The organism is Mesorhizobium sp. DxT, assembly GCF_058448885.1.
Map to the genome: position 1 here is coordinate 1 of NZ_JBZFLJ010000003.1, position 54,510 is coordinate 54,510.

A 54,510-nucleotide genomic window follows, 5' to 3' on the forward strand; every position below is an offset into this window, starting at 1 on the left:
CTCGAGCGCCTCGCCAACGGCTGGCCTGACAGCCGTATCGACGACCTCATGCCCTGGAACTACCAGCCCTGAACGGCTTCGGCTGCTCGCTTACGAAACATTTGCTGCCAAGATGCGATCAGCTAGGTCTCGCTCCCACATCGTTGACTTGGGAGGTGGCAAGGCCCGTCGCAAGGACGACTAGGCGTCACTCGGCGGACATTTCAGCCATCTGAAGACGGAGATGTTCCCAGGTTCTGATGGGCAGCTGGCCGTTTGTCATTGTCTGTGACGTCTGGCGGAGGAGGATACCCTATTCATATCTTTCAGCGGGATGGGTTGCTGGAATTGCTCGGGCTATCCTTTGGCGGCGGTGCAACTTATGGACGCAAAGGCGCGTTCCTGTCATTCCTGCTGCGTCAACACCTTAGCGGTGTAGTGGTGCCCAGGAAAGGCAGCCAACTTAGGCGGTCCACGTCCCAGAATGAGTTTGAGGGGGCCGCAATGGCGGATTCCTCTGCATCTGCTTCGCGCAATCCTCTCGCCCGGCTATTCATCGCAACCGGCATTGTCCCACTGAAAGCGCCATCTCCCTAAAAGGTCGAGATCGGCGCTGCTCGGTTTGGCTTGCCATGCTCCCGAATAGCTGAACGTGAAACATACCGAGAAAGAGAAACCCGAAACCCGCCCCTTTTCCATCCGCCTGACCGACGCCGAGAAAAGCCTGCTGTTGGCGCGGGCGGGTCGTATGCCGCTTGGTGCGTATATCCGCGATGCGCTGCTGTCCGGCGAAGTGCGGGCCAAACGGCGACGGGTGGTAAGCCCCATCGCGGATGATGCCGCGCTGGCGCGGGTGCTGGCTGCTCTCGGCCAGTCGCGTCTTTCCAATAATCTCAACCAACTCGCCAAGGCGGTGAATATCGGCGCGCTGCCGGTCACGCCGGAAACCGAAGCCGAGATTGCGGATGCTTGCCGCGCCGTATCCGCCATGCGCGGCGATCTGGTACGGGCGCTTGGCCTTACAGAAGGTGGTGCGTCGTGATTCTCAAAGGCAGCAAGCGCGGCAGTGCCGTCGATCTCGGCAAGCATCTGCTCAAGGCAGAAAATGAGCATGTCGAGATTCATGAGATACGCGGCTTCGTGTCCGATACCGTGATTGGCGCGCTCAAGGAAGTGCAGGCCATCAGTCGCGGCACGAAATGCACCAAGTTCCTGTTCTCGCTATCGCTCAGCCCGCCGGAAGCAGAGAGCGTGCCGGTCAAGGCATTCGAGGACGCCATAGAAACCATAGAGGTCAAACTTGGCCTGAGCGGACAGCCGCGCGTGGTGATCTTCCATGAGAAGGAAGGTCGCCGCCATGCGCATTGCGTCTGGTCGCGCATCAATGCCGAGACCATGACGGCAATCGATCAGCCGCATTTCAAGCTCAAGCTTCAGGATATTGCCCGCAAACTCTATCTCGAACATGGCTGGAAGATGCCGGACGGGCTGCTGGACAGCGCCTTGCGCAATCCGCTGAACTTTGACCGCAAGGAATGGTTTCAAGCGAAGAGGACGGGCCAAGACCCGCGCATCATCAAGGCCTTCTTCCAGCAATGCTGGGCGGCATCGGATTCCGGCAAGGCATTTCGGCAGGCGCTGGAAGAAAAGGGCTACTTCCTCGCCCGTGGTGATCGTCGCGCGGTGGTCGTGGTCGATGTTCATGGCGAGGTTTACGCCGTGGCGCGATGGGCGGGCGTAAAATCAAAAGAGGTCGTTGCACGCATGGGCGACGACATGACCGCGCTGCCTTCGGTCGATGAAACACACGAACGCATTGCCGCGACAGTGCGCCAGAAGATGCAGGGCTTCATCGGTAACGCCGTCGATGACTTCGCCCATGCCGCGCAGGCAATGGAGGGTAAGCGGATGGCGATGGTCGAGCGCCACCGCACCGCACGCCAAAACCTGCAAGCAGAACAGGATGATCGCTGGATCGAGGAAGCCAGAGAGCGCAGCGAGCGTTTCCGGCGCGGTATGCTCGGCCTGTGGGATCGCCTGACCGGAAAACACGCAAAACTGCGCCAGCTAAACGAGGACGAAACCTCCGCCGCTGCTACCCGCGATGCGCAGGAAAAGCAGGTTCTCATCGACCGCCAGCTTGACGAGCGACGGCAGCTACAGCGCGAAATCCAGCACGCGCGGCGTATCCATACCCGCCAAGTCGCGCTGCTGCATCGGGAAATTTCGCAGTCTGCGAAGCTGGAACATGCGCTGCGCCGATCTCCGCCCAATCGGATTCGTCTTGCTCAGCCGGGGTTGCACCCATGACTCGATATGTCGGCCAATTACCCGGACTTTGAAACAGAATCATAGTATTCTGTTTCAAAGTTGAACTACGGCTTCTTAACGCCTAGGCGCTGCGCCTGCTCGGCTTCCAACTGGCGCAATTCAGTTTCTACCGCCTCTATCAGGCCGGGCATTGCGTCGCCCATCGTCCTAAGCCCCAATGAAGCCCGGCTTGTCAACTTGTTCAGGAATTCATGGCCGTTTCGAACTAGCTCCTGGTCAGCTCGGATCGCCTCTGCGAGCGTATCGTCATCCAAATTTGCGAAACTCATCTGTCGCTCTCCCTATGTCAACAATCTGAAACAGAATTGGTAATTCTGTTTCAACTGGTTTGAATTTCGAACGTTGTCTCGATCTGGTTAACCCGAACAGATGCGTTGCCGCGATCATCGACTGCGCGATACATCACCCGGTGTCCATGAATTTCACTCGGCCTACCTCTTGCGGAAGCAGGCTAACTTCTACCTTCATCGCTTTTGCACCATGAAGATAGTCGAGCGTTCACAAAAAATAATTTGACGTCTGGACGTCAAATGCGCATTCCTCCGCAAGAATGCAATGTGGGGTGATTCTATGACATTGGCACCCGGTGTCATCAGGGATTCAATTGTCGATTTTTTGAGCGCCATTGGCGCTGACGCTTCGACCGAGGAAATTCTACAGGCGGTAAAGGGTAGGTTGGGTGACGTTGCCCCGTCTTCCGTGCGGTCGTACCTCAACCTCAACACACCGCAAACATTTGAGCGGACCGGCAGAGGGCGCTACAGACTCAACGTGAACGGGCATCTAAAGGTTTTGGCTAACGGTCAGCCTCCCATGGGCGCTGCCAGTCCCGTCGTTGTCGATAGAGCTCGCCTGTATCATGCAGACTGCTTCGACTGGCTGGCACAACAGCCACCAGCTTCTATTCATGCGGTCGTAACTGACCCACCCTATGGCTTGGTAGAGTATACAGCGAAGGAAAAAGCAAAGCTCCGCGCCGGAAACAAAGGCGGGATATGGCGAATTCCCCCGTCTTTTGACGGTCATCAACGTGCGCCACTTCCGAGATTTACCGTCCTGAACGAGACGGATCGCCGCGAGCTACATGATTTTTTCAAGCGATTGGCCGTCCATATTTCACGGGTTTCCGTGCCGGGTGCGAACATAATCGTAGCATCAAATCCACTACTCGCGCATATCGTGGGCGGTGCAATGGCCGAAGCTGGTCTAGAACTTCGTGGATATATTGCCCGTCAGGTGATGACCATGCGCGGCGGTGATCGACCGAAGAACGCACACGAAGAATTTGATGGGGTCTCCGTCATGCCACGCTCGCAGTGGGAGCCGTGGGTTATCCTCAGGACCCCGTTAGATGGTCGGGTACAAGACAATCTTCGTAGATGGGGAACAGGAGGGTTTAGACGCCCGTCCAAGGAACGCCCATTCGGGGATTTGATACGCTCTCACCCCACACCGTCTTCAGAAAGAAAAATCGCGCCGCACCCATCCTTGAAGCCGCAGGCATTCATGCGTCAAATCGTGCGAGCAGTTCTACCTCTCGGAAGAGGTACGATTTTAGACCCGTTCATGGGAGCAGGATCGACCATAGCAGCGGCAAATGCGCTTCAGTATGAGAGCGTGGGTGTTGAGCTGGACAAGCATTTCTTTGACCTGGCGCAGAAGGCAATCCCCAAACTGGCCACGCTGAAAATTAAAGAGCGAGACTAGCGCTTTTTAGCCTGTGCCTTGGCTTTCCGGCGCGCCTCGCGCTCAAGCTCGCGGCGAACTCGCGCAGCAGCCCGCTTCTTCTGCTCGATACTTTCGGTCTGATAGACCCAATTCTGACGCAGCTTTGCGATCCCCTCTTTGTGCAACGTCGCGGTACGTGTGCCCTTCTCAGTCGAGCGTGCGTTGCGGCGAAAGTCGGTTTCCTCAACCTTCCCTAGATAAACCTCGATAAACTGCATGGGACGCCGGTTCTCGGCTGGTTCGGTCTCTGTATCGACCTCATAGACGAAAACGCACATCCATTGATCGCGCGCTCCATGCGTGTCGACAGCGCCGCCCGCTTTGCGCGTACTCTTAATCTCGACGCCATCGCTTCCGGCTGCCACTGCATTGTTGGCGTAGCGGCCGCGCACCACCAAATCAGGGTGGCCGTTAAAATGGGTGTTCGGGACCAATGCACGGGAGAAACGCGCGAGCGATGCAGTTATCATATCGGAGATCATACCCGACATAGCAGCAGGCCTCGTCATGTCGTCGAGCCGCTGCAATCCTTTTCCTAGAAGCATCGTGTTTACGTCATCAAAGAAGTCGTAAACGTCCTGCATCGCATTCTCGATGTCACTCAAGCGCAGCTCGAATGGCAAAACAGCATCAGGATTAAATCCTGTCTTATCAACTGTAGCCTTCGCCAATTGATTCGCCCCCGCGTTGAATTGGCGGAGTATGACTCTTAAATTCTGCCGGACAACAGGCCATATGGCTTAACCTGTTGACTTTCCTTCTGGTCAATTATCCGATTAGCGCTTCATGCGCGCGCGAAGCGCGACGAGCAATTTTCCCTGCCGCTCGATCTCGTCGCCAAGCCGTCGCAACGTCCACGCCATGCGCTCGAACTGGTTCAAGCCAGACTGTGGTGTGCGGTCGGGCAGGCCCCGTTTGCACCGCCATTCCGCCACAACGGCGGGAATGTCCTCAAACTTAAGGTACACGGGCGAAGGGCGCACTTGGCTCGAAACCGTTGGCTTTGTTGGCATCGAAGATGGCGGCAGGCTCAACGCTCGGCAGCGTGGCATCCGCCGGTGCGGGCTTTTCGCCGCGCGCGACCGCCTTCATTTCCTCTTTCAAATCTCTGTGGCTTTGGGACTTGGGGTTGCTCACGGGCATGGTCGATCATTGATGCGTCGGTAAATCCGGCTTGGGACTTGGCTCGAAGCTGACCCGAAGGCGGGTGCCGGTCGCCTTGGCGAAGCGTTCAAGGGTGCGCGTGGACGGCATGGAGCGCCCGCTTTCGAGGCGGGCGATCACCGCTTGCGTGGTGCCCATGGCTTTGGCCACCTGCTCTTGCGTCATATCCGCCTGCATGCGTGCCTGAATGAGCGCGGTGGCAAGGGCAAACTCTTCTTCCAGCTCATCATAGGCGGCCTTGAATTCGGCATCCTTGAACCATTCTTTTGCAACGTCCCTGACGGGAATGAATTTGCGGGTCATATAACCTCCTTCGCCCGTTTCAGGGCCAGTTCGATTTCGCGGCGCGGCGTTTTCTGCGTCTTCTTCGGGAAAACCCGCACAACGACAACACGGCGGCCGGTCGCGGTCACATAAGCAGCGCGGGCGATGCCGTCCTTACCCTTCATGCGCATTTCCCAAAGCGGCCCTTCAAGGTGCTTGACATAGGGCTCATGCACATTCTGCACGCCGCTGGCTTCGATCAGATTCGAGATGCGCAGGAAGCTCGCAATAACGTCTTTCGGCAGCGCCTCAAGCTCGTCCCTGACAGTTTCGTTTAAGAATCCGACCGTCCATTTCATGACCAGAATATATCATATTTGCAATATTTGTCAAGAATTCAATAGCACAGCGCGCTTGCACAACGGTGGCTACAGCGCTGGCATATCCAGCTTCGGACCGGTCGGGCTATCGTGGAGAGGTGCCGCCGCCGCGCCAAAATCGCGGCTTATCGGGGCAATGTCATCGGGATCGACCCCTGCAACGCGGTTGTTGATATCGCTCGGGGCTATGGCCTTCAGTTCCCGCTCGAAATCCGCAATATCGTCTGCGGTCATATCACCGGACTCAGCGAGAGCGTCCATCTCATCGATACGGTCCAGCAACTTGAGGCGCATTTCCCGGTCTTCAACGAGATGCTGTTCGACTTCCCAGCTTTCGAGATAGCCCTCTGCGCGTGGTCGCCAATCCTCAATCGCATTGGGGTCGATGTCCTCAGCGCTCAATTCCATGCCGTGTTCATCAAAGACCCGCAGGCCGTCCTCCGTCTTGAATACGCGGCGACCATCGGGAAGCACATAGGCTTTGGACAGCATGTCATCGAGGCGTTTTCTGACTTCGACTAACTGCCGCTCGTTCTCCATCAGGGATTCGACAGTCGCGGTGCGATAATCGTCAAGCTTGACGCGAAACTCGAATATCTGCCCGTCCGTCGCCAGCACCGCCGATATGGCGATGTCGGCAACGTCTTCTTCAAGCCGGTCGCCTTTGTGCGCCTTATCCAGACGGCGTTCGACCATGCGAAAGAAGCGGTCCTGCTCAGCGCGATAGGCCGCACTGCGCGCAAACTCCTTTTTCCAGTCATGGTCTATCGTGCCTTGCATTACGTTTTGCATTTCCTGTTGGCGAGCGCCGCGATTACCGACGCCGGAGGGTAGTCGGGATATTTGCCAAGCGCGGCATAGATCGTGTCGAGCGCCTCCTTGTCCTCGTAAAACCAGTCATAGATGCAGTTCATCCCTACCGAATCCTTGTTGCCGACCGTGTAGCGATGAAAGGCAATGCCCTCGATCATGCCCGCGATGAATGGATACCAGTGCTCGGATGGCAACTTGCCCAACATGGCATTGGCGCTGAGGTCGCGCGCATAGGCAGGCGAAATCCCGACAGCGGCGGAAATAACCGCACCAGACACGAGCAGCTTCAGGCTATGAAGTAAGCGCCCGCTTGTCACTTTATACTGCGTCATTAACGACCAAAATTGCTACAATTTTCATAAGTTCTTAAATTGTGCTATCATATAGTTACAGTGAAGGTTTAAGTGTTGATTTTATTTGAGAATTTTTACTCAAACAGGGCCGGTCGGCCCGAAGCGAAGAGGGTCATTTTTAGGGCATACCGTTCCGGGGATGCGCGTCCCCGGAATGGCAGGAAATATGAGAAGAATCGGATATTTACGGGTCTCCACCGAAGAGCAGCGACCAGACCGCCAGATAGAGGGGCTCAAGCCCCTGTGCGACGAATTGCATGTCGAGACACTATCCGCGACCAGCCGCAAGCGCCCCGTCTATGAGGGGGTCAAGGCACGGCTGGAAGCCGGTGATGAGCTGGTTATATGGGATCTGGATCGCGCCTACCGCTCGGCGCGAGACGCGCTCAACGAATTGGACGCCCTGCAACAGCGCGGCGTAAACTTCGTGATCGCCAATTTCAGGCTCGATACGACCACGCCTGAAGGCTACTACGTCTATACGATCATGAGCGCCAACGGCGAATTGGAGCGCAGGATGCTTTCGCGCCGCACCAAGGAGGGTCTTGCCGCCGCGCGCCTTCGCGGCCAGACGCTGGGGCGACCGCGCAAGCTGACGCAAGGCCAGATCGATAATGCGCGGCGGCGGCTGCAATCGCGGGAAAGTACGGTGACGGCGATGGCGCATGAATATGATGTCGCCCGTTCGACACTCTCGCGGGCGCTCAATCAGGGTGCAGTCACCCGATAACCTTGTTCCCTGTTCGATGCGGGCCGCAGGCCGCTCGAACCCGCCCGCCAGGGCGGAACCGATGTTCCCCGTCCCGATAGCCTCGCCATATCACGGTGAAGGGCAGATTGCATAAGCCAGCGGCGTTGCAATAGGCGGTTTTTTGGCCCTGCCCGAAAAATGCACCGCAGGTGCAAGCCGGTTGCCCGCCCCGTGATAGGCTCATTGTCGGGATGGGCAGCCGGTCATGCGCAGGCAGACCGGTTCGCCTGCCGAACTGACGCGAGGACGCCGCCGATGCGGTGTGCAAGATTCATTCTCGCGGTGTCGGCCGAATCCCGGCACTATGGTGCAATGACTGACATAAATATGAATGACAAGAACGCAGGCGGCCAATGGACGGCATAAAATTTCTTGCAGCGTCCGGCGTCGTCAATGCGTCGCTGCTGGCTGCGTTGATAGGCGGACTTGCCGTGAAAGGCGTGCTGACGGATGCCGAGGTGAAGGATATCTACGAGCATGCGCTGCTCATGATCGAGCAAGATCAGGCTGACGCGGGGCCGGACATGGCGGATATGTACACCGCCGCTCGTGAGGTGATCGAAGAGCATTTGCGTCCCTTCGATCAGGGCGGCATAGCCAACCCGCCGGCATAGGCCGACCATCACCGTAACGGCGCGCTCATGGGTCGAGAGCGCGCGAAGCCCCTTGTCGGGGTTCCAAGGGGTGCAGAATGCCCTTTGGCCGATGGGTGCAGGGAGAGCGGATATCTCCCGCGCGTGGTTCAGCGGCAAGACGCTGGCGGGGCATCCAATCCGCGCAGGATTGGTCATGGGTGTTGGGAGCAGGAACGCTCCTGACTGGTGATGCAACGGCCAGACGGTGCGATGGCGTGAAAAGGCTCAATGCCGAATGAGCGCCACGGCGTGGGGGATGCAACGGGGGCGCGCAGCGGCCCCCTTGCCAAGTGCGGCTGTATTACAGCCGACATCTTGCACACAGCGACAAAGCCGACGCCTCGCAAGTAGCTGAACGCAGTGACAAAGCGATTGATCTGAACCAAAATTCGCTGAGTAAACTTCCTGAACCGCGCTTTCATATGCTGCCCGCCCGTCCGAACGAGCCGGTCAAGGATAGTTCGTTGTCATAACCGGCAAGGAGGGCGCGAAAATCTCATGTAAAAAGGGGACAATCACTCGCTGATGATCGGCTACTTCGCTCGCTATTGATGCCCGTTGATAAGTAACACGTCCATCGTTACCCTTGGACGTCCACCTACGAAACAGGAACGTCCATGAACGTAGAAAAATTCGAAATTGCGGGGAGTCTGGGCGAGCTAAAGGGCCGAATATCTGTGCCCCTTAAGGAGCCTACTGGCGTCCTGATATGTCTGCACGGAAGCCCCAATGGCAATCTCCATGGTAACGCGGGCATTTTTGATGATATCGCGGCCCTCGCTCCAGCAGAGGGCTATGCTGTTCTTCAATTTAGCTTCTGCGGATCGGCCCCCAGTGGTGGAAGCGCTGCCCAGGCAACGATCACCTCCCAGAGAGCTGATTATCGAACAATACTGTTGTATGCCTTCGAGCGCTTTTCCTGTCCAGTTCACGTAATAGGGGAAAGCGCTGGAGCAACGATTGCCTCCCTCGATTGGCAACAATCTATATCGTCATATGTACTTCTTTGGCCTGCTTTCGATTTGGCACGAACCGATATTTCACCATATCTGACAGATTCTTGCCTTGCGGATGCGCAGCGCGTTGGGTTCGTAGAAGATGGTAACGTTACCCTTGGTTATGATTTTCTTAGAGAAGTCGCCACAACAGATTTTAGCGCGAGCTTCTCCCTGCCATCCGCCCCCATCTTCTTAGCACACGGCCAGAGCGACTCAGAAGTTCCCTATGAACAAAGCCTTCGCGCTCTATCAACGGCATGTGGGATCACTTGCTTCCTCGGGCACCCGGAAGCGGATCACGGATTCAAGGAGAGGGAACAAAGAGATTTATTGCTATCAATGTTGTTGTCATGGCTAAAGATTCTGCGCGGCTACCCCTCTTTGTCTCGCTCGACCAGCGGCGACGCACCTCTGATGACATAGAGAAGATAAAATATCTACGAAATTGTATACTTCAATCTGCCACAACCATTACTTTCAATGGCTGGAACGCTAAAAATTTCTATCGCTCAGCCTTTTCCGGTAGGCTTCCTTTACGAGTAGTTTTTGTCGATGGATCAGTTTGCGGCGATAAGGAGATCGATTTCCATTTCGCTTCGGGCCGGAGCGCCACCCTTCGTCAAGCATTAGAGCAGATTGAAAGTGAAGCTCTTTGTTGTTCTGTCCTGTTTATAGCTATCCCCTATAGGCAATTAAGCGAATTCGATGAAGCTCTGCGGCAGCATAAGATTCCGCCAGGGACGCTTGTTGTACGCTTCGCACAAGACACCTATAATTTCTCATTTGCTCTGGCGTGCGAAATTTGCCGATGGTGGGGAATGACGAGCGCCATGTTCAACTCTGTAAAGGTTGAGCATTTTTTACAATCAATAAAGAATGCTGTTGATGCTTATTGCGCCATATCGAATGAGACGATCTTTAACGCGAAGTACTTTGATTGCGGCTTTCATTATGATCGTGTCGCTTGGGAAGAAGGTAATCTTTTCGCTGGACACGCGGATGTCGATAAGATCCGTTTGGGCGCTCGGCCTGAACAGGTTGCAGACGCAATAAAGAGGATATTCGATTGCGCACAACTGGAGCGCGCGCAACATTCAGAAGTTGATGTCCATCGCGCAGTTTCTCAAGGTCTTTTTTGGCTATCTGAGATAGATAATTTCAATGATGTTGACAGGTGGATAGAGGGTACTCAATTCATCAATGAAGTCTGGCCGGACAACAAAGTCGCGCGCCCGTCGATCAACCTAAGAATTGCCAACCTTAGCTTGACTGAATTTGTGAAGCAGCTTGTTCCGATTCCAGCCGGCGAGTATTCGTTCGGCTCAGATGACCAAAGTATTGAAAGCGAGCCACCCGCCCCGCCGCTAGTGGCGTTTCTGAATCAATTCCGAATAATGCGCAGCCCGGTAACCCTACGTCAATGGCTTCTATTTTGTTCAGAGTCTGGGATTGCGGAGGGAACGAGTGAACGGGAGCGGCCACAGCAATATCTAGATCGTCCTGTTACAGGAATAACCTTTTTTGAGGCAGAGGCATTTGCCGACGGATTGACTAAAATACTTCAAAAGCAACATGCTGATTGCTACTTCCGGCTACCAACAGAGTACCAATGGGAAGCCGCGGCTCGAGGACCAGGAGGTTTTAACTACCCCTGGGGGAATGACTATAGGCTTCACCACTGCAACTGCGACATGTTAGTTGGTGACACCACTGATGTCGGTTACTACTCGCCCGAAGGAGATAGTCCGTTTGGTTGCGTGGATATGGCAGGAAACGTACGTGAATGGACGTCTTCCTACGCCGGAACCCGAGGTGTGGACTGGGCAACTCACACCAAAGAACGGGTTGATCGTGAACCATTGAGGATATCCACCTATAGCCGAGTAGTAATAAAAGGTGGAAGTTATTCTTATGATCCCTCGTGTGTTCAATCATGGGTTCGAAATACCCAAATTTCATCGAGATTTGATCGGCAGACGGGATTTAGACTGGTGCTAAATGGAGAGTGAGGGTGAGCAACCAAGCCGGTGACTCGATAGGTTTTGTTATAAGCGCGTGTTATACATATACATTTGCGAACTCGATTTTTTTCATGATTACTAGTCCGGGGTCGGACTCGTTTTCATTGGATAATATTGAGTTTAATTGGGCACGTACAATCTGTGGAGTTATGTGCCTCGTTATGGCGATGCGATTCTTCTTTGGAAATAATCAGTACATTTCTGATGTTATGAATGATGCTCATAAATCTCCGTGGAGAAAATTCTACCAGTTCGCGTTCATTGCGCTACAGAGCGCAATCTTACTCATATCATCTTATTTTATACCAAATACGGAGGCCTTTATAGCAGTAATAGCTGGTTTGTTCTTTATAGAAATACTTTGGTATGCGCTTAGCATATTAGTTGACCCGAGCTCTGTAATGCTTGAGAATGAACAAGATCGTCGCGCATTTCTAATAGCGGAGATAGTCAATGGAGGATTTCTAGTGGGGGTTTGTGTGGTGTGGTGGCTTGTTCCAGCGCCCGTTGAGACTAAACTGCTATTGGTATTTGTAATGTTTGCGATTAATACGGTCCATGACGCGATGAAGAATATGCAGAACTATATGGGGAAATAGGCGCTGCGCAACAATAGTGTCATTTTCGATTGTTAATGTTAATAATAGTTACGTTTGCGTTATCGAGTGAATCTGGTGCTGACGCGCTTCCACTTCCGTAAATACGGTCCATTATGACTTCGAAGATCGCGGACTTGGCCGTATAGAGCAATATGTCGGCGACGGTACGCTGGAAATTGTCTTTCAGCGAGACGTCGCATCGCGGATGGTTCGCCAATAGCGCTACTATTTCCTCATTCTGCCGGAAGACGGCAATGTGCAGGGCGGTCAGTCCGGCAAACGGCTCCTGTAGATTAATCTGCTCGGGGTTAGCCGCGAGTATATCACGAGCCTGGTCGAAGCGGTCGTTATAGACGGCACGGATCAGCGAATAGGTCGCGAGTTGCGCACCGCTATCAGGCTCCAAATGAAAAGGCGTGCGTTTCGGCTTGGGCTTCGGCTGGGCGCTCATACCAGACTCCCCACCGCCAGCGGGTTTTTTACGATGCGTTCGATGTCCTCGGCGCGGATTATATCGGGCCGGATGAAATGCAATTCAGGATCGCGCAGGAAATCGTTCGGCTTCGGGTGATAGATGTAGTCGCGCGAGAATGTCGTCTCGATGCGGTTCTTCACGTCCGGCACGGGCGATACCTCGATCTGCGCGGTTCCGGTGAGATGGTAGTCGAGGTAGATAGTATCCGCGAACTCGCGGCGCATCTGCCGAAGGTTGCGTGCATCCATAGAGGCCCAGTCATTCCGCGTCTCGATCCTGACTTCACCCGCCGTGTAAACTGAAAGCCCATGCGGGTTGTCGGCTTCGTTCTTTCCCTTTGGCGTTATCAGGATCGAATGGGACTTGCCGACGCGGGACAGGCATTCGCGCAGGAACACGCGGATACTGTTGCCGGACGCGATGCCGACGCCCTCATGCACCATCTTTACGTCGAGAGTGATGAAGTCGGGCGGGAAGAGCAGCGAAAGCGGAAACTCGGCTGCGTGGTAGTAGCCCGCCGGGGTGTGACGCAGGATCAGGATGCTGCGCTCGGCGATGTACTGTTTGATGTCCACCGAGCGGCGCATCTTTTGCTGCGGCTCGAACTCTGAGGTTCGGGTGAAGAAGTCGCGCACCATGCTCATCGGCAAATAGCTGTTACGGTCGCGCTGCGGCGCGCAGATATAAACGCCCGAGAAGCCTTGCAGGATTTCTTCTTCCCAAGTCTCGTACTGGTCGAGTTTCGCGAGGTGGAAATAGAAGTCTCGCGAGGATTCCCCCACTTCCCAAAAGATCGCGTCCGGCGAGAGCTTGTCGCGGAATTTCGGGTCGTGATGGGCGACGATCCATTCGACCACCATGTTCACATGCGGATCGCCGAGCCTGTGATTGCGCAGGCGCACGAGATACTCCCGATGGAATTCCATGTTCTTCCACGCGGCAATCGCTTCGGCGATGCCGGTGAAGGAGAGGTTCGGGTGCGACTTCACCAGCTCGTTGAGCTTTTGGATGATCCGCTGGAAAGCGTAGGCATCGTAGCTGCCCCGCGCGCTCGATCCCTGCATAGGCGTGTTACAACTCTGTCTCGGATTTCTTCCGCGCTGATGTTTACTGAAATCGAACCGGCAGGAAAGCGGGTTCGATCCGAATAACCCGAGCGGCTTGCTCTCCTTCCGGCGCTCTCAACGCGATGAAGGAGAAACCACCCATGCTATCCATTCTGACCGACACGCTGCCAAAGCCCGTGCTGGCGGGTGCCGCCCTGTGGGCCGGTGTGTCGTATTTCATTACCGGGCCCGAAGCCGGGGCGCGCATCGCGCGGGCGGATCATGTGCCCACCTGCACCGCCAATTTTGAGACAATGGTGGCGAAGGCAGGAGAGGAGCGGCTGCGGGCGCTGCCCGTGCCCTCGCTCGATCCAATGCAGGAACTGGCGGTCGATCAAGTGCGCCGCCTGCAAAACAATCCCTTCATGAACCATCTGCGCGGCATGAGCGGCGGCATGGCCGATATCTTCGGGATCGATCAGGCAGCCAATGCCGCGCTTGCGCAGATGGACCATGCCAAGCGCACGGCGCGGCGGGCCTACGATGCAGCGCGCGCCCGCATCAAGGCCGAGACGATTGTACAGGTCGCGGGGGCCGGTGATGTGTGTTCCTGCGTGGCCGATGCGGCGATTGCGCAGACGCGCACGGATTGGGCGATCTATGCGGGCACGCTGACCCTCTATGAACCCGCGCCGGTCGCGAACTTTTCGCAGACGATGGCAAAGGCGCATGGCGCGGGTGCGTGCGCCGGAAAGGCAGGTGCGTGATGGAAACGCCTGTCATCTATTCCGGCGGCGGGTACTCGGTGGACAGCACCATCTTCCGCACGCCCAAGAAATCCTATTCGGTGCGCCAGATCGAGTACATCGAGGTGCGCAGGCCGTTTCTGGCGTTTGCGGGCCTGCCCGCGCTCGGCGTTCTCGGCTTTTGCCTCGCTTTCTGGCGCTACCTCTATACAGCCGAGATCGCCCTGCTCACGAGCGGTGCCGTCTCCGTGCTGGTGCTGGCCTTACTGTTCGGCACGCTGCGCGTCCACAGTCTGGCGCTTAAAGACGACGGCGTGGCGATGAATTTCGGCCTCGTCTCGCGGCTGCGCGCGGTGCGGGCGGCGGTCGAACGCGCCATGGCCGCGCATCAAGACCGGCGGGAGGCGTGAATGAGCGTTCCCGTTCGCGCCAAGGCAGGGCCGGTCAATCGCGCCGCGTTCATCGCCGCCCTCTCGGCCAGCGGTGCATGGGCCTTCTGGCCCAGCGCCTATGAGGGCGTGTTCAACTATGTTGCGGCGGGGCTTTGCCTCGCCGTGGCGATCCCTGCCGGTATCCGTGCGGCCATTCTCTATGGCCGCGATTATGCGCTGCGGCGCAATCTCGCGCGCGCCAACGAGGCATCCACCGATCACGGCACGGCCCGCGAAGCGACTTGGGACGAGCTGGTTGCGCGCTTCATGCATGATCCGGCCAGCGGTAATTTCTTGGGTCTCTTTGAGCGGATGCTACCAGCGTTCGCGCCGCCGCGCACGCCATTCTCCCTGACAGAAATGCCGCCCGGTGTCGGCAAGACGGTCAACTACGTCATTCCCTCGATCCTGCATCAGGCGCGGCTCGGTAAATCGCTGTTCATCCCCGATGTAAAGACCGAGCTTGCGCCGATGCTGGTGGGGGCGCTGAAGAAGATGGGTATCGAGGTCTGGTGCCTCAATCCCGCCAAGGCGCATCTTGATCTCTGCGGCGATACCGAACTCAACCTCTATCAGCCGGTGCTCGATGCCTGTCATGCTGAGGGGGCGTTTCGGGCCGATACGATCAAGATCGCGCTCGACCTGGCCGAGCTGCATCTGCCCGAACCCTCGGGCGATGGCGATAAGAATATTTTCTTCCGCAACGGTTCACGACGCTGTATCGGCACCGCGATTTTGTCACAGGCGCTGCTCGATCCCGCCTGCTGCACGCCCTCCGATGTCTTTGCGCTGCTCAACGATCCCGATGCCTTCAGGAAGCGGCTGTTGCTGCTGCGCTATGGCGCAGACAAGCTGTTCGCGGACGATCCGATTGCGGCCTTCCTGAAGGGTGAGGCGGCGAATCTGCTCGACCGTTTCCAGCACAATCCAGAAAACGCCGCCGCGTTTCTCGAAGGAGCGACGCAGCGGCTGCTCACCTTCAATCAGGGCGGGCGCATGGCGGGGTATGGCCGCACGGCCACGCGCTCGGTTGCCACGCTGCGCAAGCGGCAGGTGGTGTTGTTCGTCATGGCCCCACTTTCGCACACGCGCGATTTCGCGCCGGTGGTTTCGCTCTTGAACTACGGATTGATGGAAGCGGCCAAGCGCGATCCTTCGGGCCATCCGCTGCACATCGTCGGCGAGGAAGCGCTCAACTACCGCTTCAACGATCTGGCTGGCGACATGGAGACCATGCGCGGCCTCAAACTGTCTGCCGACTTCTATATCCAGTCCTTTGCGGGGCTGGAAAGGAAACTCGGCAAAGATGCCGCCGCCTCGGTCGAATCCTATTGCGATGTGCGCATCTATGCGGGGCTGACCAGCTATGCCCGCGCCAAGCATGTCTCCGACATGCTGGCCGCAGCCACGATCCGGCGGCAGGACTATTCGTTTGGGTCGGATGCGACCGACATCAACGTGTCGAGCCGCGAACTCGGCCGCCGCGTCATGAATCCTGACGAGATTCTGGCGATGCCGAGAAACGAGGCGTGGGTGTTCGTGCGCGGGATGCGGCCCATGCGGCTCACCATGACGCATTACGGTACGGCATCGCCATGGCGCGATGAGGTCGCCGCCAATCCGCTGGAGCACGCGGCGCTCAAGGGCGACGAGGCGTTTCGCATCGTCTATGGCTTGAACAAGGACGGCTACGCCGATCCGACCGGTAAGCCGACTATAGACGGTGTGGCCTATCCGAAGCCGAAGGCCGGGACAAAGCGCCGCCGCTTCATTGCGCCCGTCCGGCTGCGGCATCTCGCATGGCTGCCGCCGCTGCTGGCGCTGTGGCTGGTCGATGTTCCATCCCTCGGCACGCCGCATCTGCGCTTGAGCGCGACCTATACGCAAACCGGCCCGCACCGCCATTACCGCCGCTGCGATTATGTCGGGCTGCATCCACGCGCCGTCTATCCGCCTGACGGGCGCTGTCCGCTCGTCGCCCTTCTCCCCGCCCATTGAAGGAATCCGCCATGGTTGAGCGATTTCGCCTGAATCTCGACGCGCCGTTTCTGCGCGCCGCCGATAACCCCATGCAGCCAAAGACCGGCCCATCGCCGGAAGCCAGCTTTCAGCGTCCGGCGAACGATATGCCGCCGCAAAGCCCGAAAGCCGATTTCGGCACCGATAAGCATTTGCGCCGCCCGCCTGTCCCGCAGCGGGCACAGGCCGATTACACCGGCGAGACCATGGCCCGCTATATCAACGGGCTGGAATCCCGCCTCTCCGACCATATCCGCCGCCACGCGCCGATCTGGCATGGCAACGAGACCCGCCGCATCCTGCGGCGATGGTCGATGCCGGGCGCAAACCACCCGGCCCCAAGCTGGGCCACCCCGCGCGACGTGCTGCAAGATGCCCGCGATTATGCGGGCCAGCTCGTGCGCGGGCGCATCGTTACCCGCATGCGCGCCCTGCAAGACATTCGGATTTCCCGCACGCTGGGCGAGTACGGCGAGGTCGATCCGCTGCATCTGCTTTTTCATAAGCATCCCGATCAGCCCGCCAAGACCATTAAACAGAAGATGTAGGAAAATATTCTTGACTCACAGGAATATGTTCTTGTATTGTTCTTGCAATGCCCAAGCAAACAAAAGGGGCAGACGATGAATGAGAAGAAAAGGAAAGACAGGAATAAGTTGACCGAAGGCATTGCAGACAGTGATAATCAATCAGCCTCGAACCGGCCCGCATCGCAACACGACCCGCGCATCGTCGCAGTCGTTCAGTTCCTTGCACGGCGGGCGGCAGAGAGAGATTTCAAGAAACTGATTGAGGAATCGCGCCGCAATTCAAACGGCGACGATGAAGGAAGGATTCAATGACACGCATCGCCATCTACGCCCGTTACTCGTCCGACAACCAGAAACCGACCTCCATTGAGGATCAGGTGCGGATTTGCACGGAACGGGCTGAGCGGGAAGGATGGCAGATTGCCCAAGTTTACCCCGACTATGCTCTGTCCGGGGCCTTTATGAACAATCGCGACGGCATCAAGAATCTCATTCGTGATGCAATGAACGGGCAGTTTGATCTCATCTTGAGCGAGGCGCTGGATCGCCTGTCCCGCGACCAAGAAGACATTGCCGGTTTCTATAAGCGCATGCAGTTCCTGCGCATTAAGATCGTCACCTTGTCGGAAGGCGAGATTTCACCGCTGCATATCGGCATGAAGGGGACGATGAACGCGCTTTTCCTCGCCGATCTGGCGGCGAAAGTTCATCGCGGCCAGCGCGGGCGCGTCGAGAATGGCAAGATCGGCGGCGGCAACGGTTATGGCTACGATGTGGTCAAACGCTTCGATGAGAAGGGCGATCCCATACGCGGCGAGCGGACCATCAACGAGGAACAGGCAAAAATCGTCCGCCGTATCTTCGACGAGTATGTCGCGGGCAAGTCACCCAAGGCCATTGCCGCAACCCTGAACGCTGAGGGCGTACCGGGAACGCGCGGCAAAGGATGGAGCCAGAGCACAATCAACGGCAACTGGCAGCGCGGCTCGGGCATCCTCAACAATGAGATGTATGCCGGTGTCATTGCTTGGAACAAGGTGCGCTACGACAAGGACCCCGAGACGGGTAAGCATGTCGCGCGGCCAAATCCCGTATCCGAATGGATACGCAAGGAAGTTCCTGAGCTTCGAATCGTCGATCAGGACGTATGGGAAAAGGCCAAGGCGCGGCAGCGCCGCGCTCGAAACAGCAAGAAGGGGTTTTGGGAGCACCAGCGTCCGAAATACCTGTTCTCCAAACTTCTGAAATGCGGCTGCTGCGGTGGCGGCGTCGCCAAGATCGGTAGGGCGCACTACGGTTGCTCGGCTGCACGCAACAAAGGCAGCGCCGTTTGCACGAACCGGCGCGTTATCGATCAAGCCGACCTCGAACATACCGTCTTGCAAGTGCTGCGCAGTCACCTGATGGAACCTGATCTCGTCGGGGTATTCTGCAAAGAATACACCAGCCACGTGAACCGGCTGCGCATGGAGCACAATGCCTCCCTGCATGCTTACCGTGCTGAACTGGAGAAATTGGACAAGCAGGAACAACGGATCGTCAAAGCGGTAGTCGACGGGTATGCGAATGATGCGATGAAAGAGGAATCGCATCGGATCGTTGCCCGCCGGAAGGAATTGCACGCCCTTCTCGAAAACAAGAAGGAAGCGCCCACGCTGATTCATCCAACGATGGCGAAGCGCTATCAGCAGGAAGTTACCGCTCTAGTCCGCTCATTGCGCGACGAAGCGCACCGGCATGAAGCGGCTGAATTGATCCGCTCGCTGGTGGACAAAATCGTCCTCAGTCCCAACCCGAACGGCATCGGCCTCGTGATCGACGTTTACGGCGATCTGGCCGGTATCCTCAACATTGCAACCAGAGAGGAGCAAATTAAACAGAAGCAGGAATTTGATCTGAAACAGATACGCATGGTCGTCGGCTTGGAGCCGCCGTCCACGCCCTCGCAGCCGGGTAAGGCTAAGCGCGGAGCCGGTGAGCTACCGGCTCAGGCAGTAGGCGGGATGCCCGCCATTGACGATGCAACTAAGTTGGTGCCCAGGAGAGGACTCGAACCTCCACGCCTCGCGGCACACGGACCTGAACCGTGCGCGTCTACCAATTCCGCCACCTGGGCTAGATGACCGCAAGGGCCTTCCCGAAGAGTTCGGTTACGAAGACCATGCGTGGTGCGAGGCCGATGTAAGCGGGCGCGCCTGTGCTGTCAATGACAATCTCGCGACAGGCGCGCAAAGCCGCTCAGCTTTCGATGATCTCCTTGGAGGCGACCGTCGAATCGGCATTGAGGCGGTAGATGATCGGCACCCCGGTGCCGAGCTCGACCTTGACAACCTCCTCGCCCGAAAGCCCGTCGAGCGCCATGATGAGTGCGCGCAGCGAGTTGCCATGGGCGGCGACCAAAACGGTCTCGCCGCGCAGCACATGCGGCTGGATCACATGCATGTAATAAGGCCAGACCCGTGCGCCGGTGTCGCGCAGGCTCTCGCCACCGGGCGGCGGAACGTCGTAGGAGCGCCGCCAGACATGAACCTGCTCCTCGCCCCACTTGGCGCGCGCGTCGTCCTTGTTGAGGCCGGCGAGATCGCCATAGTCGCGCTCGTTCAGCGCCTGGTCGCGCACCGTCTCCAGATCGGCCTGGCCGACCGCGTCGAGGATGTGCTGGCAGGTCACCTGCGCGCGCACGAGCGCGGACGTGTAGGCGATGTCGAATTTGAGTCCGCGCGCGGCGAGCTTCGCGCCGGCGGTCTTGGCTTCTTCATGGCCCTGCTCGGTCAGCCCGACGTCGCGCCAGCCGGTGAACAGGTTCTTCAGGTTCCATTCGCTCTGTCCGTGGCGGACGAGGACCAGCGTTCCGGACATGGGGTTCTCCTGCTGTTGATTGTTTGGATTGAGGCTAGAGGCCGAGTACGTCGCGCATCGAATAGAGGCCGGGCTTGCGGCCGTGCGCCCAGAGCGCCGCCTTGACCGCGCCGCGCGCGAACAGCGCCCTGTCCTCCGCGTGATGAGAAAGCACGATGCGTTCGCCTGTTCCCGCAAGGATAACGGAATGATTGCCCACGACGGAGCCGCCGCGCAGCGTCGCGAAACCGATCTTGCCTTCCTCGCGCGGGCCGGTATGGCCGTCACGCACGCGCACGCTGTTCTGCGACAGCGCGACCGCGCGGCCGCTTGCCGCCGCCTCGCCAAGCAGCAGCGCGGTGCCCGACGGCGCATCGACCTTGTGGCGATGGTGCATCTCGAGCACCTCGATGTCGAAATCGCCGGCGTCGAGCGCCTTGGCGGCCTGTTCCACCAGCGCGGCAAGCAGATTGACGCCGAGGCTCATATTGCCGGACTTGACGATGGTCGCATGGCGCGCCGCCGCCGCGATCTTCGCGTCATCCCCGTCCGAGCAGCCCGTGGTGCCGATGATATGCGCGATACGGGCCTGGGCCGCATAGCCCGCGAAAACCGTCGTGGCGGACGGGATGGTGAAATCGAGCACGCCATCGGCCTTCGCGAACACCGGCAACGGATCGTCGCTGATGGCGACGTCGAGCGGCTCCACACCTGCCAGTATGCCCGCATCCTGGCCGATGAAGGACGACCCCTCGCGTTCCACTGCGCCGACCAGCCTTGCGCCCGGCGTCTCGTGCACGGCGCGGATCAGCGTGCGGCCCATGCGGCCTGCTGCGCCTACGACGACGAGCCCCATTGTCACGCTGCGTTCCCCCCTTGTCTGGCAACCGGCTCGCCCTGCAACCGGTGAAACCGTGCATAAGCCCCGGTCTGGCTTTTCATCAGGCTCGCATGCGTGCCTTCCTCGACCACACGGCCTGCTTCCAGCACAACGATGTGGTCGGCCTTGACCACCGTCGACAGGCGGTGCGCGATCACGATCGTGGTCCTGTCCTGCATGATCGTTTCAAGTGCAGCCTGCACGCGGGCCTCCGATTCGGTGTCGAGCGCGGAGGTTGCCTCGTCGAGCAGCAGGATTGGCGCGTTGCGCACGATGGCGCGGGCGATCGACAGCCGCTGGCGCTGGCCGCCGGAAAGCGTCACGCCGTTCTCGCCAACCGGCGTGTCGTAGCCTTGCGCCATTCCGGCGATGAATTCGTCCGCATGGGCGAGGCGTGCCGCCTCCTCGATTTCGGCATCCGTGGCGTCAGGCCGGCCGTAGCGGATGTTGTCGCGCACCGATCCCTCGAACAGGTAGGGATGTTGCGAGACATAGGCGATGTTGGCGCGAAGCGAAGCCTTGGTGACGTGTGCGATGTCCTGTCCGTCGATCAGGATCGCGCCCTCGGCAAGGTCGTAGAACCGCTGCAGAAGCGCCACGATAGTCGACTTGCCGGCGCCGGAGCCGCCCACGAGGGCGGTCGTCTTGCCGGCCTCGGCAACGAAACTGACCGCGCGCAGCACTGGCAGGTCATCGGCGTAGGAGAACGACACGCCGTCGAACCGCACCTCGGCCCGGGATACGTCCAGCGGCCTGGCATCCGCGCCATCGCGCTGGCGTGGTTCGATGTCGAGCAGCTCGTAGATCATGCGCGCGTTCACCAGCGAGCGCTCGAGATTGACCTGGACGCGCGCAAGCCTGCGGGCGGGATCGTAGGCAAGCAGAAGCGCGGTGATGAAACCGAAAACCGAGCCGGGCGGCGTGCCTGAGGCCGATGCCTGATAGGCCGAATAGGCGATGACGCCGGCGATCGCGAAACCGGCCAGCGCTTCGGAAATTGGCGTGACGCGTTCGGAGACGCGGGCGATCTTGTTGGCGCGGTTTTCCGCCTCGGCGACCAGCCCGTCCATGCGGCGTGCAAGCTGCTCCTCCATGGTGAACGCCTTCACCACGGCGATGCCTTGGGTCGTCTCCTGCATGGCGCCGACGAGCCGTGCGTTCACCTCGACGGCCTGACGCGCAACCTTGCGCAGCCGCCGCATGATGCTATTGACCGCGAAGATCAGTGGTGGGCCGATGAGGAGCGCGATGGCCGAAAGCTTCGGATCGAGCACGATCATCGCGCCTACCAGGGCCAGCAGCAGTACGGCATCGCCGACGACCGACTTCAGCGTCATGCCGAGCATGTCGCGCACGCCCAGCACGTTTTCGTTGATCTGTGCGGCAAGCCGGCCCGAGCGCTGCTCCGTGTAGAAGTCCAGTCCGAGCCGCATCAGGTGGTCGAAGATACGGCGCTGGTAGCGGGCGACGAGGTTGTTGCCGATCGTGGCGAGTATGACCGCCTGCCCGTAGGTGGCGGCACCGCGAATGAGAAAGACAAGGATGACCGCGCCGCAGATCCAGGGGATCAGGTCGAAGCGCTCCTCGTAGAAGACGCCGTCGATCAGCGGCGGCATCACCCAGGGAATGAAGGCGGTTGCGCCCGCGACCGCCAGCAGGCAGCCGATGGCGGCGATGTAGAGCCCGACATAGTCGCGCGCATTTTCCGCCAGTACGCGCTTGAGCACGGGGAGGACGTCGCCTCGCAGGGTCTCGAGCGCTCCCTTTTCGTCTTTTACCGCCAAACCGTTCTTCCCGGTCATGCCTTTTCCGCGCTTGGCTATGCCCTTTCGCACAGCCTCATGCAATCGGCAATCTGCAGACCTTCTGACTGAGGGTCAGGCATTCACCCAGTGCCGCCCCTCCGTCTCGACGCCGAACCGCGCCGGCGTCTGGGCGTAGGCGGCCAGTCCCGACAGGGCCGCGAGCGGATGTGTGATGACATAGACGGGCATCGCCCTGACCAGATCGTTATGCGGCGCCTTGTCTTCGAAAGCGGCGCGGAAGCGGCCGTTCTTGAGGGCCGGAACGATCTTCTGGGCGATGCCGCCGGTAAGGAAGACGCCGCCGCGGCTCATGAAGATCAATGCGAGGTCCCCGGCCAGCCGACCGAGGCAGGTGACGAAGATTTCGAGCGCTTCCACCGCGGTCGCGTCGCTGTTGTCCAGCGCGGCGCTGGTGATCTCGGCGGGCGTCGAAAAGCGTGGCGTGGTCTGGTCTGCCTTGGCGACCGCCCGGTAGAGATTGACGAGACCGCGGCCGCACAGCATCTGCTCCGCGGAGATACGGCCCTCGATCTTCTCGATATGCGGAAACACCTCTAAATCGCGCGGACTGCGCGGACCGATGTCGACGTGGCCGCCCTCGCCGGGCACGGGTATCCAGGTGTGCCGCGCATGGACCAGGCCTGCGACGCCGAGACCTGTGCCAGGGCCGAGCACGACGCGCCCGGCGGCTGGCTCCGGCTCGCCGCCGCCGATCTTTTCCATATGCTCCGGGCCGAGCGCGACGACGGCAAGCGCCTGCGCCTCGAAATCGTTGAGCACCAGCACCTCTTCCAGACCGAGCGTCGAGAACATCTGCTTTGGCCTGACCACCCAGTCGCAATTGGTCAGTTCGATCTCGTCGCCGTCGACGGGCCCGGCCACGGCAAGCACTGCGGACAATGGCAGGATGGACGTGCGGTCGAGGATGGCGGTCTGGATCGCTTCGTCGATGGTCGCGAAGTCCGCCGTCTGAACGATCGGGAATTCCTTCGGCTCGGCATAGGCGTCGACGAGGATCGCGAAGCGCGCATTGGTGCCGCCGATGTCGCCGATGAGAACCGGAAACTTGAGCATGGTGGTGGTCTGGTCCTCGCCTGGCATGTCAGCTCCGGTCCCCGTTGCGGCTGTCCGCCTCCATGGCGGTCAGAATGATTTCGGCCGTGGCGACGTTCAGCGCAATGGGAATATCATAGACGATGGCGAGCCGCATCAGCGCCTTCACGTCCACGTCGTGCGGCATCGGCGTCAGCGGGTCGACCAGGAAAATCACGGCATCGACAACGCCTTCGGCGATCAGGGCGCCGATCTGCTGGTCGCCGCCGAGCGGCCCGCTGCGCAGCCTGCGCACCGAAAAGCGCGGATCGGCATCGGCAATGCGGCCGCCTGTGGTGCCCGTGGCAACGATGTCGCAGCCAGCGATGAAATTCGCATGTGTCGTGCAGAAGGCAACAAGGTCGTCCTTCTTTGCATCATGAGCGATCAGGGCGAGGCGCAGGCGGTCGGCCAAGGCGAGGTCCGTAAGGGAGAAGCTAAATCGATTTAGAAATCTCTTATGACCCCGGCGCGCCCGCTGTCAAGGAAACCGCTCAGTCGTAGGGGCGGGGCTGCGGCAGGGGGATCGTCCGTTCGGGCGTTGGCGCAAAGGCGTTGGCCGTCACCGGCGGGGCATTGGTGGTTGCGATCATCGGCGTACCGCGCCCACTGACGGTCACGGCTGCTTCCGATATCGGCGCCGGCGCGGCGAGTACCGCCTCGCAGGCGGATGGCAGCGAGGAAAGACGCAGCACGTCACGCGCCTTGGGTTTGGCCGGCCCCTTCGCGGGCCGCCAAGGCTCCTCGGTGAACCACCAAGCCAGCGACTGGTCGCAGCCCTCTTCACGCGGAACCGCATCCTGCGTCCGGCAGCCGGGCGAGCCCGCCGGGCAACCGATACGGATATGGAAGTGCGAATCGTGGCCCCAGAAAGGGCGTACCTTGCGTAGCCAGGAACGGTCGCCGCCGACGGTGTCGCAAAGCTTCTTCTTGATGCCCGGGTGAACGAGAATCCGCTCGACATTCGGATAGCTCGCGGCGCGGTGGAGCAACCGGGCATGCGCCGGCGTCCATTTGCGATCGTCCACGTAGAGCGAATTGGGCTGCAGCATGGAGACGAAATCGAGATTCTCGCGTTCGCCTGCCGACAGCCGTCGGTTCGGCATGGGCAGGAACCAGATGTCCGCATCCAATCCGATCTGATGCGAGGCATGGCCGGACAGCATCGGGCCGCCGCGCGGTTGCGAGACATCGCCGATCAGCAGGCCGGGCCATCCATCCTGCGCGGCCTCGCGCGAGAACCGCTCGAGCAGCGCGATCATTTCCGGATGACCCCAGCGGCGGTTGCGCGACAGGCGCATCGCCTGCCAGCTCGGGCCATCCGTGGCGATCGCCATGCCGCCGGCGAAGCAGCCCTTCGAATAGAAACCGTAGGCCGCGGCCTGCGTGGCGGCCGGCAGGCGTTGTGCGCCGAATGCATCCTTGGCAAGCGGATCCGCCATCGCGCCCGAAACGGCCGCGGCAAACGCGACGACAGCACTGGCAAGATGACGCATAACGGTTGAAAGACGCATGTACCGGCCTCCGGTAATCGATGGATTCACAGACGCCCCAATGCCCGCGCTCTAGCTTGCAGGTCCATGGTTAATCGAATCATAACAGTTCAGTCGCCGATCTTCGATCGTGCGTCCGCGCCCTCAGCACGACCTCGCCATGTGCCGCTCGACCACAAATCGTCAAGGGCCGCGCGATAGTCGGGAAAGCGGAGGCGGTAGCCTGCATGCTTGATGCGCGCGTTGGTGACGCGCTTGTTCTCGCCATAGAACGAGCGCGCCATGGGGGTCATTTCCGCCTCGTCGAAGGGGATTTCCGGAGGCGGCGCTACGCCCATCAGCGATGCGGCATAGGCAACGACATCCTGCGGCGGTGCCGGCTCGTCGTCGGTGACGTTGAAGATGCCGCCCTTGGCTTCCTTCGCGAGCAGCATGGTCGCGCCGGCGATGTCGTCGACATGGATGCGATTGAACACCTGATCCGGCTTGACGATGCGCCGGGCCGTGCCCTTGTCGAGGTTGACGAACCCGTTGCGGCCCGGCCCGTATATGCCGGAGAGCCTTAGGATCGCCACCGGAAGGTCCGTTTCGACGGCAAGCGCGAGCCAGGCACGTTCGGCTACCAGTCGCGCCTGCGACCGGCGCGAGACGGGGCGGCATTCGGCATCCTCGTCGACCCAGACGCCTTGGTGGTCGCCATAGACGCCGACCGTCGAGAGATAGCCGATCCACCGCAACGCCGGCATATTCTTCACGATCGTGTCGCGGGCGGCCGAAAGGACGGGATCGCTATCACCTGGCGCGATCGATACGATCAAATGGGTGGTTTCGCCCAGTGCCGCCTCGATCTCGGACGACAGCGGGCCGCCGTCGAACAGCGCCGGCTCGATGCCCTCGGCGCGCAGTTCCTCGGCCTTGTTCGCCGAACGGGTCGTGCCGGCGACGAATGCGCCTTCTGCAATGGCGCTGCGTGCGATGGCCCGGCCGGAATAACCGGCGCCGAAGATGAACAGTCTCATGCTCAATGAACGATACTCCCGATTTCAGCGATCACGTCCGCGTCGGTTTCGCCTGCGAGGTGGTCTGCCATCAGCCTTTCGAACGCAGCGCTATCGAGCAGACGGGACAGCGCCCACACGGCCATGCCGCGCACGAGCGGTGACGGATCGCCGAGCAGGTCCTGCACCCGCGGTATGAGGGCGGTCTCGCCCGAATTGCCGGCCGCGACGAGCACGTTGCGGATGAAGCGGTCACGCCCGATGCGCTTCACCGGCGAGCCGGAAAAGAGCGCGCGAAACGCCGGATCGTCAAGTTCCAGCAGATCGGCCAGCAGCGGCTCCCTGAGGTCTTCCCGCGCGGTCAGCTTGGCCTCGGATGCCACGCTGGCGAACTTGTTCCACGGGCAGACGGCGAGGCAGTCGTCGCAACCATAGATGCGGTTGCCGATCGCGGCGCGGAACTCGCGCGGAATCGGCCCCTTGTGCTCGATGGTCAGGTAGGAGATGCAGCGCCGCGCATCGAGCTGATAGGGTGCCGGAAAAGCATCCGTGGGGCAGATCTCGAGGCAGGCGCGGCAGGAGCCGCAATGATCGCGCTCGGCACTGTCGGGTGCAAGTTCCGCGCTTGTGAAGATCGAGCCGAGGAAAAGCCATGACCCGTATTCGCGGCTGACGAGGTTCGTATGCTTGCCCTGCCAGCCGATGCCGGCCGCCTCTGCCAGCGGCTTTTCCATCACCGGCGCGGTGTCGACGAAGACCTTGACGTCCGCGCCGCTGCGCGCGGCGAGCTTCTGTGCGATCTCCTTGAGCCGTCCCTTGATGACGTCGTGATAGTCGCGATGGCGTGCGTAGACCGAGATTGCCGCGCGCTCTTTGCGGGCCAGGAGCGCCAGCGGATCGGTATCGGGGCCGTAGTTCATCGCCAGCATGACGATCGAGCGCACCTCTGGCCAGAGCGTGCGCGGATCGCCGCGCCGTGCTGCCGTTTCGGCAATCCACTCCATCGTGCCGTGCCTGCCCTTGTCGACATAGTGGGCAAGCCGGCCCGGGGCGAGCGGTACCGAATCGGGACTGGCGACGGCGATGGAATCGAAGCCCTGTCGTTTTGCTTCGAGGTTCAGAAAGTCCCGAAGCCGGTCTTTTGAGACTGGTTTCAGGCCGGCCGTCATCAGAAATCGAGGTCGGCGTAATGCGAGACCGGCGAGAGCCCGCGCACCCGGTCGGCCAGCAGCGGCCGGAAGGACGGGCGCGACTTCATCCGCGAATACCAGTCCTTGGCGGCGGGATAGTCCGACCAGGAGATTTCGCCGAGATAGTCGAGCACGGAAAGCGTCGCCGCCGCGGCCATGTCGGCATAGGTCAGGCGCGTGCCGGCGAGCCAGTTGCGCGTGCCTGCCAGCCAGTTGGTGTATTTCATGTGCTGCCGTACATTGGCCCTGGCTGCTCGGATAGCGCCCGAATCGGGCGCGCCACCGCCATGCTCGCTTGCCATGACAGGTTTCAGCACGCGCTCGCGTACCAGATGGCGGGCAACGTCAGCCTCGGTCTTGACCAGATACCAGTCCACCAGCCTGCGGATTTCCGCGCGCGCCAGCGGGTCCTCTACGAACAGCCGCTTGTCCCGCTTGAGGACGCCGCGCGTCTCGTCGACATATTCAGCGATCACCGTGGCGCCGACGATGGGTTCGTCGCTTTCGGCCAGCAGAACGGGAAGAGTCGCGGCGGGATTGAGCGTCAGAAATTCCTTGCGCCGCAGCCACGGCTTTTCCTCGATCAGCGCCAGTTCCTCGCCATACTCGCCGAAGGAAAGGCGGACGAACCGGCACGCGGGGAAAAGCGGATGATGGAACAGAGTCAGCATGGCACCGGCAAACAGGAATGGTCTGGCCTTTTTAGGGCAGCGGGTCTAAGTCTCGAACCCGTTCCTGAGTCGGGCGCGAGGCGGTCTCGTCCTATAGGCGCTCATCCATTTCCTGACAAGCAAGCGGCGCATAAACTGCCGGAGCAGACATGAGCGAACAGACGATCGTCGGGGCCGCGATTCTCGGCATCCTGGAAGGCCTGACTGAATTCATTCCCGTCTCATCCACCGGTCACATTCTTCTGGCGGGCCATTTCATGGGCTTCCAGTCAACCGGCAAGGTCTTCGAGGTGGTCATTCAGCTCGGTGCGATTTTGGCGATTCTGTCTGTCTATTTCGCACGGCTGTGGGACATGCTCATCAAGCTACCGTCCGACCGTTCCACGCAGACTTTCGTTCTCGGCATCCTGATCGCCTTCCTCCCGGCCGCGATAATAGGCGCCTTCGCGCACAGCTTTATCAAGGAGGTGCTGTTCGAAAGCCCGATGCTGATCTGCATTACGCTGATTCTCGGCGGTTTCATCCTGCTCTGGGTCGACCGTTGGGCGATCAAGCCCAAATATACCGAAGCCTCCGAGTTTCCGCTGTCGGTCTATTTCCGGATTGGCCTTTTCCAGTGCCTTGCGATGATCCCCGGCACGTCGCGCTCGGGCGCGACGATCGTCGGCGCGCTGCTGCTCGGGGCCGACAAGCGTTCTGCGGCCGAGTTCTCGTTCTTCCTCGCCATGCCAACAATGGCCGGCGCCTTCGCCTACGATCTCTACAAGAACCGGGACATCCTGTCGGCGAACGACCTTCCTATCATCGCAACCGGTTTCCTGTTCGCTTTCATCGCTGCGGTCGTGGTTGTGCGCAAGCTGCTCGATTTTGTGTCGCGTCGCGGCTACGCGCCGTTTGCGTACTGGCGGCTGCTGGTTGGGACCGTCGGTCTGGTCGCCCTGCTGATTTGGGGCTGATCAGCCGAGGCCAGAATGGAGGCCGCGCCGGATCATGTCGGCGGCCAGAAGCGTGATGCCGATCCGGAACCAGCGGCGAAACGATTTCTCGGGCAATTTTTCCAGCCAGGCGCTGCCGTAGACGGTGCCGAGATAACCCGACGCCACCATGGCAGCGACCAGCGGCAGCCACTGCGCGAACGCGAAGCCCGCGAAGCCGAACACGACCACCTTAAGGAAGTGCTGGATGGTCATGCCTGCGGCGTGGGTCGCCACCAGCGCCTTGCGGTCGTCCGGCAGGATTTGCGCGAAAAAGGCGGAAAGCAGTGGACCCGTGGCGCCGACGAACATCGTGACCAGCGCGGTGACGGCGCTCCCGATCGCGAGCCCGGCCCGGCCGAGACGGTCGAAGCCGGGTATCTTCGCCCATGTGACGGCGATGATGAAAAGCCCGAGCACCACCTTCAGCGCGGCGTCGGGCAGCTGCACAACTATGGTCGCGCCCGCTGCGGCTCCAAGCAGTGAGCCCGCAAGAAAGGGCCCGAAAATATCGGTACGCACATGCGCGCGCTGGTGCCATGCACGGCCCGTATTGGAGCCGAGCTGCACGGCGCCATGCACGGGAATCAGGGCGGCCACGGGCACGAAAACACCAAGCAGTGCCAGCATCGCGATGCCGCCGCCGAGTCCGAACGCGGCGGTCAGCGCGGAGGTGAAGAACGATGCGACGACGAGCAACGCCGCCGCTCCTGCGCCGATACCTTCCGGCAGAACGGCGGCGAGCGTCTCCAAGCTGCCGCTCAGGCGGCGTTGGGCTGCGTGAACTGGCCGGCCGGCCTGTACTGCCAGAGATAGGACGGCAGGATTGCATCCATCGCCTGCGGCTTTATGCCAAGCGCCGCGAAGGTCCGGCCTTCCTGCTCCGCCGTCTGCGAAACGACGTTGTCAGTGCGCAGCATCTCGACCTGATCACGTGTCAGTAGCGGGTTTGGCAGCAGCTCGAGCAGCGAGCCCTGCAACCGTGCCATGCCCCATGGCACGGAGACCAGCATGCGCTTGCGCTCGATCACCTCGAGCATCTTTTCCATGCACTGCTTGAAGGTCATCGTCTCGGGGCCGCCGAGCTCGTAGATGCGGCCACCCTCGACCTTGCCTTCGACCGAACGCGCGATCGCTTCGGCAACGTCGGCGACATAGACCGGCTGGAATTTCGTATGGCCCCCGCCGATCAGCGGCAGTGCAGGAGAGAGGCGCGCCATTGCAGCGAAGCGGTTGAAGAAGCCGTCTTCGGGTCCGAACATGATCGACGGCCGGAAGATCACAGCGTCCGGCATCGTTTCAAGCACCGCCTGCTCGCCGCGCGCCTTTGTGCGCGCGTAGTCTGCAGGCGATTCCTTGTCGGAGCCGATTGCCGAAACGTGGGTGAGCGTCGCACCTTCAGCTCTTGCGGCTTCGGCGACGGCGCGCGCGCCGAAATCCTGCACCGCGTCGAAGCTCTGCCGGCCGCTCTCGAACAGGATGCCAACGAGGTTGACCACATGGTCGGCGCCCTGCACAGCGCGGTCGATCGACCAGCGTACTCGCAGATTGGCCTGAACCGCCTGAATCTGGCCGACATTGCCAAGCGGCTGAAGATGTCCGGCAAGGTTCGGGTTGCGAACGGCAACCCGAACCCTGTAGCCGCGCTTTGCCAGCGCGCGAACGACGTGGCGACCGAGGAAACCCGACCCGCCGAAGACGGTGACGAGTGGGGGGACCTTTATGACGGATGTCATCGCTGGCTCTCCAGAAAATTGCCTGTTCAGCCGCTTCTTAATGCTTTCGCGCCCAAAGGCAAAGAGCGCTGTTCGCCGCGGCAAAGTGCTTCAATTCGGCGCATTCTGTACGATTCTGCTTCTCCGGGCGGACCCTGCCGGTTAAGACGGGACCGATAGAATGCGAACAGGAGAGGGGAATCGATGCGATTTGTGGTGTGGATGGCCGTGTTTGTTGCGGGTGGGCTGATCGTTCCGGAAACCGCTTTTGCGGCCGAAGGCCTGCCAGGCGATTCCATGTCCCTTCTGTGGGCCATACCGTTCGCCGGTATCCTGCTTTCGATCGCGACCGGCCCGTTGTTCTTCCCGCACTTCTGGGAACACCACTACGGCAAGATTGCCGCATTCTGGGCGGTACTGGTTGTCGTGCCGCTGACCCTCGGTTTCGGGTTCAGCACCGCGATGGCGTCGGTGCTGCATACAATGCTGCTCGAATACATGTCGTTCATCATCCTGCTGTTCGCGCTGTTCACGATTTCCGGCGGCATTCTCGTTGCCGGCAACATTCACGGCACGCCGCTGGTCAACACCGGCCTGCTGCTGATCGGCGCGCTCATGGCGTCGGTCGTCGGCACCACCGGTGCCTCGATGATCCTCATCCGGCCGATCATCCGCGCCAATGACGGTCGCAAGCACAACGCGCACGTCATCATCTTTTTCATCTTCCTGGTCTCCAACATCGGCGGCTCGCTGACCCCGCTGGGCGATCCGCCGCTGTTCCTCGGATTCCTGCGTGGCGTCGACTTCTTCTGGACCACGACGCATATGCTGCCGTCCGCGACCTTCATCGTCGTGATCCTGCTTGCCGTCTTCTACCTGCTCGACACGGTGCTCTATCGGCGCGAAGGCGAGATGCGCGTTGTCGATCCGACTCCGGATTCCCGCGTTCGTATTCGCGGCCTCATCAACGCGCCGCTGCTTGGCGGCGTGATCGCAGCCATCCTGATGTCGGGCATCTGGGATCCGGGCATCACCTTCACGGTGCACGGGACCGAGCTGGAGCTGCAGAACCTCCTGCGCGACGCCATCATAGTGGGGCTCGCCTTCGTGTCACTGGCCGTGTCGCGCCAGGAATTCCGCGACGCAAACGGCTTCAACTGGGAGCCTATCCTGGAGGTGGCGAAACTGTTTGCGGGCATCTTCATCTGCATCATCCCGGTGATCGCAATTCTCCAGGCCGGCCTCGATGGAGCTTTCGCACCCCTCGTCTCGCTGGTGACCGGTGCTGCGGGCGAACCCAACAACGTTGCTTATTTCTGGCTGACAGGCATCTTGTCAGGCTTCCTCGACAACGCCCCGACCTATCTCGTCTTCTTCGAAATGGCCGGCGGCGATCCGCAGGAGCTGATGACGGTTCTCGCGCCGACGCTGACCGCGATCTCCGCAGGCGCGGTCTACATGGGCGCGCTCACCTATATCGGCAACGCGCCAAACTTCATGGTCTACGCGATCGCGCGCAGCCAGGGCATCGCGATGCCGAGCTTCTTCGGCTACATTCTGTGGTCGGTCGCGATACTGGTGCCGGTCTTCATTCTGGCGACCTTCATCTTCATCACCTGACCTTGTCGCGGCCGATGTCTCTTGGCAGCGGCCGCGCGCTCGTCAGTCCAGCGTCCGGCGGAAGCGGGCAAGTGCGATCCCGCCATAGGCGAGTATGAACAGGCAGAGGATGACGATTTCCGTCGTCACCTCCGACAGGTTCGCGCCCTTGAGCATCACCGCCCGCACGATGCGCAGGAAGTGCGTGAGCGGAAAGAACTCGCCGATCCACTGCGCCCATTGCGGCATGCCGCGAAACGGGAACATGAAGCCCGAAAGCATGATCGACGGCAGGAAGAAGAAGAAGGTGAGCTGCAGCGCCTGCATCTGCGTTCGCGCGACAGTCGAGATGAAATAGCCGAGCAGCACCAGCGCCAGCACGAAGATCAGAACGGCTGCGAGTAGCAGGCCTATGCCGCCGACGAAGGGAACGTCGAACAGCAGCTTCGCCGCCGACAAGACCACCACGACCTGCACCGAGCCGACGACGAGATAAGGCAGCACCTTGCCGATCATGATCTCGAACGGGCTTGCCGGCATGGCGAGCAGGTTCTCCATCGTGCCGCGCTCGATCTCGCGGGTCAGCGCGATGGAGGTCATCATCACCATCGTCATCTGCAGGATCACGCCCAGCAGGCCGGGAACGATGTTGTATTGGGAGACGCCTTCGGGGTTGTAGCGGCGGTGCACGATCACATCGAGCCGGCTGGCGGCTTCCTGTGCCGCGGCAGTCTGCATTCCGCGTTCGCGCAGCAGCGCCTCGTTGGCCACCGTCCCGAGCGTGGAGATCGCGCCGCTGGCGACCGAGGGGTCCGTCGCATCGGCCTCGATCAGGATTTGCGGGTTGTCGCCGCGATCGACGCGCCGTGCGAAGTCGGACGGGATCGTCACCACGAAGACCACCGCGCCGGACGCTATCAGCGACTCGGCTTCAGAAGCACTGGCGGTGACATGATCGAAGCGGTAGTAGCCGGTCGTCTCCAGCGCAGAGACTATGGCGCGCGTGTAGTGATCCTGGCTGACAACCACCAGTGCCGCCGGAAGCTGCTTGGGGTCGGAGTTGATCGCGTAGCCGAAGAGAAGAAGCTGTATCAACGGCACCCCGAGCATCATCGCGAAGGTGATGCGGTCGCGCCGCATCTGAATGAATTCTTTCATCAACAAGGCGCCGAGCCGGCCGAACGAGAACCGGTCACTCATTGCATGTTGTCCCGCGCGCCGCCCATGAACTGGATGAAGACGTCTTCCAGGCTGGTTTCGCCGCGTTCGAACGAGATGCCGTCCCGCTCCTTGGTGAATTCGGAAAGCGAGGTTTCAAGCTTTGCCGCGTCACTGCCGACGACATGCAGCGTCGTGCCAAACGGCGCGGCCTGCTCGACGCCGGTCAGCGACGAAATCTCCTGCGCTAGCCGATGGACGTCGGGCCCACGGACAACGAAGGTGGTCAATCCCGCATCGCGCACCACCTCGTCGACCGTGCCGGTGGCCAGCATCCGGCCGTACGCGATGTAGCTGATGCGGTGACAGCGCTCGGCCTCGTCCATGTAGTGGGTGGATACGAGGACGGTCAGCCCTCCCGCCGCCAGTCGGTGAATCTCGTCCCAGAAGTCGCGCCGCGCCTTGGGATCGACGCCGGCGGTCGGCTCATCGAGCAGAAGCAGCTTCGGCCGGTGCATGATGCAGGCCGCAAGCGCCAGGCGCTGTTTCCAGCCGCCTGAAAGCGTGCCGGCAAGCTGACGACGGCGCGAACTGAGCCCCAGTTCCTCCAGCGTCCTGTCGACGTGCTCGCCGACCGGCTTCAATTGATACAGCCGCGCGACGAATTCGAGGTTTTCGGCGATCGTCAGATCCTCGTAGAACGAGAATTTCTGCGTCATGTAGCCGACCTTGCGCTTGATCTTCAGCGCATCGGTAATCAGGTCGAAGCCGAGCACCTGCCCTTCGCCCTCATCGGGCGTGAGCAGCCCGCACATCAGGCGGATCGTCGTCGTCTTGCCGGATCCGTTGGGGCCGAGGAAACCGACGATCTCGCCTTCCCTGATGGACATCGAGACGTGGTCCACGACCGTCTTGTCACCGAAGCGCTTGACCAGCCCGCTGACTTCGACGGCGTTCATGGCCCAAGATCCACGTCGACGATCTGGCCGGGTTTGAGGTTGCGCGCGTCGCCTTCGGGCCTCGCCTCGACCAGATGCACGAGCTTCTGCCGGGTCTCCAGCGAATAGATCACCGGCGGTGTGAACTCCGGATCGGGTGAAACATAGCTGACACGGGCCGTCAGACCGGCCGGGCAACCGTCGCAGGCGACGGAAAGGACGCCGCCGACCTCGATCGACGAGAAGCGCGGCTCAGGCACGTAGAGCTTGAGCTTGACGCCGCCTTCGGGCAGCAGCGAAAAGACCGGTGCGGCCGGTCCGGCGGTATCCCCCGGTGTCCTGATGACGTCGTCGACGCGGCCGGCGACCGGTGCAACCAGTGTACGCTTTTCCAGTTTCCATCGCGCCTGTTCCAGCGCCGCCTCGGCGCGACGGACCGCGCCCTCCGCTGCCCGTATGGTCTCTTCGCGTGCAGGCAGGCGTGCCACCTCCAGATTAGCCTCGGCCTGACCGACAGCCGCTTCGGCCTGTTCGAGCGCGGTCTCGTCGCGGTCCAGATCGGCTTGCGTCGCGATGCCCCGCCGGCGCAGGCCACCCGTTCGTTCGACGACGCGGCGTGCTTCCGACGCCTGCGCCTTGGCGGCGCGCATGGCGGCTTCCAGCACGGCGATTTCTTCCGGTCGTTTGCCGAGTTTCAGGTCGGCAAGCTGCGCCTGCGCCTGGGCGAGCGCAGCTTCCGCTTCGGCGACTGAAATGCGTGCGTCGTCGCTTTCAAGCGTCGCCAGCACCTGGCCGGGCTCGACCCGATCCCCACGCCGCGCGTCCTGCGAAAGTATCTGCGCTGTCTCGATCGGGGCCAGCAGTACATATTCACCTTCGACATAGCCCACGGCCAGCGTCGAGGGCTGCACACAGGAGGCCATAAGCCAAGTCGCGAAGGGCACTGCGCACAGAAAGCTCATGACATGCTCCGGCGCGCTGCGATGGCAGCCTTGATGTTGGCCGCGACCGCTTGCGTGATCTTTTGTGTCTCGTCTTGGCCGAGCTCTGCCCAGTTCAGACGGCGCATGACCGCTTCGCGGCCGATCCGGAAATAGACGAGCTGGCCGATCATGGTGAAGACGGCGATCTTGACGTCTTCGCTTTCGGCTTCCTCGCCGGTCGCCGTCGCCCAGAAGCGGCAGAGAAGCTTGTGAACAGGCTCGAATACGCCATGGTAGATGATGTCGAGCGCCGTCGTCGGGTATTGCAGCTCACGCAGGATGAAACGGACGAAGCCGGCCGTCTCCGGACTTGCGAGCAGGAAGCCGCTGATGCGCTGGATGGCCGCACATAGCTGCTCTTCCGCAGCCGATGCGTCGGCAGGCAGGGGCGCGGCCATGATGGTCGGCTCGGCAAAACCGCGCACCGTCTTCACGATATGCTCGGCACACGCGTCGCGCAGCGCTTCCTTGCCGCCGAAATGGTAGGCGATCGAGCCGATATTGGCCTTGGCCTTCGCCGCGATCTCCCGCGTGGACGTCGCTGCATAACCTTTTTCTCCGAACAGTTTGAGGCCCGCCTCGATGAGGGCGGCCCGTGTGCTTTCGGCTGATCGGCTCGCGCCGGATGCGTCGCTGTCGCTTTTCATGGCTATAATTTAATCAATCGATTGATTAAAGTCAAGATAAGCCACACGCGCGCCATGCGCGGCGCTGTGATGACTACAGTAACGATGGATGCAGTGGGTGCGGCTTCAGGCGGCTGCGCAGTTGGCGCAATGGCCGCGGATCTCGATGGTGGTCTTTTCCGCCTTGAAGCCGTTTTCTGCCGACCATGCGCCGAGCCGTTCCCGCACCACAGCATCGGAGAACTCGTTGACCTGTCCGCAATCCTCGCAGATGGCGAAGGCGATCAGCCCGTGCGCGTGACAATGCGGATGGGCGCAGGCGACGAACGCATTGAGCGATTCGAGCCGGTGCACGAGACCGAAACCGAGCAGTTTCTCCAGCGCGCGATAGACCTGCAACGGCGCGCGAAACCCATCGCCCCGCAACCGGTCGAGGATGGTGTATGCAGAAAGCGGACCGTCGGCCTTGGCCAGCGTGTCGAGCACCAGCGTCTGGTTTCGGGTCAGGTCCTGATGGGTCGCATTCATGGTACGGGCCTTCCATTGGCGCTGCCGCCACGCTTCAAGAGTCCAGCGTAGGGCAGCAGGCCGAGAAGGAAAAGGGCGAGCGCGGCAACCACGATGGAGGGTCCTGACGGGGTGTCGAACTCCAGCGAGCCGAACAGGCCGGCGATCACGGCCAACGCGCCGATGAGCGAGGCCATGACGGCCATCTGTTCCGGCGTCGAAGCAAAGCGCCTCGCCGCTGCCGCCGGGATAATCATCAGCGCCGTGATAAGCAGGATGCCGACGATCTTCATGGCAATAGCGATCACCAGCGCCATCATCACCATGAAAACGAAACGGGAGCGGTCTGGCGCCATGCCTTCGGCGCGTGCCAGTTCCTCGTTGACGGTGGCGGCCAGCAATGGTCGCCAGAGCCACGCAAGGAGGCCCAGCACCAGTGCGCCGCCGCCGTAGATGAGGGCGATGTCGAGGCGCGAGACGGCCAGAATATCGCCGAACAGGAAGCCCATCAGGTCGACGCGCACCCAGGTCATGGAGGCGACCATGACGAGGCCGATTGCCAGTGTCGCATGCGAGAGTATGCCGAGCAGCGCGTCGGTCGAAAGCGCCCCGCGCCGCTGCAGGGCGAGCAGCGCCATGGAGACAAGCATCGCCGCGATGAAGACGCCGACCGTCAGATTGATCTCGAACAGGAAGGCCAGCGCCACGCCCAGCAGGGCGGAATGCGCCATGGTGTCGCCGAAATAGGCCATGCGCCGCCATACGATCAGGCAGCCGAGCGGCCCTGTCGTCAGCGCCAGCCCGATGCCGGCCACCAGCGCCCTGCTGAAGAAATCATCGAGCATGGCCTGCCTCGTCATGATGCTCGTGGTCGTGGTGATGACCATCGTCGGGATGGCAGTTCTGGGTGACCGACCCGTCCTCGTGCAGAACGCTCCCGTCAGGCAGGTGCGTGTGATCGTGATGGTGACGGTAGATCGCCAGCGTGCCTGCCGCCCGCGCGCCGAACAGCTTCTGGTATTCGGGGCTGGCGACCACAGTCTGCGGCGTGCCCCGACAGCAGACATGGCCGTTGAGGCAGATTACCGTATCGGTGCTGGCCATCACCACATGCAGGTCGTGCGAGATCAGCAGGATGCCGCAGCCCGTGCGGTCGCGGATCGCGCCGATGAGTTCGTAGAGCGCGACTTCGCCCGAAAAGTCGACACCTTGCACCGGCTCGTCGAGGACCAGAAGGTCCGGTTTGCGCAGGATCGCGCGCGCAAGCAGGGCGCGCTGGAATTCGCCGCCCGACAGCGCCTGCACCTCGGCGCGCGCCAGGTGCGCGATACCCACGGAATCGAGCGCATCCCTGATCTCTGCCGGAGGATGCGATGCAGTCAGCGTCATCAGCCTCTCGACGGTGAGTGGCAGGGTCCAGTCTATGGCGAGCTTCTGCGGCACGTAGCCGACGGTCAGCCCCGGCATCCGCGTGACGCTGCCTTCATCCGGCTTGAGCACGCCGATGGCGGTGCGCGCCGTTGTGCTCTTGCCCGACCCATTGGGGCCGATCAGCGTCACGATCTCGCCGCGGGCAATGTCGAACTCGACGTTGCGCACCAGCCAGCGACCGCCGCGATGCACGCCGGCACCCTTGAGGCTCACGAGGATTTCGCGGCGCGCCGGCTCGGTGGGATCGGATTTTTTCAGCATCGGCATCGGTTCAGGGTTGTCAGCGGCATATGGCACAGGTTATAGCGCTTCGCAATGTAATATCATTACATGCTATACCCAATATATCTGAAGGGAGCTACCCGCATGATCCGTCACAAGCTTCGCACTCTCGGTTTTGCGACCGCATCGGCGGCTGTTCTGTGCGGCGGTCCCGCGTGGGCGCTCGATGGGGTCGTGGCGTCCATCAAGCCCGTGCACTCGCTGGTTGCGGCGGTGATGGAAGGTGTGGGCGAACCGGAGCTTTTGGTGAAGGGCGCGGCGTCTCCGCATGCCTATGCGCTGCGGCCGTCCGAGGCGCGCGCGCTTGAACAGGCCAAGGTGGTGTTATGGGTCGGCGAGGGCATGGAAACATTCCTGGCGGGACCGCTGGAGACGCTGGGTGGCAACGCCCGCGTCGTCGAACTGGTGAAAGCGCACGATCTGGTCGAGCTCGATTTCCGCGAGGGTGGCCCGTTCGAGGCGCACGACCATGGCGACCACGAAGGGCACGACCATGCCCACGACGATGACGATGATGAAGCCGATCATGATGGCGGCGACGATCACGCCCACGAAGGTCATGGGCACGAGGGCCACGATCACGGCGCGATCGACATGCATCTGTGGCTCGACCCGAGTAACGCGAAAGCCTTCGTGCACGAGATCGAAGAGGCGCTGAGCGCGGCCGATCCGGACAATGCTGCCACCTACGAGGCCAACGCCGACGCACTCAACGAGAAGCTGGATGCGCTGATCGCGGAAACCGACGCGGCGCTGGCGCCGGTGCGCGGCAGGGGGTTCGTCGTCTTCCACGACGCCTACCAGTATTTCGAGAACCGCTTCGACATTCAGGCGGCCGGTTCGATCACCGTCAGCCCGGAGGCCATTCCCGGCGCACAGCGGCTGACCGATATTCGGGCCAAGGTTGCCGAGCTTGGGGCAACCTGCATTTTCGCCGAGCCGCAATTCGAACCGCGCCTCATCTCGGTGGTGGCCGAAGGAACGCAGGCGCGTACAGGCGTGCTCGACCCGCTCGGCGCCGACCTGGAGGACGGGCCGGAACTTTATTTCGAACTGATCCGCAACCTCACTACCTCGCTTACCACGTGCCTTGCCGGGGCGAGCTGAGCGACGGCCGCTGCGCTAGCCCGACATTATAGGCGGCTCCAGCACCCCTTTCTGGAGCCCGCACATGCCGAGCCGGCGCGGGCATAACTCCCTGGGTCCTCACGCTTCCGCGAACCCGGTCAGGACGCCGACGGTATTGATGCCAATCTCCTCGACAGCATAGCCGCCTTCCATCACGAAAAGGGTAGGTAGCTTCAAACCGGCGATCCGCCGGCCGATCTTCGGATAGTCGTCGCTGACGAGCTTGAAGCGGCTGATGGGGTCCCGCTCGAAGGTGTCGACCCCAAGCGAAACGATGAGCACGTCGGGCTCATATCCGGCTATCAGGCTGCAGGCTTCTTCGAGAGCTGTGGCCCACTGCACCCAGCTCGTCCCTGCGGGCATCGGGAAATTGTGGTTGAAGCCTTGCCCCTCTCCTTCGCCGGTTTCGTCGGCATGGCCGAGGAAGAAGGGGTACTCGCTCATCGGGTCGGCGTGGAGGTTCAACACCTGCACGTCGTTGCGAGCATAGAATATCTGCTGCGTTCCGTTGCCATGATGATAGTCGACATCGAGAATCGATACCTTGCGGGCACCGCCATCGAGAAACCGTTGGGCCGCGACCGCGGCGTTGTTGATGAAGCAGTAGCCACCCATGAAGTTCGAGCCGGCATGGTGCCCGGGTGGCCGGCATAGTGCGAATGCCGAGCTTTCGCCGCTGCGGAGGAGATCTGCCGCCGTCATGGCGGTGTCGTGTGAAGACTTGATCGCGTCCCAGGTGCCCTTCACGAAGGTTGCACCGGCATCGAAGGAATAGAAGCCCAGCTTTGCTATGATCGAGGTCGGAGGGACGTCGCCACGCAGGCCCCGCGTCGGCCACGCGAACGGCATGGCGGTGCCGCTACGCCCGGACTGCTCCCACTCCGGCCAAACCGTCGGCAGGAAATCCAGGTAGTCGCGGCGATGCACTTTTGCCGCCGTTTCCAGGTCATGCTGCTCGGGCTCGCTGACCGGTCCGAGCGAAACGGTGTTGATGCGTGCGCGAATGATCTCGGCTCGCGAAGGCTTCTCGTAGGCCGGAACGATTCCGCTTTCTTCAAGCTCGACATTGCCTGCATGCCCGGCATGGCGTGGCGAAAAGATCGTTTTCATAGAGACCCCGCATCTGGAACCGGACGGGACCTTGCCGCGCTGCCGCGCCGCTGGCAAGCCGCGGTCATCGCAGGGCAGGCAAAGAAAAAGCCCCACCAAAGCGGGGCTCCTTCATTGGGTAACGCGGATCAGTGGCGGGAAAGCCAGTCGTCGATCTCGCGCTCCGCTTCGTCTTCCGCCTTGCCGTAGCGTTCCTGAAGGCGACCGGCGAGCTGGCGGCGATTACCCTTGATCACGTCGAGGTCGTCATTGGTCAGCTTGCCCCACTGGGTCTGCACCTTGCCCTTGAACTGCTCCCAATTCCCTTCGATCTGATTCCAGTTCATTGTCATCGTCCTTTCTTGAGTGATTTCGATCACTTGGACATATGAAACGGAGAGCGGCGGCATGAGTTCCAGGAATCGTCGGCTGACGCTGCCTGATGCGACCACGCTTGCCCATGAGGCGTTGCTGCGTGCAGGAGCAAGTCTGCCCGCCGCTGAAGCGCTCGCAGAGGCTACGGTCGCCGCCGAAGCCGCAGGCCAACCCAATGTCGGGTTCGCGCATCTGATCGACCATCTCGAAGCGCTGAAAGCCGGCCGCATCAAGGGTGATGCGGTGCCGATAGTATCGCGCCCGGCGACGGCCATCTTCCATAGCGATGCGGCAGGCGGCACCGCCCAGCTCGGCTTCGACATGGCGTTCGAGGCACTGGTGGCGGCGGCACGCGATCTGGGCATTGCGCTCTTTGCCCAGCACAATGCCTATACGTGCGGCGCACTGGGATGGTTTGCCTCAAGGCTGGCGCGCGAGGGCCTGGTGGCGATCGCAGCCAGCAACGGCCCGGCGCTGATGGCGGGGTCGGGCGGCACTTCGCGCGTCTTTTCCACCAATCCTATGGCTTTCGCGGCTCCCAGGGGGGAGAAGGCGCCATTGTTGATCGATCAGGCGTCCAGCGAGACCGCTTTCGTCAACGTGCGCCGCGCCGCAAAGGAGGGCCGGCCGATCCCGCCCGGCTGGGCGCTCGACGCCGACGGCAGGCCGACAACGGACGCCGCGGCTGCGGTCAAGGGCGCGTTGCTCGCCTATGGAGGCGCGCGCGGCGCAAACATTGCCCTGATGGTCGAAGTCCTGGCAGCCGGGCTGACGGGTGCGAACTGGTCGCTGGACGCGCCTTCGTTTGTTTCCGGCGACAAGAGCCCCGGCAGTGGCTTGCTGGTCATTGCCATCGCGCCCGACCTGCTTGATCCGCAATTTGCGCAGCGTCTGGACGGTCATCTCCACCGGCTGAAGGAAACCCATAATATCCATGTGCCCGGCGAGACACGGGGCGAGGCGGCTGCCGACGCGGCGCGCAACGGCATTGTCATTGAACAGGCGCTGCTGGATCGTCTGCGGGCGTGACGCCCATCGGCCGGCGCGGTAAACATTCGATCAACCGTTGTTTATTTGACCGTCAGGCTCATGATTTGCTGATTGTGCACCGCAACATCATCAGCAAGGAGTTTTTCGTGTCCCAATCCGTTTCCCAACCCCATCCCTCCCGGCGGCTTTTGATTCCCGCCCTCGGCAATGTCTATGCACCGCTGCACGAGCTTGCCGAAACGGTGCTGCGTGTTGTTGCCGGGCTCGCCCTCGTGGTCCACGGAGCCGGCAAGATCGGCGCACCCTTCGGCAGTGTCGAGATGGTGGAAGGGTTAGGGTTCTATCCCGGCGTGTTCTGGTCGCCGCTTCTGGCTGCAACGGAATTCTTCGGCGGCATGCTCATCGCGGTCGGCCTGTTGACCAGACCGGCGGCATTTGCGGCCATGATCGTGCTGCTGGTCACCGTCTGGTTCCACTGGATCACGCTCGGCCAGGGCTATATGGGCGCGGAAAAGTCGATCCTTTGGGCAGCAATCTTTTTCTTCTTCGCCATTCGTGGCGCCAACGGCCATTCGCTCGACGCAAGGCTCGGCCGCGAAGTCTGAGCGCAGGCCACGACCACCCGCACAAGCAAAAGCCCCGCCGGATCGCTCCGGCGGGGCTTTTTGTTCAGGTCACTTCAGGACGATCAGTCCTTGGTGGTCTGCTTCTTGAGCGCTGCGCCCAGGATGTCGCCCAGCGACGCGCCGGAGTCGGTCGAACCGTACTGTGCGACGGCTTCCTTCTCCTCGGCGATTTCCAGCGCCTTGATGGAGACCTGCAGCTTGCGGGTCTTCTTGTCGAAGGCGATGACGCGGGCGTCGACCTTCTGGCCGACCTGGAAACGCTCCGGACGCTGTTCGTCACGGTCGCGCGACAGGTCCGAACGCTTGATGAAGCTCTCGACATCGTGGTCGACCAGCCTGACTTCCAGACCGCCATCCTTGACGTCGGTGACCTCGCAGGTCACGACCGCGCCCTTGCGCAGTTCACCCGAAGAAGCGGCCTCGCCGATCGCATCGCGGCCGAGCTGCTTGATGCCGAGCGAGATGCGCTCCTTCTCGATGTCGACGTCGAGCACCTGCGCCGAAACCATGTCGCCGCGGTTGTACTCCTCGATGACCTGCTCGCCTGGACGGTTCCAGTCGAGGTCGGAGAGGTGCACCATGCCGTCGACATCGCCGTCGAGGCCAATGAACAGGCCGAACTCGGTCTTGTTCTTGACCTCGCCCTCGACAACCGAGCCCGAAGGATGGTTGCGGGCGAATGCTTCCCATGGATTCTCGAGCGTCTGCTTGAGGCCGAGCGAGATACGGCGCTTCTGCGGGTCGACCTCGAGAACGACAACCTCGACTTCCTGCGTGGTCGACAGGATCTTGCCGGGGTGAACGTTCTTCTTGGTCCACGACATCTCGGAAACGTGGATGAGGCCCTCGATCCCCGGCTCCAGCTCGACGAACGCGCCGTAGTCGGTGATGTTGGTGACGGTTCCGGTGATCTTCTTGCCGATCGGGAACTTGGTGCCGATGTCCTGCCAGGGATCGCTCTCGAGCTGCTTCATGCCGAGCGAGATGCGGTGCGTTTCCTGGTTGATGCGGATGATCTGCACCTTGACCGTCTGACCGATGTTGAGGATCTCGGTCGGATGGTTGACGCGGCGCCATGCCATGTCGGTCACGTGCAGCAGGCCATCGATGCCGCCGAGGTCGACGAACGCACCGTAGTCGGTGATGTTCTTGACCACGCCCTCGACCACCTGACCCTCTTCGAGGTTCTGGACGATCTCGGAGCGCTGCTCGGCACGGCTCTCCTCGAGCACGGTGCGGCGCGAAACCACGATGTTGCCGCGACGACGATCCATCTTGAGGATCTCGAAGGGCTGCGGGTTGTGCATGAGGGGCGTGACGTCGCGGATCGGACGGATGTCGACCTGCGAACGCGGCAGGAAGGCCACGGCGCCGTCGAGATCGACGGTGAAGCCACCCTTGACCTGGTTGAAGATGACGCCTTCGACGCGCTCGCCGGCGTTGAACTTGGCTTCGAGACGGACCCAGCTCTCTTCACGGCGGGCCTTCTCGCGCGACAGCATCGCCTCGCCAAGCGCGTTCTCGATGCGCTCGACATAGATCTCGACCTCGTCGCCGGCCTTGAGTTCCTTGGCGCTGGCGCCGAATTCCTTCAGCGGGACGCGGCCTTCGACCTTGAGGCCGACGTCGATGATGGCCATGTCTTTTTCGATGGCCGTGATGAGACCCTTGACGACCGAACCTTCAGCGGAGTGCTCGGCGGAAAAGGACTCGTCGAGCATGCTCGCGAAATCGTCGCGGGTAGGATTTGCGTTGGACATATGTGCTCCTGGAATGCCCGGGCCATATCGGCTTCGTCGGGCGTGCGCCGTGGGTTTGCGTTGCGTCTGGCCTGCCGTGCATCGCGATCCGGCCTGGCGGATCGGCTTGCCGCTTCTGGCGGCACCTCCGGCGCATGACAATGCGGGCGGGCCGGTTTCGACATGAACAAAAATGCGCCGCAGGCCTTTCCCGTCTATTGGGAAGACGATGCGTCGCGTCTCGTTGCTAGTCTTCGCTCCGGGCAGCCATGGACGTTTCGACCAGTGTTACCGCTGCCTGGAACGCTGTCTCTATATCCATTTCGCTCGTATCGAGCAAGTGGGCGTCTGGCGCCGGCAGCAGGGGCGAGTCGGCCCGGCCCATGTCGCGCGCGTCGCGGCGCTCGATGTCGGCGAGGATGCGGTCGAAGTCGGCAGTGCCGCCCCGGGCCTCTATCTCGGCCAGGCGGCGTCGGGCCCGCACTTCGGCGCTGGCCGTAAGATAGAGCTTCACGTCGGCATCTGGGCACACCACCGTGCCGATGTCGCGTCCGTCGAGGACGGCGCCGGGCGGCGTCCGGGCAAATTCGCGCTGTTTGTCGACGAGTACGCGCCGTACGGCGGGAATGACCGCTACCTGCGATGCAGCCTCGCCGATTGCATGTGCCGAAAGCACCTCGCGATCCATCGCTGCAAGGTCGACCTGTCGTGCGGCGGTCTCGGCGGCCGAGGCGTTGTCGAGCGGCAGGCCGTAGGTCAGCATCCTGTGCGCCACGGCACGATAGCTCAGTCCGGTATCGAGCAGGTTGAGGTGGAAGTGGTCGGCCAGCCGGCGGGCGAGCGTGCCCTTGCCTGCACCGGCCGGCCCGTCGATGGCGATCAGCAAATCCGGCATCCCGTTCGTTTCGATGCGACCGCGCATAGCCGAATTTTCAGCGCGCGGCTATCGGCTTGATGCCGGAACCGGGCAGGACTACGGCTGTACGGTCGTGTAGCGCAGCAGCACGATGCCATCGCCGAACTGCTCGTTGCGGGCAAGTTCCAGCATTGCAGCCACGCCGTCCGGAAACAGCCGCGTACCGCGCCCGAGGATTGTCGGAAAGACCATCAGCCTAAGCTCGTCGACGAGGCCGTGCGGCAGAAGCTGGTGGACGATCGAGGCGCTGCCGAAGATCAGGACGTCGCCGTCGACGCTGGCGCGGATGTCTCGCGCGGCACCGACAAGATCACCTTCGATCAGGCTGGAATTGGACCAGCCAACGGTTTCGAGCGTCCGCGACGCGACGTATTTGGGAAGGCTGTTGATGCGTGCCGCGTAACCTTCCGGGTCGTTCAGCAAGGGCCACACGGCGGCGAACCCGTCATAGGTCACCCGCCCGTAGATCATGGCGTCCGCATCTGCCAGTTCGCGGTGCTTGAAGGCGTCGCCCTTTGGCCCGCGGCTGAACGGCCCCGTCCAGTCGCCGAGGCCGGAGCCTTCCATGCCGACCGGATCCTGGATCACGCCGTCGAGCGACATGTATTGCGTGGCGATGATGCGTCCCATGATCTTTTATCCTCTTGAGCCGGTGCGACGGTCACCCTGCAACAATGACGTTGCAGGTGCCGGGCATCCGACAGGCAGAGATAGAAAATGGGTGCGGTCGCCAATTACCTGGCGGGTAAGCGATGGCCGGCCGTCAGGTCGAGCGCATCAGCCCGCCATCGATGCGCAGGCTCTGGCCGGTTATGTAGGCGGATTTCTCCGACGCCAGGAAGAGTACGAGTTCGGCCACTTCCTCGCTTCGCCCGTAGCGCTTCATCGGCACGCTCTCGCGGCGTTCCTCCGTCGGGGCGATGCTATCGATCCAGCCGGGCAGGACATTGTTCATGCGAACGTTGCGCGTCGCGTATTCATCGGCGAAGAGCTTGGTGTAGGCCGCAAGACCCGCCCGCGCGACGGCCGAGGTCGGGAACATCGCGCTTGGCTCGTCCACCCAGGCCGTGGAGATGTTGACGATCGCGCCGCCGCCGTTCCCGGCCATCAGCGGCGCGACGAGGCGCGTGGCGCGCACCACGTTCATGAAATAGACGTCGAAGCCGGTGTGCCATTGCTCGTCCGTGATCTCCAGCAAAGGTGCGCGAGGCCCGTGGCCGGCGCCGTTGACGAGCACGTCGATCCGGCCCCAGCGATCCATGGTGGCAGTCACGAAACGTTCGAGGTCGTCGCTCGACTGGTTGGAGCCGGTGAAGCCCAGCCCGCCGAGTTCCTTGGCCAGCGCCTCGCCTTTGCCGGAAGACGAAAGCACGGCGACCTCGTACCCGCTTTCGGCGAGCTTGCGCGCCGAGGCCGCCCCCATGCCGGAGCCGCCGCCGACCACCATCGCAACCTTGTTGTCGCCAGCCATCTCTTTCTCCTTTTCCGGTTTTCGGGTTCGTGGTTGATCTAGCCGGCTGTTGCCTTGCGAACGACGGCAGCCTCCACGCCTTCCAGCCCGGCATAGGGCGCGCGGCCGAACATTTCCGGTTCGCCCAGCCAGGCAAGCAGCATGTCGAAGGCGTCGACACCCCAGAACAGTTCGTCATCCACCGCGAAGGTCGGCACACCGAAGACGCCGCGCGCGATCGCTTCGTCGGTCAGCGCGCGCAGCCGGTCCTTCGCGCTTTGCTCGCCGGCCAGCGCCGGGTCGACGCCGATGCGCGCGGCGAAGGCGGCGAGGTCCGCTTCATTATCCGGTGCGCGGCCGTCCGAGAAGACGAAGTCGAAGGCTTTGCGCACCGTTTCAAGGTCCGCGTCCGAGCCTGCCAGCAACCGCATGGCTGCCAGGGGATTGAACGGGTGGCGCTGCGGGAAGCGCATCGCCAGTCCGTATTTTTCGCCGAGGAAGCACGACAGGCGATAGGTGTGCAGCCGCTTCGGTGCGATTTCGGCGGGGCCGCGCTGTCCCCAATGGGCGAGCAACGGCCCAAGCAGGATCGGCTTCGGCTTTACCTCCACATCCGCCGGCAATTCGCCGAACCGGGCGAGCGCCACATGCGCGAAAGGAGAAATGATGTCGAAATAGAAGTCGATCTGTCGCACGTGCTCCTCCCTTGCCGGACCCGACATTGGCTAGCACGCGAGCCTGACAAGGGAAACGCCGTGCCGTTGGCACAGCGTCGCGAGATACTACGGCTAGTCGATCTGCGCCCCTAGCCCCGCCATGAGGTCGAAGAATTCGGGGAAGCTGGTGGCGACCATGTTGCGGTCGTCGACCGTGACAGGCATTTCGGCAGCAAATCCCATGACCAGGAAGCTCATGGCGATGCGGTGGTCGAGATGGGTTTCGACCGTCCCGCCGCCGAGCCCCTTGCCGCCGGGGCGCCCACGCACGGTGAGTGACGCTTCGCCCTCCGTGCAGTCGACGCCGTTCGCCTCGAGCCCGCGCGCGACGGCGGCAAGGCGGTCGCTTTCCTTGACGCGGAGCTCGTCGAGTCCGTCCATAACCGTCTCGCCCTCGGCGAAGCTGGCTGCCACGGCAAGCACGGGATATTCGTCGATCATGAATGGCGCGCGTGCCGGCGGCACCGTCACGCCGCTCAGATCGCTGTGGCGCACCCGCAGATCGGCGACCTCCTCGCCGCCGGCATCGCGCCTGTTGATCACCTCGATGTTGCCGCCCATTTCCATGAGCGTGTCAATCAGCCCGGTGCGCGTCGGGTTCATCAGCACGTTCTCGATCGTGACGTCCGAACCGGGCACGATCAGCGCCGCGACAAGCGGGAAAGCAGCCGACGACGGGTCGCCCGGCACGGCAATCGTCTGGCCGGAAAGCCGGCCCTCGCCCTGGATGCGTATGTGGCGCACACCTTCGGCGTCGGTTTCGACTTCCAGTTCGGCCCCGAAGCCCGCAAGCATCTTTTCCGTGTGGTCGCGGGTCATGATCGGTTCGATCACGGTGGTGATGCCCGGCGTGTTCAGTGCGGCGAGCAGCACAGCCGACTTCACCTGCGCAGAAGCCATCGGCACCCGGTAGCTGATCGGTGCGGCCCGTTTTGGACCGCGCAGCGTCAGCGGCAGGCGCCCGCCATCGGCGGCGGAAACCACCTGCACGCCCATTTCGCGCAGCGGATCGAGCACGCGGCCCATCGGTCGCTTGGAAAGCGAGGCGTCACCGACGAACGTCGTCGCCATGTCATAGGTACCGACGAGCCCCATGGTCAGGCGCGCTCCGGTGCCGGCATTGCCGAAATCGAGCGGGGTGCCAGGCTCCAGCAGGCAGCCATTGCCGACACCTTGGATGATCCATTCGCCATCGGTTTTTTCGATGCGCGCGCCCATCGCCTTCATCGCCTCGCCGGTGCGCAACACGTCTTCGCCTTCGAGCAGGCCCGTTATGCGCGTCTCGCCTGCCGCCAGTCCGCCGAACATGAACGATCGGTGCGAAATCGACTTGTCGCCCGGCACCCGCACATTGCCGGAAAGCGTTTCCGACCTGGACGCGGTTGCGGGGCTTGGCGAGGCGAGGCTGTTCATGCTGACGATCCTTGCGGCCCCGTGCCGGGGGCGTTCCAGTTTGGGGCGGTCTCTACCATGAGCCTTGGAGCCGGTCATCCCCTGTCGGCAGCCCTTGCCTGAAAAGGGTTTTTCGGCAATGGGGGTTACACGCAACGCCGCCGTGCAAAGCCTGTTGACATAGGCTTTGACAGCACGCCAACTTGCAGTTATGGGGACCCCACTTTTTTCGAGGAAGGGGCCGTCGCCGAAGTGTGCCGCCCTTTTGGCCGCGGCTCCAACGACGGCGACCTGAAAGCAAGCAGAACAAGAGGCAAGACGTGGCTAAACCCGATCTCGGCACCAAACGCATTTGCCCGGAAACGGGCCGTAAATTTTACGACCTGAACAAGGACCCGATCGTCTCTCCCTATACGGGCCAGAGCTACCCGCTGTCCTATTTCGACAGTGGCTCCTCCTCGGTCAGTGATGACGACGAGGTCGAGGAAAAGGAACTCGACGCAGAAGAATCCGGCGCTGAGATCGTATCGCTTGAGGATGCCGACGACGAAGCCAAGGGCGACAGCGACGACGTCTCGGTCGAGGACGAAGAGGACGTGGATCTCGGCGACGACGATGACGACGCTTTCCTGGCCGATGAGGAGGAAGACGAGGACGACGTTTCCGGCATCATCAGCGTCGGCGACGACGACGACGAAAGCTGACTTTAAAAAAGGCCTCTCGCGAGGCTTGATATTGTCTGCGGGCGGGTTTAGAAGCCGCCATCGAAAACCGGCGCGCCTCCCATGCGCGCCGGGATAGAGACGGCTCGGGCCTTCCGGGCCGGTGTGGGGCCATAGCTCAGCTGGGAGAGCGCCTGCATGGCATGCAGGAGGTCAGCGGTTCGATCCCGCTTGGCTCCACCAATTTCCCCAAACAACCCGTGTTATATGCCTCTTGTGTGGGCTGGCGGCTTTTTGCCGGTCCAGGCCGGGGGGCATTCGAGTTCGACCGCATGCGGCGGTCGATGAACTGCGCTGGAGCACTTCTGGCGGTGACAGCCGCAGGCATCTGACTTTTCCGTCTCTGTTGATCCGATCCGACCGGGCCGCGTTGCGAGCGCGCTTGACAGCCGGTTCGGATTCGGGAATCAGTGGTCAGACCACTGTAAGGCCACTTGGGAGGAGAGCCGGCCGATGTCGACGGTGCTTGCCGAAAATGACGACCTGTCGGGCGCGGAAAAGGTATTCGCCTTTTTCCGCGATGCGCTGGTTAACGGTTCGCTGAAGCCCGGTGAGCGGCTGTTGGGTGAGCGCGAGCTTTCGCTGCGGCTGGGCGTTTCTAGGCCGGTTCTGCGCGAGGCGCTGCGCTCGCTTTCGATGCTGGGCTTTCTGGATATCCGGCACGGAAAGGGCGCCTATGTGCGCCAGGCGGACATCAACGTGCTGTCGGATTTCTTCACCTTCAGCCTCGCCCAGCAGCCCGACATTCTCGACGACGTAATGCAGGCGCGTATCGCGATCGAATGCCAGGCGATTCGCCTTGCCTGCGAGCGGGCCACCGAGACGGACCTCAAGCATATCGGCTCCAAGCTTACGCAACTCATGGATACCCTGCATGACCCGATGGACGGCGGTGCTGCCGATTTTGCCTTTCACCAGGCGATTGTCGAGGCAAGCCGTAGCGAGGCGCTGGTCACGCTTTACGGGGCGATCGGCGAGCTCCTTCGGCGCAGCCACGTTCAGCGTCGCGAGGTGACTGTCTCGGAGCCCGGCATTGTCGACTATCTCGTCGAGGCGCACCGGGAGGTCTTTCTGTCGATTGTGGAGCGCGACGCGGACGCAGCCGATCGCAAGCTGCGCGACCACTTCGCCATCGGCGACGAGTTCCGTCGCCGCAGCCTGATCTCGGCCTTCACCCGGAGGCCGCAGACCTAAGCACGAAGCCTGAAAATCAAGGGAGGATTTCGATATGCTGCATAGGACAATCACGCGCGCGCTCACCGGCGCGGCCATAGCACTTGCCATGACGGGAGCGGCCATTGCCGCCGAACTGCGTTATGCCCACGTGGGCGCCGAAGGCGACATCCAGACGATCTACGCTGCCCAGGCGGCCGAAGGCATCGCCGCGGCGACAAATGGCGATGTCACCGTGACCGTTTATCCTGCGAGCCAGCTCGGCGGCGTCGCCGAAATGGTCGACGGCATCCGCATGGGTTCGATCTCGATCGGCCACCACGACTTTGCCTCGCTGGCCCGCCTCGTGCCTGAGGTTGCCGTTTTCAACGCGCCTTTCATCTACCGTGATGGCGCCCACGCACTCGCCGCCACCGATCCTGAAACATCGCCGGCCCTTCAGGCCATCAATGAGAAGCTGGTCGCGCAGGGCGTACGCATCATCGGCCGCATCTATCGCGGCGATCGCCAGATCTCGTCCAACTTCCCCGTGAAGACGCCGGCCGACCTGTCCGGCAAGCCCTTCCGCGCCGTGCCGCTCGAATTGTGGGTGTCCATGGTGAAGGGCTTCGGCGCGATCCCGACCCCGGTCGAGGTGGCTGAACTGCCGACCGCGCTGATGACCGGCGTGGTGGTGGGCCAGGAAAACCCGCTCACCATGATCGCGGCCAACAACCTCAATGAGGTGCAGTCGCATGTCTCGATGACCGGACACATGCGCGCCGTGCTGGCGGTTTTCGTCAACGAGGAAGTCTGGCAGGGGCTGAGCGAAGACCAGCGCGCTGCGATCACCAAGGTGCTCGACGACGAAGCGACGAAGTCTTTGCAGATGGCTCAGGAAGGGGAGGCAAAGCTGGTCGAAGAGCTCAAGGGCCGCGGCATGACCTTCGTCACCGAAGCCGACGGGCTCGACCTCACCGCCTTCCGCGAAAGCGTCAACAAGCAGATCGCCCAGGATTTTCCGAGCTTCACGCCGCTGATTGAGCAGATCCAGGCGGTCGAATAGACGCACCGAAAACCGGCCGGGGTTTTCCGCCCCGGCCGTTCAGTCTCATGAAAAACGGACCCGCGAAGGCGGCGGGCAGGGAGGAAGAATGCGCATCGTCGAACGCATCATGACCGCGCTGGTCGTGATGATCCTGGCGGGTCTGGTGCTCGTTCCGACCGCGCAGGTCATCATGCGCGGTGTTTTCGTCCAGCCCTTCATCGGCGCAGAGGAGTTTACCCGCTTCCTGCTGATCTGCCTGATTTTCTGCGCCTATCCGCTGGTCGTGCAGAAGGGCGAGAACATCGTCATGGGTGAGTTCAAGGCCGCTCTTCCGGACCGGCCGAGGCGGGTGCTCAACGTCCTGATCTCTATCGGCGCTATCTCGGCAACGGCCTTCATCGCCTACGTGACTGCCAGCAACATCTCGCGGAACCTGAATAACGCAACGCCGACGCTCGGTATTCCGTTCTGGCTGTTTCTCGGCGCGACCCTTCTTGGCTTCGCAGGCGCGGCGGTCGTTCACCTCCTTCATCTGCGCAAGCCGCCGCAGGCGGACAAGAACGTGGTGCTGTAATCATGGGCTTCGCCGTCATTGTCGCTTTTCTGGCCCTCTTCATGCTGGGCTTTCCGGTGGTGTATGCGATCCTGCTGCCGTCGATCGCGTATGTGCTGATTGAAGGTTTGCCGCTCGGGCTTCTGGCCCAGCGCATTACCTACGCGCTCGATTCCTTTCCTCTCGTGGCCGTGCCGCTCTTCATATTCGTCGGCAATCTGATGAACCTGTCGGGTATCACCGATCGCATATTCCGTTTCGCCTATACGCTGGTCGGGCGGGTGCCTGGCGGGCTGGCGCAGGTGAATATTTTCGGCAGCCTCATCTTTTCCGGCATGTCGGGTGCCGCTCTGGCGGATATTGGAGGGCTCGGGCGCATCGAGATCGAGGCCATGCGCAAGCGTGGCTTCAGCGCCGCCTTTGCCGGCGCGGTCACGGGCGCATCGGCAACCATCGGGCCCATCTTTCCGCCGTCGATTCCCTTGATCGTCTACGGTTCGGTCACGAGCGTTTCGATCGTTCAGTTGCTGGTTGCCGGCATCATGCCGGCCATCCTGTGCACCGTGCTGCTGATGACGACGGTGCTTGTCATCGCCACGCGCGAAAAGCATCCCCGCGCGGATCGCTGGCCGACCGTCGGCGAGGTCGTGCGCGATTTCCTGCCGGCCATCCCGGCGATCATCGCGCCCGCGCTGATGATCGCAGGCATGACGTTCGGCGCCTTCACCCCCACCGAAGCCGCTGCGATAACCGCGGTCTATGTGGTCATCATAAGCGCGGTTCTCTATCGCGAGTTGACCCTGGCGCATCTTTGGAATTCCGCCATCCTGACGGCGCGCAGTTCTTCGGCGATCCTGATCATCGTGGCCGCCGCCGCCCTGTTCGGCTGGATTCTGGCCGTGGAGCAGGTTCCCCAGACCTTTGCTGCAGCGCTGCTGGGCCTGTCGCGCGATCCGATCATGCTGCTGATCATCGCCAATCTCGTCTTCTTCGTGGCCGGCATGTTCCTGGATTCCACGACGGCGACATTGTTGCTCGTCCCCATCATTGCGCCGCCGCTTGTCCTGGCCGGCGTCGATCCGGTCCAGCTCGGCATCGTCACGATCTTCAACCTGATGCTGGGCCTGCTGACGCCTCCCATGGGTCTGTCGCTGTTTCTGGTGGCCGACATCGCGAAAGTCTCGATCCGGCAATTGCTCAAGGCGCTGTTGCCTTTCTACATCCCGCTGCTGACCACGTTGATGATCCTTACCTTCGCAAAGGATTTCACCTTGTGGCTCCCACGTATGATAGCCCAGTAAAGACCCCTCGGAGTTCATCCATGCGCATCGTCATAGGTTCAGACCACGCCGGCTTTCCGCTCAAGGCCACCATCATGGACCATATACGGTCGCTCGGACATGAGGTGCACGATGCGGGGTCCTATACGCCAGATCCCGTCGACTTTCCCGACATAGCCAAGGTGGTGACCTCGTCTATCCTCGACGGCAAGGCTGAACGTGGGCTTATGGTCTGCGGCACAGGGGTCGGCGCCTCGATTGCCGCGAACAAGGTCAAGGGCATCCGCGCGGCGGTCTGCCACGACGTGCATTCCGCTCATCAGTCAGTGGAGCATGACGACGTCAATGTGATGTGCATCGGGGCGCAGATCGTGGGCGCCTGGCTCGCCAAGGATCTCGTGACCGCATATCTGGAAGCGGAATTCTCTACGGATGAGGATTTCCGCCGGCGCGTGAGGAAGCTCGCCGAAATGGATGGCGAGCGGTAATTGCCCTCAACGAGTACCCTGCGGCGATTGCCTGGCCGGCATGGCCGGGGGGCTCTTGTGAAACGGCGCGCCCTTCAGCCAGAGTTTGAGCGCCTGCCAATGGATCGCGCCAACGACCTTCAGCGTCATGAACGGGAAGCGCGCCAGGCAGCGGGCAAGATGCGCATCGTCGAGCGGGAGCGCGTCGCCGTTGAAGGTCGCGGCCAGCAGCGGCGCGTTGTCTTCCGTCTCGTGAATGCGCAGACGCACCGTCTTGCCGGGCGGCAGCACGCGGAAATGATAGCGCGCGTTCATGCCGATGAAGGGCGAGACGTGGAATGCCTTGCCGCGTTCCTGACGAATGCCGGCCGCGCTTTCCTCGCCGGCCAGCACCGGTGCGACATAAGCGTGACGCCCACCGAAC

General features: G+C 61.5%; 60 protein-coding genes, 2 tRNA genes and 1 pseudogene (1 of these 63 only partly in view). 26 read left to right on the forward strand and 37 right to left on the reverse strand.

The genetic code is table 11. The features are described 5' to 3' along the window. Nucleotides 1–631: 631 nt before the first annotated feature. Together ACVJNE_RS07040 and ACVJNE_RS07045 are read left to right on the forward strand one after the other, a co-directional pair. Nucleotides 632–1,021 (forward strand): plasmid mobilization protein, encoded by a 390-nt coding sequence (locus tag ACVJNE_RS07040; protein ID WP_499564192.1) that lies wholly within the window; start codon nucleotides 632–634, stop codon nucleotides 1,019–1,021. Next, a complete protein-coding gene (locus ACVJNE_RS07045) occupies nucleotides 949–2,289 on the forward strand; it encodes a relaxase/mobilization nuclease domain-containing protein (RefSeq protein WP_499564194.1) in 1,341 nt (446 codons plus the stop codon). Before ACVJNE_RS07040 ends, ACVJNE_RS07045 begins: the two co-directional genes overlap by 73 nt. Nucleotides 2,290–2,354: 65 nt before the next feature. Here ACVJNE_RS07045 and ACVJNE_RS07050 read toward each other — a convergent pair whose 3' ends face one another. After that, on the reverse strand, nucleotides 2,355–2,579 hold the full coding sequence (locus tag ACVJNE_RS07050) for a hypothetical protein (protein ID WP_499564196.1): 225 nt from the start codon (nucleotides 2,577–2,579) through the stop codon (nucleotides 2,355–2,357). Nucleotides 2,580–3,123: 544 nt separating this feature from the next. On the opposite strand from ACVJNE_RS07050, the gene ACVJNE_RS07055 reads away from it, so the two are divergent. Continuing rightward, nucleotides 3,124–4,017, forward strand: coding sequence for a DNA-methyltransferase (locus tag ACVJNE_RS07055; RefSeq protein ID WP_499564197.1), 894 nt, complete (start codon nucleotides 3,124–3,126; stop codon nucleotides 4,015–4,017). Here ACVJNE_RS07055 and ACVJNE_RS07060 read toward each other — a convergent pair. The 6 genes from ACVJNE_RS07060 to ACVJNE_RS07085 all read right to left on the reverse strand — a co-directional run bounded on the left by ACVJNE_RS07060 (nucleotide 4,014) and on the right by ACVJNE_RS07085 (nucleotide 6,976). Beyond that, on the reverse strand, nucleotides 4,014–4,709 hold the full coding sequence (locus ACVJNE_RS07060; RefSeq protein WP_499564199.1) for a hypothetical protein: 696 nt from the start codon (nucleotides 4,707–4,709) through the stop codon (nucleotides 4,014–4,016). The genes ACVJNE_RS07055 and ACVJNE_RS07060 overlap by 4 nt on opposite strands. A gap of 286 nt (nucleotides 4,710–4,995) precedes the next feature. Beyond that, the gene (locus ACVJNE_RS07065; RefSeq protein WP_499564201.1) at nucleotides 4,996–5,175 is read right to left on the reverse strand and encodes a hypothetical protein; all 180 of its coding nucleotides are present in this window, start codon (nucleotides 5,173–5,175) and stop codon (nucleotides 4,996–4,998) included. Between the two features lie 12 nt (nucleotides 5,176–5,187). Continuing rightward, nucleotides 5,188–5,505, reverse strand: coding sequence for a helix-turn-helix domain-containing protein (locus ACVJNE_RS07070; protein ID WP_499564203.1), 318 nt, complete (start codon nucleotides 5,503–5,505; stop codon nucleotides 5,188–5,190). Beyond that, nucleotides 5,502–5,825 carry a type II toxin-antitoxin system RelE/ParE family toxin gene (locus tag ACVJNE_RS07075; protein ID WP_499564204.1) on the reverse strand — a complete coding sequence of 108 codons (324 nt, stop codon included), beginning with the start codon at nucleotides 5,823–5,825 and terminating at the stop codon, nucleotides 5,502–5,504. Before ACVJNE_RS07075 ends, ACVJNE_RS07070 begins: the two co-directional genes overlap by 4 nt. Before the next feature lie 69 nt (nucleotides 5,826–5,894). Next, complete coding sequence (locus tag ACVJNE_RS07080; RefSeq protein ID WP_499564206.1) at nucleotides 5,895–6,626, reverse strand: hypothetical protein; 732 nt, start codon at nucleotides 6,624–6,626, stop codon at nucleotides 5,895–5,897. Further along, nucleotides 6,626–6,976, reverse strand: coding sequence for a hypothetical protein (locus tag ACVJNE_RS07085; RefSeq protein ID WP_499564208.1), 351 nt, complete (start codon nucleotides 6,974–6,976; stop codon nucleotides 6,626–6,628). Before ACVJNE_RS07085 ends, ACVJNE_RS07080 begins: the two co-directional genes overlap by 1 nt. 202 nt (nucleotides 6,977–7,178) lie before the next feature. On the opposite strand from ACVJNE_RS07085, the gene ACVJNE_RS07090 reads away from it, so the two are divergent. The 5 genes from ACVJNE_RS07090 to ACVJNE_RS07110 all read left to right on the forward strand — a co-directional run bounded on the left by ACVJNE_RS07090 (nucleotide 7,179) and on the right by ACVJNE_RS07110 (nucleotide 12,016). After that, entirely contained in the window at nucleotides 7,179–7,742 is a 564-nt protein-coding gene (locus ACVJNE_RS07090) for a recombinase family protein (protein ID WP_499564210.1), read from the forward strand. A gap of 374 nt (nucleotides 7,743–8,116) precedes the next feature. Further along, nucleotides 8,117–8,377 (forward strand): hypothetical protein, encoded by a 261-nt coding sequence (locus ACVJNE_RS07095; protein WP_499564211.1) that lies wholly within the window; start codon nucleotides 8,117–8,119, stop codon nucleotides 8,375–8,377. 638 nt (nucleotides 8,378–9,015) lie between these two features. Further along, nucleotides 9,016–9,819: an alpha/beta hydrolase gene (locus tag ACVJNE_RS07100; RefSeq protein WP_499564213.1), complete on the forward strand. Its 804-nt coding sequence runs from the start codon at nucleotides 9,016–9,018 to the stop codon at nucleotides 9,817–9,819. Continuing rightward, entirely contained in the window at nucleotides 9,747–11,405 is a 1,659-nt protein-coding gene (locus ACVJNE_RS07105) for a formylglycine-generating enzyme family protein (RefSeq protein WP_499564215.1), read from the forward strand. The genes ACVJNE_RS07100 and ACVJNE_RS07105 overlap by 73 nt, the downstream gene beginning before the upstream one ends. 2 nt (nucleotides 11,406–11,407) lie before the next feature. Then, nucleotides 11,408–12,016, forward strand: coding sequence for a hypothetical protein (locus ACVJNE_RS07110; RefSeq protein ID WP_499564217.1), 609 nt, complete (start codon nucleotides 11,408–11,410; stop codon nucleotides 12,014–12,016). Between the two features lie 19 nt (nucleotides 12,017–12,035). Here ACVJNE_RS07110 and ACVJNE_RS07115 read toward each other — a convergent pair whose 3' ends face one another. Beyond that, on the reverse strand, nucleotides 12,036–12,467 hold the full coding sequence (locus ACVJNE_RS07115) for an ankyrin repeat domain-containing protein (protein ID WP_499564218.1): 432 nt from the start codon (nucleotides 12,465–12,467) through the stop codon (nucleotides 12,036–12,038). Continuing rightward, a complete protein-coding gene (locus ACVJNE_RS07120) occupies nucleotides 12,464–13,555 on the reverse strand; it encodes a hypothetical protein (RefSeq protein ID WP_499564220.1) in 1,092 nt (363 codons plus the stop codon). The genes ACVJNE_RS07115 and ACVJNE_RS07120 overlap by 4 nt, the downstream gene beginning before the upstream one ends. A 143-nt stretch (nucleotides 13,556–13,698) precedes the next feature. Between ACVJNE_RS07120 and ACVJNE_RS07125 the strand changes: the two genes are divergently transcribed. The 6 genes and pseudogenes from ACVJNE_RS07125 to ACVJNE_RS07150 form a co-directional block, all read left to right on the forward strand. Further along, entirely contained in the window at nucleotides 13,699–14,304 is a 606-nt protein-coding gene (locus tag ACVJNE_RS07125; RefSeq protein ID WP_499564222.1) for a hypothetical protein, read from the forward strand. Next, a complete protein-coding gene (locus ACVJNE_RS07130; protein ID WP_499564224.1) occupies nucleotides 14,304–14,693 on the forward strand; it encodes a hypothetical protein in 390 nt (129 codons plus the stop codon). Before ACVJNE_RS07125 ends, ACVJNE_RS07130 begins: the two co-directional genes overlap by 1 nt. After that, on the forward strand, nucleotides 14,694–16,712 hold the full coding sequence (locus ACVJNE_RS07135) for a type IV secretory system conjugative DNA transfer family protein (RefSeq protein WP_499564226.1): 2,019 nt from the start codon (nucleotides 14,694–14,696) through the stop codon (nucleotides 16,710–16,712). Between the two features lie 11 nt (nucleotides 16,713–16,723). Further along, nucleotides 16,724–17,281 carry a hypothetical protein gene (locus ACVJNE_RS07140; RefSeq protein ID WP_499564228.1) on the forward strand — a complete coding sequence of 186 codons (558 nt, stop codon included), beginning with the start codon at nucleotides 16,724–16,726 and terminating at the stop codon, nucleotides 17,279–17,281. A 75-nt stretch (nucleotides 17,282–17,356) separates the two neighbouring features. Further along, complete coding sequence (locus tag ACVJNE_RS07145) at nucleotides 17,357–17,575, forward strand: hypothetical protein (RefSeq protein ID WP_499564230.1); 219 nt, start codon at nucleotides 17,357–17,359, stop codon at nucleotides 17,573–17,575. Beyond that, nucleotides 17,572–18,597 (forward strand): annotated as a pseudogene (locus ACVJNE_RS07150) (recombinase family protein); the annotation flags it as partial. The gene ACVJNE_RS07145 and the pseudogene ACVJNE_RS07150, both read left to right, overlap by 4 nt. 697 nt (nucleotides 18,598–19,294) lie before the next feature. Here ACVJNE_RS07150 and ACVJNE_RS07155 read toward each other — a convergent pair. The 10 genes from ACVJNE_RS07155 to ACVJNE_RS07200 all read right to left on the reverse strand — a co-directional run bounded on the left by ACVJNE_RS07155 (nucleotide 19,295) and on the right by ACVJNE_RS07200 (nucleotide 28,230). After that, nucleotides 19,295–19,379, reverse strand: a tRNA-Leu gene (locus ACVJNE_RS07155). Nucleotides 19,380–19,501: 122 nt separating this feature from the next. After that, nucleotides 19,502–20,122, reverse strand: coding sequence for a 2,3-bisphosphoglycerate-dependent phosphoglycerate mutase (locus tag ACVJNE_RS07160; RefSeq protein ID WP_499564232.1), 621 nt, complete (start codon nucleotides 20,120–20,122; stop codon nucleotides 19,502–19,504). 34 nt (nucleotides 20,123–20,156) lie between these two features. Next, nucleotides 20,157–20,957 (reverse strand): 4-hydroxy-tetrahydrodipicolinate reductase, encoded by an 801-nt coding sequence (gene dapB, locus ACVJNE_RS07165; RefSeq protein WP_499564902.1) that lies wholly within the window; start codon nucleotides 20,955–20,957, stop codon nucleotides 20,157–20,159. Between the two features lie 2 nt (nucleotides 20,958–20,959). Continuing rightward, nucleotides 20,960–22,783 carry an ABC transporter ATP-binding protein gene (locus tag ACVJNE_RS07170; RefSeq protein WP_499564234.1) on the reverse strand — a complete coding sequence of 608 codons (1,824 nt, stop codon included), beginning with the start codon at nucleotides 22,781–22,783 and terminating at the stop codon, nucleotides 20,960–20,962. Nucleotides 22,784–22,858: 75 nt separating this feature from the next. After that, nucleotides 22,859–23,887, reverse strand: a complete 1,029-nt coding sequence (locus tag ACVJNE_RS07175) for a glucokinase (protein ID WP_499564235.1) — start codon at nucleotides 23,885–23,887, stop codon at nucleotides 22,859–22,861. A 1-nt stretch (nucleotide 23,888) separates the two neighbouring features. After that, nucleotides 23,889–24,293 carry a methylglyoxal synthase gene (locus ACVJNE_RS07180; RefSeq protein WP_499564237.1) on the reverse strand — a complete coding sequence of 135 codons (405 nt, stop codon included), beginning with the start codon at nucleotides 24,291–24,293 and terminating at the stop codon, nucleotides 23,889–23,891. Between the two features lie 79 nt (nucleotides 24,294–24,372). Further along, entirely contained in the window at nucleotides 24,373–25,392 is a 1,020-nt protein-coding gene (gene mepA, locus ACVJNE_RS07185) for a penicillin-insensitive murein endopeptidase (protein ID WP_499564239.1), read from the reverse strand. Between the two features lie 89 nt (nucleotides 25,393–25,481). Then, nucleotides 25,482–26,390 (reverse strand): SDR family oxidoreductase, encoded by a 909-nt coding sequence (locus ACVJNE_RS07190; protein ID WP_499564904.1) that lies wholly within the window; start codon nucleotides 26,388–26,390, stop codon nucleotides 25,482–25,484. Nucleotides 26,391–26,392: 2 nt separating this feature from the next. After that, nucleotides 26,393–27,538, reverse strand: a complete 1,146-nt coding sequence (gene queG / locus ACVJNE_RS07195) for a tRNA epoxyqueuosine(34) reductase QueG (RefSeq protein ID WP_499564241.1) — start codon at nucleotides 27,536–27,538, stop codon at nucleotides 26,393–26,395. Further along, nucleotides 27,538–28,230, reverse strand: a complete 693-nt coding sequence (locus tag ACVJNE_RS07200; RefSeq protein ID WP_368801427.1) for a glutathione S-transferase family protein — start codon at nucleotides 28,228–28,230, stop codon at nucleotides 27,538–27,540. Before ACVJNE_RS07200 ends, queG begins: the two co-directional genes overlap by 1 nt. Before the next feature lie 149 nt (nucleotides 28,231–28,379). Here ACVJNE_RS07200 and ACVJNE_RS07205 point away from each other — a divergent pair, with 149 nt between their 5' ends. Continuing rightward, nucleotides 28,380–29,186 (forward strand): undecaprenyl-diphosphate phosphatase, encoded by an 807-nt coding sequence (locus ACVJNE_RS07205; RefSeq protein WP_499564243.1) that lies wholly within the window; start codon nucleotides 28,380–28,382, stop codon nucleotides 29,184–29,186. On the opposite strand, the gene ACVJNE_RS07210 is transcribed toward ACVJNE_RS07205, so the two are convergent. Next, nucleotides 29,187–29,957, reverse strand: a complete 771-nt coding sequence (locus ACVJNE_RS07210; RefSeq protein WP_499564245.1) for a sulfite exporter TauE/SafE family protein — start codon at nucleotides 29,955–29,957, stop codon at nucleotides 29,187–29,189. Between the two features lie 8 nt (nucleotides 29,958–29,965). Beyond that, complete coding sequence (locus tag ACVJNE_RS07215) at nucleotides 29,966–30,940, reverse strand: complex I NDUFA9 subunit family protein (protein WP_499564247.1); 975 nt, start codon at nucleotides 30,938–30,940, stop codon at nucleotides 29,966–29,968. 183 nt (nucleotides 30,941–31,123) lie between these two features. Between ACVJNE_RS07215 and ACVJNE_RS07220 the strand changes: the two genes are divergently transcribed. Further along, nucleotides 31,124–32,539 carry a sodium:proton antiporter gene (locus ACVJNE_RS07220; protein WP_499564248.1) on the forward strand — a complete coding sequence of 472 codons (1,416 nt, stop codon included), beginning with the start codon at nucleotides 31,124–31,126 and terminating at the stop codon, nucleotides 32,537–32,539. A gap of 42 nt (nucleotides 32,540–32,581) precedes the next feature. On the opposite strand, the gene ACVJNE_RS07225 is transcribed toward ACVJNE_RS07220, so the two are convergent. The 7 genes from ACVJNE_RS07225 to ACVJNE_RS07255 form a co-directional block, all read right to left on the reverse strand. Next, nucleotides 32,582–33,718 (reverse strand): ABC transporter permease, encoded by a 1,137-nt coding sequence (locus tag ACVJNE_RS07225; protein WP_499564250.1) that lies wholly within the window; start codon nucleotides 33,716–33,718, stop codon nucleotides 32,582–32,584. Further along, a complete protein-coding gene (locus tag ACVJNE_RS07230; protein ID WP_499564252.1) occupies nucleotides 33,715–34,635 on the reverse strand; it encodes an ABC transporter ATP-binding protein in 921 nt (306 codons plus the stop codon). Before ACVJNE_RS07230 ends, ACVJNE_RS07225 begins: the two co-directional genes overlap by 4 nt. Beyond that, nucleotides 34,632–35,576: an HlyD family secretion protein gene (locus tag ACVJNE_RS07235; RefSeq protein WP_499564254.1), complete on the reverse strand. Its 945-nt coding sequence runs from the start codon at nucleotides 35,574–35,576 to the stop codon at nucleotides 34,632–34,634. Before ACVJNE_RS07235 ends, ACVJNE_RS07230 begins: the two co-directional genes overlap by 4 nt. Then, nucleotides 35,573–36,244, reverse strand: a complete 672-nt coding sequence (locus ACVJNE_RS07240; protein ID WP_499564256.1) for a CerR family C-terminal domain-containing protein — start codon at nucleotides 36,242–36,244, stop codon at nucleotides 35,573–35,575. The genes ACVJNE_RS07235 and ACVJNE_RS07240 overlap by 4 nt, the downstream gene beginning before the upstream one ends. Nucleotides 36,245–36,349: 105 nt before the next feature. Beyond that, a complete protein-coding gene (locus tag ACVJNE_RS07245; RefSeq protein ID WP_499564258.1) occupies nucleotides 36,350–36,751 on the reverse strand; it encodes a Fur family transcriptional regulator in 402 nt (133 codons plus the stop codon). Then, nucleotides 36,748–37,575, reverse strand: a complete 828-nt coding sequence (locus ACVJNE_RS07250) for a metal ABC transporter permease (protein WP_499564260.1) — start codon at nucleotides 37,573–37,575, stop codon at nucleotides 36,748–36,750. Before ACVJNE_RS07250 ends, ACVJNE_RS07245 begins: the two co-directional genes overlap by 4 nt. Next, a complete protein-coding gene (locus ACVJNE_RS07255; RefSeq protein WP_499564262.1) occupies nucleotides 37,565–38,422 on the reverse strand; it encodes an ATP-binding cassette domain-containing protein in 858 nt (285 codons plus the stop codon). The genes ACVJNE_RS07250 and ACVJNE_RS07255 overlap by 11 nt, the downstream gene beginning before the upstream one ends. A gap of 105 nt (nucleotides 38,423–38,527) precedes the next feature. Here ACVJNE_RS07255 and znuA point away from each other — a divergent pair, with 105 nt between their 5' ends. Further along, nucleotides 38,528–39,550: a zinc ABC transporter substrate-binding protein ZnuA gene (gene znuA / locus ACVJNE_RS07260; protein ID WP_499564264.1), complete on the forward strand. Its 1,023-nt coding sequence runs from the start codon at nucleotides 38,528–38,530 to the stop codon at nucleotides 39,548–39,550. 99 nt (nucleotides 39,551–39,649) lie between these two features. Here the strand turns inward: znuA and ACVJNE_RS07265 are convergent, their stop codons facing one another. Then, nucleotides 39,650–40,681: a histone deacetylase family protein gene (locus ACVJNE_RS07265; protein ID WP_499564266.1), complete on the reverse strand. Its 1,032-nt coding sequence runs from the start codon at nucleotides 40,679–40,681 to the stop codon at nucleotides 39,650–39,652. Nucleotides 40,682–40,809: 128 nt separating this feature from the next. Further along, the gene (locus tag ACVJNE_RS07270; RefSeq protein ID WP_421927992.1) at nucleotides 40,810–41,007 is read right to left on the reverse strand and encodes a CsbD family protein; all 198 of its coding nucleotides are present in this window, start codon (nucleotides 41,005–41,007) and stop codon (nucleotides 40,810–40,812) included. 61 nt (nucleotides 41,008–41,068) lie between these two features. On the opposite strand from ACVJNE_RS07270, the gene ACVJNE_RS07275 reads away from it, so the two are divergent. Further along, nucleotides 41,069–42,064 carry an Ldh family oxidoreductase gene (locus ACVJNE_RS07275; protein WP_499564268.1) on the forward strand — a complete coding sequence of 332 codons (996 nt, stop codon included), beginning with the start codon at nucleotides 41,069–41,071 and terminating at the stop codon, nucleotides 42,062–42,064. Nucleotides 42,065–42,171: 107 nt separating this feature from the next. Next, nucleotides 42,172–42,630 carry a DoxX family protein gene (locus ACVJNE_RS07280; RefSeq protein ID WP_499564906.1) on the forward strand — a complete coding sequence of 153 codons (459 nt, stop codon included), beginning with the start codon at nucleotides 42,172–42,174 and terminating at the stop codon, nucleotides 42,628–42,630. Between the two features lie 83 nt (nucleotides 42,631–42,713). Here the strand turns inward: ACVJNE_RS07280 and rpsA are convergent, their stop codons facing one another. The 6 genes from rpsA to aroA form a co-directional block, all read right to left on the reverse strand. Beyond that, nucleotides 42,714–44,411, reverse strand: a complete 1,698-nt coding sequence (rpsA, locus tag ACVJNE_RS07285) for a 30S ribosomal protein S1 (RefSeq protein ID WP_499564270.1) — start codon at nucleotides 44,409–44,411, stop codon at nucleotides 42,714–42,716. Nucleotides 44,412–44,637: 226 nt separating this feature from the next. Continuing rightward, entirely contained in the window at nucleotides 44,638–45,312 is a 675-nt protein-coding gene (gene cmk, locus ACVJNE_RS07290) for a (d)CMP kinase (protein ID WP_499564272.1), read from the reverse strand. 51 nt (nucleotides 45,313–45,363) lie between these two features. After that, the gene (locus ACVJNE_RS07295; protein WP_499564273.1) at nucleotides 45,364–45,936 is read right to left on the reverse strand and encodes a dihydrofolate reductase family protein; all 573 of its coding nucleotides are present in this window, start codon (nucleotides 45,934–45,936) and stop codon (nucleotides 45,364–45,366) included. A 133-nt stretch (nucleotides 45,937–46,069) separates the two neighbouring features. Then, complete coding sequence (locus ACVJNE_RS07300) at nucleotides 46,070–46,777, reverse strand: SDR family oxidoreductase (RefSeq protein WP_499564275.1); 708 nt, start codon at nucleotides 46,775–46,777, stop codon at nucleotides 46,070–46,072. Nucleotides 46,778–46,815: 38 nt separating this feature from the next. Next, on the reverse strand, nucleotides 46,816–47,451 hold the full coding sequence (locus ACVJNE_RS07305; protein WP_499564277.1) for a 2-hydroxychromene-2-carboxylate isomerase: 636 nt from the start codon (nucleotides 47,449–47,451) through the stop codon (nucleotides 46,816–46,818). A gap of 93 nt (nucleotides 47,452–47,544) precedes the next feature. Beyond that, entirely contained in the window at nucleotides 47,545–48,885 is a 1,341-nt protein-coding gene (aroA, locus tag ACVJNE_RS07310) for a 3-phosphoshikimate 1-carboxyvinyltransferase (protein ID WP_499564278.1), read from the reverse strand. A gap of 299 nt (nucleotides 48,886–49,184) precedes the next feature. Here aroA and ACVJNE_RS07315 point away from each other — a divergent pair, with 299 nt between their 5' ends. The 7 genes from ACVJNE_RS07315 to rpiB all read left to right on the forward strand — a co-directional run bounded on the left by ACVJNE_RS07315 (nucleotide 49,185) and on the right by rpiB (nucleotide 54,107). Beyond that, on the forward strand, nucleotides 49,185–49,568 hold the full coding sequence (locus tag ACVJNE_RS07315) for a TIGR02300 family protein (protein WP_499564280.1): 384 nt from the start codon (nucleotides 49,185–49,187) through the stop codon (nucleotides 49,566–49,568). 125 nt (nucleotides 49,569–49,693) lie between these two features. Beyond that, a tRNA-Ala gene (locus ACVJNE_RS07320) sits at nucleotides 49,694–49,769 on the forward strand. Nucleotides 49,770–50,039: 270 nt separating this feature from the next. Next, nucleotides 50,040–50,780 (forward strand): FadR/GntR family transcriptional regulator, encoded by a 741-nt coding sequence (locus ACVJNE_RS07325; protein ID WP_499564282.1) that lies wholly within the window; start codon nucleotides 50,040–50,042, stop codon nucleotides 50,778–50,780. Between the two features lie 34 nt (nucleotides 50,781–50,814). Beyond that, complete coding sequence (locus ACVJNE_RS07330; protein ID WP_499564284.1) at nucleotides 50,815–51,804, forward strand: TRAP transporter substrate-binding protein; 990 nt, start codon at nucleotides 50,815–50,817, stop codon at nucleotides 51,802–51,804. An 88-nt stretch (nucleotides 51,805–51,892) separates the two neighbouring features. Beyond that, nucleotides 51,893–52,360 (forward strand): TRAP transporter small permease, encoded by a 468-nt coding sequence (locus tag ACVJNE_RS07335; protein ID WP_499564285.1) that lies wholly within the window; start codon nucleotides 51,893–51,895, stop codon nucleotides 52,358–52,360. Between the two features lie 2 nt (nucleotides 52,361–52,362). Further along, nucleotides 52,363–53,640, forward strand: a complete 1,278-nt coding sequence (locus ACVJNE_RS07340; protein ID WP_499564287.1) for a TRAP transporter large permease — start codon at nucleotides 52,363–52,365, stop codon at nucleotides 53,638–53,640. Nucleotides 53,641–53,660: 20 nt separating this feature from the next. Next, nucleotides 53,661–54,107, forward strand: a complete 447-nt coding sequence (gene rpiB, locus ACVJNE_RS07345) for a ribose 5-phosphate isomerase B (RefSeq protein WP_173188493.1) — start codon at nucleotides 53,661–53,663, stop codon at nucleotides 54,105–54,107. Between the two features lie 6 nt (nucleotides 54,108–54,113). Here the strand turns inward: rpiB and ACVJNE_RS07350 are convergent, their stop codons facing one another. Then, nucleotides 54,114–54,510, reverse strand: partial view of a DUF1365 domain-containing protein gene (locus ACVJNE_RS07350; RefSeq protein WP_499564289.1) — the 3' end only. The gene runs 431 nt beyond the window's last position; the window shows 397 of its 828 coding nt (coding positions 432–828); the start codon falls outside the window, past its right edge — the gene reads right to left on this strand; the stop codon is at nucleotides 54,114–54,116.

Bases quoted from the DNA above. Each gene is read 5' to 3' on its own strand.
- ACVJNE_RS07070 (WP_499564203.1), bottom strand. From the start codon at position 5,505: ATGACCCGCAAATTCATTCCCGTCAGGGACGTTGCAAAAGAATGGTTC.
- rpsA (WP_499564270.1), bottom strand. From the start codon at position 44,411: ATGTCCAACGCAAATCCTACCCGCGACGATTTCGCGAGCATGCTCGAC.
- ACVJNE_RS07135 (WP_499564226.1), top strand. From the start codon at position 14,694: ATGAGCGTTCCCGTTCGCGCCAAGGCAGGGCCGGTCAATCGCGCCGCG.
- ACVJNE_RS07275 (WP_499564268.1), top strand. From the start codon at position 41,069: ATGAGTTCCAGGAATCGTCGGCTGACGCTGCCTGATGCGACCACGCTT.
- ACVJNE_RS07125 (WP_499564222.1), top strand. From the start codon at position 13,699: ATGCTATCCATTCTGACCGACACGCTGCCAAAGCCCGTGCTGGCGGGT.
- ACVJNE_RS07270 (WP_421927992.1), bottom strand. From the start codon at position 41,007: ATGAACTGGAATCAGATCGAAGGGAATTGGGAGCAGTTCAAGGGCAAG.
- ACVJNE_RS07215 (WP_499564247.1), bottom strand. From the start codon at position 30,940: ATGACATCCGTCATAAAGGTCCCCCCACTCGTCACCGTCTTCGGCGGG.
- rpiB (WP_173188493.1), top strand. From the start codon at position 53,661: ATGCGCATCGTCATAGGTTCAGACCACGCCGGCTTTCCGCTCAAGGCC.
- ACVJNE_RS07140 (WP_499564228.1), top strand. From the start codon at position 16,724: ATGGTTGAGCGATTTCGCCTGAATCTCGACGCGCCGTTTCTGCGCGCC.
- ACVJNE_RS07340 (WP_499564287.1), top strand. From the start codon at position 52,363: ATGGGCTTCGCCGTCATTGTCGCTTTTCTGGCCCTCTTCATGCTGGGC.
- ACVJNE_RS07330 (WP_499564284.1), top strand. From the start codon at position 50,815: ATGCTGCATAGGACAATCACGCGCGCGCTCACCGGCGCGGCCATAGCA.
- ACVJNE_RS07090 (WP_499564210.1), top strand. From the start codon at position 7,179: ATGAGAAGAATCGGATATTTACGGGTCTCCACCGAAGAGCAGCGACCA.
- ACVJNE_RS07225 (WP_499564250.1), bottom strand. From the start codon at position 33,718: ATGAGTGACCGGTTCTCGTTCGGCCGGCTCGGCGCCTTGTTGATGAAA.
- ACVJNE_RS07055 (WP_499564197.1), top strand. From the start codon at position 3,124: ATGGGCGCTGCCAGTCCCGTCGTTGTCGATAGAGCTCGCCTGTATCAT.
- ACVJNE_RS07325 (WP_499564282.1), top strand. From the start codon at position 50,040: ATGTCGACGGTGCTTGCCGAAAATGACGACCTGTCGGGCGCGGAAAAG.
- ACVJNE_RS07105 (WP_499564215.1), top strand. From the start codon at position 9,747: ATGGCTAAAGATTCTGCGCGGCTACCCCTCTTTGTCTCGCTCGACCAG.
- ACVJNE_RS07115 (WP_499564218.1), bottom strand. From the start codon at position 12,467: ATGAGCGCCCAGCCGAAGCCCAAGCCGAAACGCACGCCTTTTCATTTG.
- ACVJNE_RS07235 (WP_499564254.1), bottom strand. From the start codon at position 35,576: ATGAGCTTTCTGTGCGCAGTGCCCTTCGCGACTTGGCTTATGGCCTCC.
- ACVJNE_RS07335 (WP_499564285.1), top strand. From the start codon at position 51,893: ATGCGCATCGTCGAACGCATCATGACCGCGCTGGTCGTGATGATCCTG.
- ACVJNE_RS07050 (WP_499564196.1), bottom strand. From the start codon at position 2,579: ATGAGTTTCGCAAATTTGGATGACGATACGCTCGCAGAGGCGATCCGA.
- dapB (WP_499564902.1), bottom strand. From the start codon at position 20,957: ATGGGGCTCGTCGTCGTAGGCGCAGCAGGCCGCATGGGCCGCACGCTG.
- ACVJNE_RS07190 (WP_499564904.1), bottom strand. From the start codon at position 26,390: ATGAGACTGTTCATCTTCGGCGCCGGTTATTCCGGCCGGGCCATCGCA.
- cmk (WP_499564272.1), bottom strand. From the start codon at position 45,312: ATGCGCGGTCGCATCGAAACGAACGGGATGCCGGATTTGCTGATCGCC.
- ACVJNE_RS07240 (WP_499564256.1), bottom strand. From the start codon at position 36,244: ATGAAAAGCGACAGCGACGCATCCGGCGCGAGCCGATCAGCCGAAAGC.
- ACVJNE_RS07220 (WP_499564248.1), top strand. From the start codon at position 31,124: ATGCGATTTGTGGTGTGGATGGCCGTGTTTGTTGCGGGTGGGCTGATC.
- ACVJNE_RS07205 (WP_499564243.1), top strand. From the start codon at position 28,380: ATGAGCGAACAGACGATCGTCGGGGCCGCGATTCTCGGCATCCTGGAA.
- ACVJNE_RS07265 (WP_499564266.1), bottom strand. From the start codon at position 40,681: ATGAAAACGATCTTTTCGCCACGCCATGCCGGGCATGCAGGCAATGTC.
- ACVJNE_RS07170 (WP_499564234.1), bottom strand. From the start codon at position 22,783: ATGACCGGGAAGAACGGTTTGGCGGTAAAAGACGAAAAGGGAGCGCTC.
- ACVJNE_RS07175 (WP_499564235.1), bottom strand. From the start codon at position 23,887: ATGCCAGGCGAGGACCAGACCACCACCATGCTCAAGTTTCCGGTTCTC.
- aroA (WP_499564278.1), bottom strand. From the start codon at position 48,885: ATGAACAGCCTCGCCTCGCCAAGCCCCGCAACCGCGTCCAGGTCGGAA.
- ACVJNE_RS07075 (WP_499564204.1), bottom strand. From the start codon at position 5,825: ATGAAATGGACGGTCGGATTCTTAAACGAAACTGTCAGGGACGAGCTT.
- ACVJNE_RS07120 (WP_499564220.1), bottom strand. From the start codon at position 13,555: ATGCAGGGATCGAGCGCGCGGGGCAGCTACGATGCCTACGCTTTCCAG.
- ACVJNE_RS07095 (WP_499564211.1), top strand. From the start codon at position 8,117: ATGGACGGCATAAAATTTCTTGCAGCGTCCGGCGTCGTCAATGCGTCG.
- mepA (WP_499564239.1), bottom strand. From the start codon at position 25,392: ATGCGTCTTTCAACCGTTATGCGTCATCTTGCCAGTGCTGTCGTCGCG.
- ACVJNE_RS07200 (WP_368801427.1), bottom strand. From the start codon at position 28,230: ATGCTGACTCTGTTCCATCATCCGCTTTTCCCCGCGTGCCGGTTCGTC.
- queG (WP_499564241.1), bottom strand. From the start codon at position 27,538: ATGACGGCCGGCCTGAAACCAGTCTCAAAAGACCGGCTTCGGGACTTT.
- ACVJNE_RS07295 (WP_499564273.1), bottom strand. From the start codon at position 45,936: ATGGGACGCATCATCGCCACGCAATACATGTCGCTCGACGGCGTGATC.
- znuA (WP_499564264.1), top strand. From the start codon at position 38,528: ATGATCCGTCACAAGCTTCGCACTCTCGGTTTTGCGACCGCATCGGCG.
- ACVJNE_RS07080 (WP_499564206.1), bottom strand. From the start codon at position 6,626: ATGCAAGGCACGATAGACCATGACTGGAAAAAGGAGTTTGCGCGCAGT.
- ACVJNE_RS07245 (WP_499564258.1), bottom strand. From the start codon at position 36,751: ATGAATGCGACCCATCAGGACCTGACCCGAAACCAGACGCTGGTGCTC.
- ACVJNE_RS07230 (WP_499564252.1), bottom strand. From the start codon at position 34,635: ATGAACGCCGTCGAAGTCAGCGGGCTGGTCAAGCGCTTCGGTGACAAG.
- ACVJNE_RS07250 (WP_499564260.1), bottom strand. From the start codon at position 37,575: ATGCTCGATGATTTCTTCAGCAGGGCGCTGGTGGCCGGCATCGGGCTG.
- ACVJNE_RS07145 (WP_499564230.1), top strand. From the start codon at position 17,357: ATGAATGAGAAGAAAAGGAAAGACAGGAATAAGTTGACCGAAGGCATT.
- ACVJNE_RS07300 (WP_499564275.1), bottom strand. From the start codon at position 46,777: ATGGCTGGCGACAACAAGGTTGCGATGGTGGTCGGCGGCGGCTCCGGC.
- ACVJNE_RS07160 (WP_499564232.1), bottom strand. From the start codon at position 20,122: ATGTCCGGAACGCTGGTCCTCGTCCGCCACGGACAGAGCGAATGGAAC.
- ACVJNE_RS07130 (WP_499564224.1), top strand. From the start codon at position 14,304: ATGGAAACGCCTGTCATCTATTCCGGCGGCGGGTACTCGGTGGACAGC.
- ACVJNE_RS07255 (WP_499564262.1), bottom strand. From the start codon at position 38,422: ATGCTGAAAAAATCCGATCCCACCGAGCCGGCGCGCCGCGAAATCCTC.
- ACVJNE_RS07100 (WP_499564213.1), top strand. From the start codon at position 9,016: ATGAACGTAGAAAAATTCGAAATTGCGGGGAGTCTGGGCGAGCTAAAG.